This is a genomic window from Streptomyces sp. NPDC088553 (genome assembly GCF_044752965.1).
Classification (GTDB): domain Bacteria; phylum Actinomycetota; class Actinomycetes; order Streptomycetales; family Streptomycetaceae; genus Streptomyces.
The window spans coordinates 674,110-729,151 of record NZ_JBIVMG010000004.1 but is presented as its reverse complement, the minus strand read 5'-3'; the positions used below and the strand labels follow the sequence as shown (position 1 = coordinate 729,151).

The 55,042-nt window shown below is 71.5% G+C and carries 52 protein-coding genes, 2 tRNA genes, 1 pseudogene and 2 riboswitches (1 of these 57 cut by a window edge); of the genes and pseudogenes, 34 read left to right on the top strand and 21 right to left on the bottom strand.

Annotated elements, in window-relative coordinates; genetic code table 11:
- The 3 genes from ACIP8Z_RS16340 to ACIP8Z_RS16330 all read right to left on the bottom strand — a co-directional run.
- Window positions 1-2,029, bottom strand: partial view of a serine/threonine-protein kinase gene (locus tag ACIP8Z_RS16340; RefSeq protein ID WP_402083698.1) — the 5' portion only. Its footprint begins 71 nt before the window's first position; the window shows 2,029 of its 2,100 coding nt (coding positions 1-2,029); the start codon lies at window positions 2,027-2,029; its stop codon lies beyond the left edge, outside the window.
- Between the two features lie 67 nt (window positions 2,030-2,096).
- The gene (locus tag ACIP8Z_RS16335) at window positions 2,097-4,283 is read right to left on the bottom strand and encodes a protein kinase (protein WP_402083695.1); all 2,187 of its coding nucleotides are present in this window, start codon (window positions 4,281-4,283) and stop codon (window positions 2,097-2,099) included.
- A 61-nt stretch (window positions 4,284-4,344) separates the two neighbouring features.
- A complete protein-coding gene (locus ACIP8Z_RS16330) occupies window positions 4,345-5,196 on the bottom strand; it encodes a serine/threonine protein kinase (protein WP_402083873.1) in 852 nt (283 codons plus the stop codon).
- A gap of 422 nt (window positions 5,197-5,618) precedes the next feature.
- Between ACIP8Z_RS16330 and ACIP8Z_RS16325 the strand changes: the two genes are divergently transcribed.
- The 3 genes from ACIP8Z_RS16325 to ACIP8Z_RS16315 are packed head-to-tail and all read left to right on the top strand — an operon-like array spanning window position 5,619 to window position 9,082.
- Window positions 5,619-6,038, top strand: coding sequence for a hypothetical protein (locus tag ACIP8Z_RS16325; RefSeq protein WP_402083693.1), 420 nt, complete (start codon window positions 5,619-5,621; stop codon window positions 6,036-6,038).
- A 16-nt stretch (window positions 6,039-6,054) separates the two neighbouring features.
- A complete protein-coding gene (locus ACIP8Z_RS16320; RefSeq protein WP_402083690.1) occupies window positions 6,055-8,400 on the top strand; it encodes a hypothetical protein in 2,346 nt (781 codons plus the stop codon).
- A gap of 25 nt (window positions 8,401-8,425) precedes the next feature.
- Window positions 8,426-9,082, top strand: a complete 657-nt coding sequence (locus ACIP8Z_RS16315) for a hypothetical protein (RefSeq protein WP_402083687.1) — start codon at window positions 8,426-8,428, stop codon at window positions 9,080-9,082.
- Window positions 9,083-9,200: 118 nt separating this feature from the next.
- Here ACIP8Z_RS16315 and ACIP8Z_RS16310 read toward each other — a convergent pair.
- Window positions 9,201-9,275: transfer RNA gene (locus ACIP8Z_RS16310), tRNA-Cys, on the bottom strand.
- Window positions 9,276-9,455: 180 nt separating this feature from the next.
- Between ACIP8Z_RS16310 and ACIP8Z_RS16305 the strand changes: the two genes are divergently transcribed.
- From ACIP8Z_RS16305 to ACIP8Z_RS16285, 5 genes are all read left to right on the top strand, one after another.
- On the top strand, window positions 9,456-10,931 hold the full coding sequence (locus ACIP8Z_RS16305; RefSeq protein ID WP_402083684.1) for an MFS transporter: 1,476 nt from the start codon (window positions 9,456-9,458) through the stop codon (window positions 10,929-10,931).
- 302 nt (window positions 10,932-11,233) lie between these two features.
- Window positions 11,234-11,422 (top strand): hypothetical protein, encoded by a 189-nt coding sequence (locus tag ACIP8Z_RS16300; protein ID WP_319309609.1) that lies wholly within the window; start codon window positions 11,234-11,236, stop codon window positions 11,420-11,422.
- A complete protein-coding gene (locus ACIP8Z_RS16295; RefSeq protein WP_402083682.1) occupies window positions 11,419-11,811 on the top strand; it encodes a type II toxin-antitoxin system death-on-curing family toxin in 393 nt (130 codons plus the stop codon). Before ACIP8Z_RS16300 ends, ACIP8Z_RS16295 begins: the two co-directional genes overlap by 4 nt.
- A gap of 109 nt (window positions 11,812-11,920) precedes the next feature.
- A complete protein-coding gene (locus ACIP8Z_RS16290) occupies window positions 11,921-13,711 on the top strand; it encodes a DEAD/DEAH box helicase (RefSeq protein ID WP_402083679.1) in 1,791 nt (596 codons plus the stop codon).
- Between the two features lie 449 nt (window positions 13,712-14,160).
- Window positions 14,161-14,802: a helix-turn-helix domain-containing protein gene (locus tag ACIP8Z_RS16285; protein WP_319309608.1), complete on the top strand. Its 642-nt coding sequence runs from the start codon at window positions 14,161-14,163 to the stop codon at window positions 14,800-14,802.
- 53 nt (window positions 14,803-14,855) lie between these two features.
- On the opposite strand, the gene ACIP8Z_RS16280 is transcribed toward ACIP8Z_RS16285, so the two are convergent.
- A complete protein-coding gene (locus tag ACIP8Z_RS16280) occupies window positions 14,856-15,905 on the bottom strand; it encodes a helix-turn-helix domain-containing protein (protein WP_402083676.1) in 1,050 nt (349 codons plus the stop codon).
- An 84-nt stretch (window positions 15,906-15,989) separates the two neighbouring features.
- Here ACIP8Z_RS16280 and ACIP8Z_RS16275 point away from each other — a divergent pair, with 84 nt between their 5' ends.
- Window positions 15,990-17,258: an alpha/beta fold hydrolase gene (locus tag ACIP8Z_RS16275; RefSeq protein WP_402083673.1), complete on the top strand. Its 1,269-nt coding sequence runs from the start codon at window positions 15,990-15,992 to the stop codon at window positions 17,256-17,258.
- A gap of 9 nt (window positions 17,259-17,267) precedes the next feature.
- Window positions 17,268-18,062 (top strand): S16 family serine protease, encoded by a 795-nt coding sequence (locus ACIP8Z_RS16270; protein ID WP_402083671.1) that lies wholly within the window; start codon window positions 17,268-17,270, stop codon window positions 18,060-18,062.
- Here ACIP8Z_RS16270 and ACIP8Z_RS16265 read toward each other — a convergent pair.
- From ACIP8Z_RS16265 to ACIP8Z_RS16250, 4 genes are all read right to left on the bottom strand, one after another.
- On the bottom strand, window positions 17,995-19,410 hold the full coding sequence (locus ACIP8Z_RS16265) for an MFS transporter (protein ID WP_402083668.1): 1,416 nt from the start codon (window positions 19,408-19,410) through the stop codon (window positions 17,995-17,997). The two genes, ACIP8Z_RS16270 and ACIP8Z_RS16265, sit on opposite strands and share 68 nt — an antisense overlap.
- Window positions 19,407-19,592, bottom strand: a complete 186-nt coding sequence (locus ACIP8Z_RS16260) for a hypothetical protein (protein ID WP_402083665.1) — start codon at window positions 19,590-19,592, stop codon at window positions 19,407-19,409. Before ACIP8Z_RS16260 ends, ACIP8Z_RS16265 begins: the two co-directional genes overlap by 4 nt.
- A gap of 19 nt (window positions 19,593-19,611) precedes the next feature.
- Window positions 19,612-20,193 carry an ArsR/SmtB family transcription factor gene (locus ACIP8Z_RS16255; protein WP_402083662.1) on the bottom strand — a complete coding sequence of 194 codons (582 nt, stop codon included), beginning with the start codon at window positions 20,191-20,193 and terminating at the stop codon, window positions 19,612-19,614.
- A gap of 99 nt (window positions 20,194-20,292) precedes the next feature.
- Window positions 20,293-20,760: an Lrp/AsnC family transcriptional regulator gene (locus ACIP8Z_RS16250; protein ID WP_041662431.1), complete on the bottom strand. Its 468-nt coding sequence runs from the start codon at window positions 20,758-20,760 to the stop codon at window positions 20,293-20,295.
- Between the two features lie 121 nt (window positions 20,761-20,881).
- Between ACIP8Z_RS16250 and hppD the strand changes: the two genes are divergently transcribed.
- Window positions 20,882-22,027, top strand: a complete 1,146-nt coding sequence (gene hppD / locus ACIP8Z_RS16245) for a 4-hydroxyphenylpyruvate dioxygenase (RefSeq protein ID WP_319309601.1) — start codon at window positions 20,882-20,884, stop codon at window positions 22,025-22,027.
- A 186-nt stretch (window positions 22,028-22,213) separates the two neighbouring features.
- Here the strand turns inward: hppD and ACIP8Z_RS16240 are convergent, their stop codons facing one another.
- On the bottom strand, window positions 22,214-23,665 hold the full coding sequence (locus ACIP8Z_RS16240) for a tetratricopeptide repeat protein (protein ID WP_402083660.1): 1,452 nt from the start codon (window positions 23,663-23,665) through the stop codon (window positions 22,214-22,216).
- Between the two features lie 98 nt (window positions 23,666-23,763).
- On the opposite strand from ACIP8Z_RS16240, the gene ACIP8Z_RS16235 reads away from it, so the two are divergent.
- Window positions 23,764-25,131: an FAD-binding oxidoreductase gene (locus ACIP8Z_RS16235; protein WP_402083657.1), complete on the top strand. Its 1,368-nt coding sequence runs from the start codon at window positions 23,764-23,766 to the stop codon at window positions 25,129-25,131.
- 35 nt (window positions 25,132-25,166) lie between these two features.
- Here the strand turns inward: ACIP8Z_RS16235 and ACIP8Z_RS16230 are convergent, their stop codons facing one another.
- Window positions 25,167-25,658 (bottom strand): SsgA family sporulation/cell division regulator, encoded by a 492-nt coding sequence (locus ACIP8Z_RS16230; RefSeq protein ID WP_266966344.1) that lies wholly within the window; start codon window positions 25,656-25,658, stop codon window positions 25,167-25,169.
- Window positions 25,659-25,991: 333 nt separating this feature from the next.
- Here ACIP8Z_RS16230 and ACIP8Z_RS16225 point away from each other — a divergent pair.
- Both ACIP8Z_RS16225 and ACIP8Z_RS16220 read left to right on the top strand, forming a co-directional pair.
- Window positions 25,992-27,572, top strand: a pseudogene (locus tag ACIP8Z_RS16225) (RDD family protein); the annotation flags it as partial.
- A gap of 61 nt (window positions 27,573-27,633) precedes the next feature.
- On the top strand, window positions 27,634-28,395 hold the full coding sequence (locus ACIP8Z_RS16220) for an RDD family protein (protein WP_402083653.1): 762 nt from the start codon (window positions 27,634-27,636) through the stop codon (window positions 28,393-28,395).
- Window positions 28,396-28,451: 56 nt separating this feature from the next.
- Here ACIP8Z_RS16220 and ACIP8Z_RS16215 read toward each other — a convergent pair whose 3' ends face one another.
- Window positions 28,452-28,730 (bottom strand): hypothetical protein, encoded by a 279-nt coding sequence (locus ACIP8Z_RS16215; protein WP_402083650.1) that lies wholly within the window; start codon window positions 28,728-28,730, stop codon window positions 28,452-28,454.
- Window positions 28,731-29,063: 333 nt separating this feature from the next.
- Here ACIP8Z_RS16215 and ACIP8Z_RS16210 point away from each other — a divergent pair, with 333 nt between their 5' ends.
- Window positions 29,064-31,502 (top strand): immune inhibitor A domain-containing protein, encoded by a 2,439-nt coding sequence (locus ACIP8Z_RS16210; RefSeq protein WP_402083647.1) that lies wholly within the window; start codon window positions 29,064-29,066, stop codon window positions 31,500-31,502.
- Between the two features lie 133 nt (window positions 31,503-31,635).
- Entirely contained in the window at window positions 31,636-31,947 is a 312-nt protein-coding gene (locus tag ACIP8Z_RS16205) for a hypothetical protein (protein WP_209495058.1), read from the top strand.
- A gap of 34 nt (window positions 31,948-31,981) precedes the next feature.
- On the opposite strand, the gene ACIP8Z_RS16200 is transcribed toward ACIP8Z_RS16205, so the two are convergent.
- Window positions 31,982-32,581: a nicotinamidase gene (locus ACIP8Z_RS16200; protein ID WP_402083644.1), complete on the bottom strand. Its 600-nt coding sequence runs from the start codon at window positions 32,579-32,581 to the stop codon at window positions 31,982-31,984.
- Between the two features lie 123 nt (window positions 32,582-32,704).
- Window positions 32,705-34,033 carry a nicotinate phosphoribosyltransferase gene (locus tag ACIP8Z_RS16195; protein ID WP_402083641.1) on the bottom strand — a complete coding sequence of 443 codons (1,329 nt, stop codon included), beginning with the start codon at window positions 34,031-34,033 and terminating at the stop codon, window positions 32,705-32,707.
- Between the two features lie 111 nt (window positions 34,034-34,144).
- Between ACIP8Z_RS16195 and clpS the strand changes: the two genes are divergently transcribed.
- The 10 genes from clpS (at window position 34,145) to ACIP8Z_RS16145 (ending at window position 41,913) form a co-directional block, all read left to right on the top strand.
- Window positions 34,145-34,450, top strand: a complete 306-nt coding sequence (gene clpS, locus ACIP8Z_RS16190; RefSeq protein WP_030222252.1) for an ATP-dependent Clp protease adapter ClpS — start codon at window positions 34,145-34,147, stop codon at window positions 34,448-34,450.
- Window positions 34,450-35,031, top strand: a complete 582-nt coding sequence (locus ACIP8Z_RS16185) for a DUF2017 domain-containing protein (protein WP_383867716.1) — start codon at window positions 34,450-34,452, stop codon at window positions 35,029-35,031. Before clpS ends, ACIP8Z_RS16185 begins: the two co-directional genes overlap by 1 nt.
- A 344-nt stretch (window positions 35,032-35,375) precedes the next feature.
- Entirely contained in the window at window positions 35,376-36,803 is a 1,428-nt protein-coding gene (locus ACIP8Z_RS16180) for an amino acid permease (RefSeq protein ID WP_319309590.1), read from the top strand.
- A gap of 123 nt (window positions 36,804-36,926) precedes the next feature.
- Window positions 36,927-37,355 (top strand): M67 family metallopeptidase, encoded by a 429-nt coding sequence (locus ACIP8Z_RS16175; protein ID WP_266892328.1) that lies wholly within the window; start codon window positions 36,927-36,929, stop codon window positions 37,353-37,355.
- Window positions 37,349-37,482: riboswitch (cobalamin riboswitch) on the top strand. (Overlaps the previous gene by 7 nt.)
- 41 nt (window positions 37,483-37,523) lie before the next feature.
- Window positions 37,524-38,513, top strand: a complete 990-nt coding sequence (locus ACIP8Z_RS16170) for an ABC transporter substrate-binding protein (RefSeq protein ID WP_402083638.1) — start codon at window positions 37,524-37,526, stop codon at window positions 38,511-38,513.
- Window positions 38,510-39,643: a FecCD family ABC transporter permease gene (locus ACIP8Z_RS16165; protein ID WP_402083635.1), complete on the top strand. Its 1,134-nt coding sequence runs from the start codon at window positions 38,510-38,512 to the stop codon at window positions 39,641-39,643. The genes ACIP8Z_RS16170 and ACIP8Z_RS16165 overlap by 4 nt, the downstream gene beginning before the upstream one ends.
- The gene (locus tag ACIP8Z_RS16160) at window positions 39,640-40,425 is read left to right on the top strand and encodes an ABC transporter ATP-binding protein (RefSeq protein WP_402083633.1); all 786 of its coding nucleotides are present in this window, start codon (window positions 39,640-39,642) and stop codon (window positions 40,423-40,425) included. The genes ACIP8Z_RS16165 and ACIP8Z_RS16160 overlap by 4 nt, the downstream gene beginning before the upstream one ends.
- Window positions 40,426-40,469: 44 nt before the next feature.
- On the top strand, window positions 40,470-40,586 hold the full coding sequence (locus tag ACIP8Z_RS16155) for a putative leader peptide (RefSeq protein ID WP_315986240.1): 117 nt from the start codon (window positions 40,470-40,472) through the stop codon (window positions 40,584-40,586).
- A gap of 92 nt (window positions 40,587-40,678) precedes the next feature.
- Window positions 40,679-40,957 carry a MoaD/ThiS family protein gene (locus ACIP8Z_RS16150; RefSeq protein WP_073807888.1) on the top strand — a complete coding sequence of 93 codons (279 nt, stop codon included), beginning with the start codon at window positions 40,679-40,681 and terminating at the stop codon, window positions 40,955-40,957.
- Window positions 40,958-40,962: 5 nt separating this feature from the next.
- Window positions 40,963-41,913: a PLP-dependent cysteine synthase family protein gene (locus ACIP8Z_RS16145; RefSeq protein ID WP_402083629.1), complete on the top strand. Its 951-nt coding sequence runs from the start codon at window positions 40,963-40,965 to the stop codon at window positions 41,911-41,913.
- A 78-nt stretch (window positions 41,914-41,991) separates the two neighbouring features.
- Here the strand turns inward: ACIP8Z_RS16145 and ACIP8Z_RS16140 are convergent, their stop codons facing one another.
- Entirely contained in the window at window positions 41,992-42,489 is a 498-nt protein-coding gene (locus ACIP8Z_RS16140) for a type II toxin-antitoxin system PemK/MazF family toxin (protein ID WP_402083626.1), read from the bottom strand.
- A 203-nt stretch (window positions 42,490-42,692) separates the two neighbouring features.
- Here ACIP8Z_RS16140 and ACIP8Z_RS16135 point away from each other — a divergent pair, with 203 nt between their 5' ends.
- Window positions 42,693-43,445, top strand: a complete 753-nt coding sequence (locus tag ACIP8Z_RS16135; RefSeq protein ID WP_319309582.1) for an MBL fold metallo-hydrolase — start codon at window positions 42,693-42,695, stop codon at window positions 43,443-43,445.
- Window positions 43,446-43,553: 108 nt separating this feature from the next.
- Here the strand turns inward: ACIP8Z_RS16135 and ACIP8Z_RS16130 are convergent, their stop codons facing one another.
- Both ACIP8Z_RS16130 and ACIP8Z_RS16125 read right to left on the bottom strand, forming a co-directional pair.
- Entirely contained in the window at window positions 43,554-44,819 is a 1,266-nt protein-coding gene (locus tag ACIP8Z_RS16130) for a PTS transporter subunit EIIC (protein WP_402083623.1), read from the bottom strand.
- 289 nt (window positions 44,820-45,108) lie between these two features.
- The gene (locus ACIP8Z_RS16125) at window positions 45,109-46,407 is read right to left on the bottom strand and encodes a PTS transporter subunit EIIC (protein WP_319309580.1); all 1,299 of its coding nucleotides are present in this window, start codon (window positions 46,405-46,407) and stop codon (window positions 45,109-45,111) included.
- A 236-nt stretch (window positions 46,408-46,643) separates the two neighbouring features.
- On the opposite strand from ACIP8Z_RS16125, the gene ACIP8Z_RS16120 reads away from it, so the two are divergent.
- The 4 genes from ACIP8Z_RS16120 (at window position 46,644) to rdgB (ending at window position 48,765) form a co-directional block, all read left to right on the top strand.
- The gene (locus ACIP8Z_RS16120) at window positions 46,644-46,877 is read left to right on the top strand and encodes a glucose PTS transporter subunit EIIB (RefSeq protein ID WP_018105617.1); all 234 of its coding nucleotides are present in this window, start codon (window positions 46,644-46,646) and stop codon (window positions 46,875-46,877) included.
- Window positions 46,878-46,949: 72 nt separating this feature from the next.
- The gene (gene rph / locus ACIP8Z_RS16115) at window positions 46,950-47,681 is read left to right on the top strand and encodes a ribonuclease PH (RefSeq protein WP_383870514.1); all 732 of its coding nucleotides are present in this window, start codon (window positions 46,950-46,952) and stop codon (window positions 47,679-47,681) included.
- Between the two features lie 65 nt (window positions 47,682-47,746).
- Window positions 47,747-48,154 (top strand): hypothetical protein, encoded by a 408-nt coding sequence (locus ACIP8Z_RS16110; protein WP_402083619.1) that lies wholly within the window; start codon window positions 47,747-47,749, stop codon window positions 48,152-48,154.
- Between the two features lie 8 nt (window positions 48,155-48,162).
- Window positions 48,163-48,765, top strand: a complete 603-nt coding sequence (rdgB, locus tag ACIP8Z_RS16105; RefSeq protein WP_402083616.1) for an RdgB/HAM1 family non-canonical purine NTP pyrophosphatase — start codon at window positions 48,163-48,165, stop codon at window positions 48,763-48,765.
- A gap of 53 nt (window positions 48,766-48,818) precedes the next feature.
- Here rdgB and ACIP8Z_RS16100 read toward each other — a convergent pair.
- The 3 genes from ACIP8Z_RS16100 to bcp form a co-directional block, all read right to left on the bottom strand.
- Window positions 48,819-48,891, bottom strand: a tRNA-Leu gene (locus ACIP8Z_RS16100).
- Window positions 48,892-49,123: 232 nt separating this feature from the next.
- Window positions 49,124-50,623 (bottom strand): glycine betaine/L-proline transporter ProP, encoded by a 1,500-nt coding sequence (proP, locus tag ACIP8Z_RS16095; RefSeq protein ID WP_402083613.1) that lies wholly within the window; start codon window positions 50,621-50,623, stop codon window positions 49,124-49,126.
- Window positions 50,624-50,737: 114 nt separating this feature from the next.
- Window positions 50,738-51,211, bottom strand: a complete 474-nt coding sequence (bcp, locus tag ACIP8Z_RS16090; RefSeq protein WP_073913466.1) for a thioredoxin-dependent thiol peroxidase — start codon at window positions 51,209-51,211, stop codon at window positions 50,738-50,740.
- A gap of 152 nt (window positions 51,212-51,363) precedes the next feature.
- Between bcp and ACIP8Z_RS16085 the strand changes: the two genes are divergently transcribed.
- The 3 genes from ACIP8Z_RS16085 to ACIP8Z_RS16075 all read left to right on the top strand — a co-directional run bounded on the left by ACIP8Z_RS16085 (window position 51,364) and on the right by ACIP8Z_RS16075 (window position 52,557).
- Window positions 51,364-51,684 carry a DUF3618 domain-containing protein gene (locus ACIP8Z_RS16085; protein ID WP_073913470.1) on the top strand — a complete coding sequence of 107 codons (321 nt, stop codon included), beginning with the start codon at window positions 51,364-51,366 and terminating at the stop codon, window positions 51,682-51,684.
- A gap of 61 nt (window positions 51,685-51,745) precedes the next feature.
- Window positions 51,746-52,084, top strand: a complete 339-nt coding sequence (locus ACIP8Z_RS16080) for a co-chaperone GroES (protein ID WP_015033852.1) — start codon at window positions 51,746-51,748, stop codon at window positions 52,082-52,084.
- 49 nt (window positions 52,085-52,133) lie between these two features.
- Window positions 52,134-52,203, top strand: a riboswitch (guanidine-III (ykkC-III) riboswitch).
- A 33-nt stretch (window positions 52,204-52,236) separates the two neighbouring features.
- Window positions 52,237-52,557 carry a multidrug efflux SMR transporter gene (locus ACIP8Z_RS16075; protein WP_093800677.1) on the top strand — a complete coding sequence of 107 codons (321 nt, stop codon included), beginning with the start codon at window positions 52,237-52,239 and terminating at the stop codon, window positions 52,555-52,557.
- Here the strand turns inward: ACIP8Z_RS16075 and ACIP8Z_RS16070 are convergent.
- Window positions 52,551-54,830 carry a transglycosylase domain-containing protein gene (locus ACIP8Z_RS16070; protein ID WP_402083611.1) on the bottom strand — a complete coding sequence of 760 codons (2,280 nt, stop codon included), beginning with the start codon at window positions 54,828-54,830 and terminating at the stop codon, window positions 52,551-52,553. The genes ACIP8Z_RS16075 and ACIP8Z_RS16070 overlap by 7 nt on opposite strands.
- Between the last annotated feature and the right edge of the window lie 212 nt (window positions 54,831-55,042).

The window sequence follows — 55,042 nt, the reverse complement described above, 5'->3', positions numbered from 1 at the left end:
CGAGCCGGTAGGGGCCCTGGCCCTCCATCGTCAGGGGGAACAGGTGGTCGCCGGTGGTCTTGTTGACCACCGTGACGGAGCTGTCGTCCGCCTCCGGGAGCCAGACAGTCATCCCCTCCACGGCGGGCGCGGTGATGGTGGTGCCCAGACGGTCCATGATCTGCGTCCAGGCGGGGCTCGCGACCTGGGTGTCGGGCACGGCACGGAAGAGGCGGGCGTTGTACCCGTTGACCGCGATGACGGAATCGCCGTCGGCGGTCGGAGTGCCCCAGCCCACCTCCCGCCCGGTGGCGCCGAAGGCCTCTTCCTTCCAGAGGAAGTCGCCGCCTTCGAGGCGCCGGGCCACCAGGTTGGGGCCGCCGAGGTACACGGTGTCACCGCTGATCGAGGGGGCCTGGCCGTGGGTGCCCTGGCCCTTGAGCTGCCAGGCCGTCTCGCCGGTGGCGGTGTCGAGGACGGCGACGTGTCCGTCCCTGCCGTGGATCACGAGCCGCTTCCCGCCTGTGACCGCCTTCGCGGGACCGGCGGCGGACCGGGGGGACGTCATGGGGCGCGTCCAGGTGGTGGCGAGCGTCCAGGCGTCGACGGCGCGCAGCTCGTTGTCCTTCGTCACCAGATAGACGTGGGTGGCGTCGGCGGCGAGGACCTCGTCGACGTCCGACCCGGTCTCCCAGACGTGGCTGCCGGTGGAGGCGACGAAGGCGTGCAGGACACCGTCCTTGTCGGCGCCGACGACGAGCCGGTCGGCGACGGAGACGTAACCGGCGGCCGCCTCGATCTCCTCGGCCCGCCACCGCTCCTTTCCGTCCGTGACGGAGAGGGCGAGCAGCCCGCCCGTCTTCGCGTGCGTCAGTACGACGTCCCTCACCGGGAGAAGCGTCCCGCCCTCGGGGGCGGCGACGTCGAGAGGGCCCCACAGCGTCTTGGGGGCCTTGCCGGACGTGCTGTCGATGAGCGAGATGAAGGCGGCCTCGGGTGCCGGCGCGGCCGGGGGCACGTCGGCGGTCGGGGACTTCGCGCCGTCTCGGCTCAGCCACCAGGCCCCGGCTCCGCCGCTCGCACCCAGCACGGCCACGCCCACCGCCGCCGCGGTGAGGAAGCGGCGCCGGGACGGCGCGGCGGGCACGGCGGTGTCCGCGGGTGCCACGAGGCGCTTCATGGCCGTCTCGCGCCGTTTGACGTCCTCGGCGAGCGGACCCTTGCGCCAGGCGCGGTCGGCGCCCTTCGGCGGGGCGAAGGCCTCGGCGATCTGCGGGGGCGCGGGGCGGTACGCCGGGTCCTTCGCCAGGCACGGGCGGATCAGGTCCTGAAGCTCCGTCGGGACCAGGCTCAGGTCCGGTGTCCCGTGTACGACCTCGTACTGGACGGCCGGCACGTGTGCGCCGTCGAAGGCGCGCCGCCCGCTCGCCGCGTACACGAGGACCGCGCCGAGCGAGAAGACGTCCGACGCCGGGCCGACCCGCTGCCCGAGGACCTGTTCGGGAGCCCCGTATCCCGGGGTGACGGGGATCTGGCCCGTCGTCGTCAGGGTGAGGCCGTGCTCGGGGCGGGCGATGCCGAAGTCGATGATCCGCGGGCCGGTCGAGGTGAGCACGATGTTCGCGGGCTTCAGGTCGCGGTGGACGAGGCCGGTCGTGTGGATGTCGTGCAGCGTGCGGGCGAGCTGGGCCGCGAGGGCGCGGACCGCCGCCACGTCCATCGGGCCGTACGCCCGGACCGCCTCGTCGAGCGTCGGCCCGGCGAGGAACTCCGCGGCGATCCAAGGCCGTCCGCCCTCGGTCTGCGCCCCGAGGACCCGTGCGACGCCCGTGCTGGTGACGGCCCGGGCCATGTCGGCCTCGCGGACGAAGCGCTGGGCCAGGTGCTGGTCGTGGGCGAGTTCGGGCCGCAGGACCTTGACGGCGGCGGGTGTTCCGTCGCCGTCCCGGCCGACGTACACCTTGCCCATGCCGCCCTCACCGAGGACACCGAGGAGGCGGTACGGGCCGAGCCGGAGCGGGTCGCCGGTGGCGAGGGGCTGAGTGGTCACGTGAGCTTCCAGGTCGGTGGGAAGGGCGGGGCGGGACTGCGGGGAGGGCGGGACGGCGGCCGGCGGGTCAGGCGAAGGGGATGGCGACGACGGACGACGCTCCGGCCCCGAGGATCCGGGTGCGCGCCTTGTCGACGACGTACCGGCTGGCATCCGTCGAGAACACCCAGGCCGAGCGGTGGGTCGTCCGGTCGACCGCGCTCAGACCGCCCCGGACCGGCGCGTACACGTATTTCTTCCCGACCACCGGGACCATGAGGAGTTCCGGGGTCAGGCTGCGGCCCGAGGAGACCTCCTCCCAGCGCTTGTCGCCCTTGTCGGCGCCGAGGACCACGAGTCCGCGGCCGGCCTCGTTCACGTGGACGAGGCCGTCGGCGACGGCCGGCATCCCGTGGAAGGAGCCGGCGCCGTACTTCCAGGCGATCCCGCCGTCGGTGAGGCGCAGCGCCCGCACGAGGTCGCCGCCGAGGTAGAGGTGCCGGTCGTCGGTCGCGAGCTGTCCGGGCCTGAAGCTCTGGGATTCCTCCATGGGGAGGGCCCGCTGCCACAGTTTTCGGCCGGTGCGTACGTCCCTCGCCTGGACGACGAAGGACTCCAGGTCGCCGCTGTTCTTGCCGAGGATCAGCCGGTCGCCGACGACCTGGGAGAGCCAGGGGCGCACGCCGTCCCACTCGTAGGGGTGGCGCCACGCCTCCTTGCCCGTGCGGAGATCGACGGCGATCAGGTGCCAGCCGGTCTCCCGCTCCTCCAGTGTGTCCGACTGCTTCCCGAGCCGTGAGGCGGCGAAGAGCCGTCCGCCGGAGGCGCTGAGGAGAAAGGTGCCGAACTGCGAACCGTCGAAGCCTTTGACCCCGATCATCCGGGTGGCCTCCTTGCCGGTGCGCGCCGCGACCGTCCGGATGCGCAGGACGCCCGGACCGTCGTTGGGGCCGCTGGACATGTAGAAGTACGTGCCGTCCGTGGCGACCTGCTGGGGGTCCACCATCGGGTCGGTCCACAGCTCGGTGCCGTTCCGCGTGTCGAGGGCGCGGAAGGAGACGGTCTCGGTGAATCCGACGACGTCCCCGGCGATCAGCTGCGTCGTGCTCTCCTCGCGGTCCAGGGACTCGCCTCGCCACAGAGCGGCGGGCGCGCCGTCCGAGGCGGTGGTGGCGGGGATCGCGGTGGGGCCGGTGGGAGCGGGGGCGCCGGCGGAGGGGGTGTCGGTGTCCCGCGACCCCAGCCACGCCCACACCCCGCCCCCCGCGCCCGCCACCCCGAGCAGCGTCGCGCCGCCCACCGAGAACAGGCGGCGGCGGGAGATCGGCGCGGAGGCCACCGTCTCCGCCGCGGCCGGCCCGGCCGAGCCCGCCGGGGCCGGCAGGCGGTGGGGTGCGTGGAGCCAGACGTCCGTGGCTCGGCGGGCGATGTCGGTGAGGAGCAGGGGCGGCAGGTGGTCCGCGAACTCGCCGTGCCCGTCGTGGAACCGGTCGATCAGCACGCCCGTGGTGGGGCGGGCCGAGGGGTCCTTCGACAGACAGGCCGTCAGGAGCGGGAGCAGTGCCTCCGGTACGCCGGTGAGGTCGGGCTCCGCGTAGCGGACGCGGTACAGGAGGTCTGCGGCGGAGCCCGTACCGAAGGGGCCGTGGCCGGTCGCGGCGAAGACCAGGACGCCCGCCAGCGCGAACACGTCGCCGGCGGGCGGGTGTTCCTGCCCGCTCGCCTGCTCCGGGGACATGAACGCCGGCGTGCCGGCCGCCGCTCCCGTACGGGTCAGATGCTCGTCGCCGGCCGCCCGCGCGATGCCGAAGTCGATGATCTTCGGTCCGTACGCGGTGACGAGCACGTTCGAGGGCTTGAGGTCCCGGTGCACCACGTCCGAGGAGTGCAGCTGCGCCAGCGCCCCGGCGAGCGCCGCGCCGAGGGCGCGGACCGTCGGCTCGGGGAGCGGGCCGCCGAGCGCCACCGCGTCGTCGAGCGGCGGGCCGAGGACGTACTCGGTGGCCAGCCACGGCGTCTCTGCCAGCGGGTCCGCGTCGACGACGGCGGCGCCGTGGCGCGCGCCGATGATCCGCGCGGCGTCCGTCTCCAGCCGGAATCGGGCCCGGAACGCCGGGTCGGTGGCGAGCCGCGCGTGCACGGTCTTCAGGGCGACGGTCCGACCGCCGGGGGTGCGCGCCAGATAGACCGTGCCCATGCCGCCGGAACCGAGGCGGGCGATGAGCCGGTACGTGGCGACCGCGGCCGGGTCGTCGTGGGTCAGGGGCGACAGCATGGATGAGGTCCGTCAGGTCCGGGGGAGGGCGGGAAGGAGGAGGGAAGGGCGCGCTCGGGCCTCAGGCCCGTGCCGGCACCGGGAGTTCGGCGGCGAGGAGTTCTGAGGACTGGCGGGCGAGCGCCGCCACCACCCGGCCCGGCAGCCAGCCCGGGGCGAGGAGCGAGCCGGCCGAGTTCAGGACCGTCCCATGGGTCGTCGGCGGGGCCGCCGCGGTCATCAGGGCGGCCGCCGTCGGCCGGTCGGCCGGGTCGCGGGCCAGACAGGACGCGATCAACGGGCGTAGGGCGGGCGGCAGTTCGTCTCGCTCGGGCACGGTGTGACCGGTGGCGGCGTACGCGAGGACCGCGCCGAGCGCGAAGATGTCACCCGGCGGGCGCGGGCGGCCTCCCGAGGCCTGTTCGGGGGCGAGTGCTCCCGGGTCGAGGCCGGGCAGGCCGGTGCGCGGCTCGCCGTCGGCCGAGGCGGCCCGCACCGCGCCGAAGCAGGTCAGCCGGGGTCCGTCCGCGGTGAGCAGGACGGCGGCAGGGGACACCCCCGCATGGGTGAGGCCCTGGCCGTGCGCGGCGGCCAGCGCCTCGGCGAGGGTGGCGGCGACGGCCCGGACGGTGGTCTCGGGCAGCGGGCCGCCGTGCACGGCGAGCGCCACGGGCAGCGGGAGCGCCGGCACGTACGGGCTCGCGTACCAGGGGGCTTCGCCGGGACCGGCCACGCTCGTCACCGGGGCGACCCAGGGGCCGAGGAGGCGGCGGGCGGCGTCGGCCTCCGCGGCGAACCGGGCGGGATCGGTGCCGGGCAGCGGGGTGCTGAGCAGCACGGTGTGCTCGCCGTCCTCGGTGCGGGCCACGAACCGGCGGCAGGGCAGGACGGTCCGGGGCGGGTCGAGGCGGGTGATCAGCCGGTACGGGCCGATCCGCCGCGCGGACTCCTGACGCGCCGAATCCGGCCGCGCCGATTCCTGCCGTACGGATTCGTGCCGCGCAGATTCGTGCTGTGCGCGCGACTGTTCCACCGTTCGTGCCCCCCGTCGTCCGTGCGCCCGTGGTGACGGGGCGGGGACGAGCCTATCGAGACGCGGAGGGGAGGTTGAGGCGAGGGGGCGTGCGGGGCAGGTGCGACGAGAGGTGGCCGTGGGGGGTGGAGGTCCAGGAAGTCCGGGCTGTCCCGGTTGCGAACGTGAAGTGGTCATGCGGGCATCGTGAAGATCCCGCGAGGGTGGCTGATTCCGGGTGAGCAGTGCTCCGACGCGGCACCGGGGGACTACGATCGGCGTGTTTCCGTGCGCGCGGAACTTGCTGGGGCGAATCCGGAACGATCACCGTCACGGGGGAGAGCATGTCGTTCGAACAGGAGTGGGCGTCGGTACGGTCCACGTCCACGGCCGATGTGAGCATGAGGCTCAACCAGGTCGCCCCGGAACCCGGTGGCGGCAACGCCGACCTCGGCGTCGACCAGGACAAGCTCGGCGCCATCGGCAGCGCCGCCTACGCGCTGCACGGCCGGCTCGTCAAGGACGGCAACCACGCGCGTACGAGTACGACGGAGGCGGCGACCGGCATGTCCAGCCACGGCTTCCTCACCGGGGCCGCGATGTCGACCGTGCAGGAGACCTGGGGCTCGCAGCTGAACACGCTGCTCGACGCCTGCGCCAACATCTCCAACCACCTCGACTACAGCGCCGCCTCGCACGCCAGGGAAGAGGCGGACATCCAGGCGGCGCTCGCGGCCTCCAGGATCAACGAGTACTTCAAGTAGGCGGGGGAGAGCTGCTGTGCTGACCTACGACAACGTGTACCAGGCCCCGCTCGACAGGATGAAGTCCGCGGCCGATGACTGGTCCGCGATGAAGGGCAAGCTGGACACGCTTGCGTCCGACGCCCGTACGACGATGGCGGCGAAGGCCAAGGACGACTACTGGCGCGGCGTGAACGCCGAGGTCACGAAGCCCTTCGTGGACAAGACCGCGAAGGAGTTCGAGGACGCGGCCAAGGCCGCCGACGGCATCCACAAGGTCCTGGAGGACGGCTACAACGCCTTCAAGAAGGCCAAGGACGAGCTGAAGAGGATCGCCGATACCGAGGCCCCCGGGAAGCGCTTCCGGGTGACGGCGAACGGCAAGGTCGAGGCCGTGGAACCGCTGTCCTCCACCAAGGACCAGGGCATGCGGCACGACCCCGATTTCCAGGACATGGTCCGCAAGGAGAACGCCGAGATCGCGGCGATGCAGCAGCGGATCGACGCGATCGTCGAGACCTGCGACGACGCGGACGTCGCGTGCTCCAACGCCCTCAAGGCCAACATCACCGGCGACAGGCACAACTTCACCGCCCCGAGGTACGCGAGCCTCGACGCCGAGGAGGCGCAGCGCGCCGTCGACCTGGCGAAGAAGGGCCGGGACATCTCCCACGAGGAGCTGATGCGCCTCAACGAGCTGCTCAAGGACAACAGCGGCTCGAAGGAGTTCTCCCGGACCTTCTACGACGGCATGGGGCCGAAGGGCGCCCTGGAGTCCTTCGGCCAGCTGTCCACGGACACGTACGACTACTCGAAGGTCGACAAGGAGCGCCTGGCGGACGTCCAGGACCTCCAGCGGAACCTGGGCCTGAACCTGGCGACGGCGACGCAGGGCGGCGACGCGTGGACCGAGAAGTGGTCCGCCGACATGCGCAAGCTCGGCACGGAACGGATCCCGCTCGCCAAGTACGACAACAACCCGGCGTTCGGCTACCAGCTGCTCGGCGGCATCATGCGCTACGGCAGCTACGACCCCAAGTTCCTGGTCCCGATCGCCGAGCACGTCACCCAGCTCCACGCGAAGGACCCGTACCTCTTCGCCAACAGCAAGCCGATGATCGGCGGCGGGCCGGCGAACCAGTACAACCCGTCGGGTGTGAACGGCTCGGGCTTCGACCCGATGATCTCGATGCTGGAGGCGCTCGGGCACAGCCCGGAGGCGTCGAAGGAGTTCTTCTCGAAGGACGAGGACTCCATGGTGTCGTACAACAAGGACGGCAGCGTCGGCGGCGAGCTGAACCTCGGCAAGGGCAAGGACGGCAAGGACGTCGAGAGCTACCTCGACTTCTTCGCCCACGACAAGTACGAGTTCTTCTCCGACATCGAGGGTCACAACCCGGACGACCTCACGAAGACCATGGGGTACATGCCGGACGCCCTCGGCCACGCCCTGGAGTCGGCGACGCTCGGTCACGCCTGGGACGACCCGTCGCCGGAACTCAAGCGCGACGACACCACGGCCAAGATCATGCAGAGCGTCGTCGAGACGTACGGTGGCGACGCCGAGCTGCTCAAGAAGTGGCAGCCCACGATGGCGGACAGCCTCGGCAACATGGGGGCCGGCTACATCGACGACCTCAACTGGGCGCTGGACAAGAACGACGGGGACAGCGTCTTCAAGCCGACGAAGGACCCTTCCGCCCACCCCGAGTTCGGGCGGGAGGACGCGGTGAAGTTCCTGAGCACCCTCGGCCAGCACCCGGACGCCTACGCCACGGTCTCCACGGCCGAGCGCCTCTACACCACCAGTGTCCTCGAGGCGCAGGTCGGTCCGGACGGCAAGATCGACGAGGGGCGGGCGCGGGGCGCCGTGTACACGGGTGCCACCCTCCAGGGCCTGCTCGACGAGTCCCGCGGCGCCCAGGTCGAGGCCGAGGGCATGAAGAAGCACGAGGAGTACGAGAAGGCGCAGGCCGCCAAGGCCGGTTGGGTGGAACTCGGCGCCACGGTGGGCATCGCGGCCGGAGTCGCCTTCCTGCCGGCCACCGCCGCGGTCGGCGCGGCCGCCATCCTCGTACCGCTCGCCGTCGACACTGGTTCGGGCGTCATGGAGCAGCTCGCCGGGCAGGTCATCGGCGACTGGTCGGACAAGTCGGTCGAGGACCACAAGGACAAGACCGAGGACCAGATCCACGAGGACAACGCGGCCATGTACACGGCCGGCCGGTACAGCGCGGAGTCCCCGATGGAGCGGTTCCTGTACGAGCACCGCGGTCAGGTGAGCAGTGACTTCCGCCAGGACATGATCGAGTCGGTGAGCAACGGCTACGGGACGGGCAACGACCACGCCAAGCAGACCGGCAACGCCCCCGAGACCGGCTGATCCGCCGATGCCCACGAGGAACGACATGGGAAGAACGCTCGCGTCCGTCACCGTCGGCCTGGCTCTCTGCCTCCTCCTCACCTCCTGCGGTGGCGGCGAGGGCGAGGAGCCCAGGGTCACCGCCGCGCGGCAGTGTGACGACACCCTCTCGCCGGAAGCCGCCGATGCGCTCGAATCGGTGCTGGGGGCCGAGGAGTTCCAGCCGGTGAAGAGCGGCGGGCTCCAGCAGAGCGTGCGGGATCTGATCGGGGACCAGGAGAAGCTGGACAGCTGGGAGTCGCATCCGTCGATGTGCAGGATCGCGCCCGTCGAGGGGAAGACCGACCTCGCGGTCGAGTTCAACCTGTACAGCGGCGACGCCGACCTGTACGCCGGGGCGAAGCTGCCCGCCCGGCGCTTCTACGGGATGGGGCGGGAGACGAGCTCGGACAACAAGACGGCGTATCTGTTCCTGGAATGCTCCAGCCCGCAGCTGAAGGGCTCCGGCGAGGTGCCTGCCCGCATCAAGGGCATGCTCCGGGCGCACGCCTCCCGCGAGGAATCCCTCCCGCCGAACACCGCCGCCACTCGTGAGGCGTACGTCGCGATCCTGCACTCCGTGAGCCTGGCGGTGGTGAGGAAGCTCGGCTGTGAGAACGACGCGGGGCTGCCCGAGAAGCCGGTCCTCACGGAGAGGAAGTGAGGGGAGGCGCGAAGGACCCGGGGCCGCGAGCAGGATCGTGCCCGGGCCGTATGAATCGTGCCCGGGCCGTGTGAATCGTGCCCGGGCCGGGCGACGGGACGCGGCCCGAGGGCCGATGTGGAGACCGTGATCGGATTCGAACCGACGTAACCGGCTTTGCAGGCCGGCCCCTCAACCACTCGGGCACACGGTCGTGTGGTGCAACGAGTACGACCGTAGGCGGGGGCCGGGAGGGGCTCAAGGGGTTCCGGGGCCGTGCCACGCGACTGCAACGGCGCTGCCACACGGCGTTCACAGTCGTACGTCCAAGGGCTGAGCCGGCCTGGGACTCCTGACAGGGGTCATTTGGTTCTTCACCTCTTACTCTGGGGGAATGAGCGCCCTCGAACCCCGCGACGCCGAGGCGGACGCAGACATGACCGGCCCCCTCGGCACCGGCGACACCGTCGTCACCAAGGGGTCCGTCCTCGATCCCGCCCACCGGGCGCTCAGCATCGGCATGGTCTCCGTCGTCCTGCTCATCGCCTTCGAGGCGACCGCCGTCGGCACGGCCATGCCCGTGGCCGCCCGCGAGCTGAACGGCATCCCCCTCTACGCCTTCGCCTTCTCGGCCTACTTCACCACCAGCCTCTTCGCCATGGTCCTGGCCGGGCAGTGGTCCGACCGCCTCGGGCCGCTCGCCCCGCTCACCGCCGGCATCAGCGCCTTCGCCGCCGGGCTGCTGCTCTCCGGGACCGCCGGCGCCATGTGGCTGTTCATCCTCGGGCGAGCCGTCCAGGGCCTGGGCGGGGGGCTCGTCATCGTCGCGTTGTACGTGGTCGTCGGCCGGGCCTACGCCGAGCACCTCAGACCCGCGATCATGGCCGCGTTCGCCGCGAGCTGGGTCGTCCCCTCCGTCGTCGGACCGCTCGCCGCCGGAACGATCACCGAGCACCTCGGCTGGCGCTGGGTCTTCGTCGGCATCCCCGTCCTCGTCGTCTTCCCGCTGGCCCTCGCCCTCCCCGCGATCCGCCGTACCGCCTCGGGACCCGCCGACCCGGCCGCGCCCGTCGTGCCCTGGGACCGACGCCGGATCCGGCTGGCGCTCGGCATCTCGGCGGGTGCGGCGCTCCTCCAGTACGCCGGCCAGGAGCTGCGCTGGCTCTCGCTGCTGCCGGCGGCGGTCGGCATCGCGTTCCTCGTGCCCGCGGTCCGCGGGCTCCTTCCGCACGGCACCTACCGGGCGGCCCGCGGGCTGCCGTCCGTCGTCCTGCTCCGCGGCATCGCCGCGGGTGCCTTCATCGCGGCGGAGTCCTTCGTGCCGCTGATGCTGGTCACCCAGCGAGGCCTGAGCCCCACCCTGGCCGGGCTCTCCCTCGCCGCGGGCGGCCTCACCTGGGCCCTCGGCTCCTGGATCCAGGCCCGGCCGTGGACGGAGCCGTACCGGGAACGGCTCGTCGTCCTCGGCATGGTCCTGGTCGCGATCGCCATCGCCACGGCGCCGACCGTGCTGATCGCGGCCGTGCCGGTGTGGGTGGTCGCGGCGGCCTGGGGGCTCGGCTGCCTCGGCATGGGGGCCGTGATCGCCTCGACGAGCGTGCTGCTCATGAAGCTCTCCGCGCCCGAGGAGGTCGGCGCGAACTCCGCCGCCCTCCAGATCTCCGACGGCCTCTCGAACGTCCTGCTGCTCGCCGCGGGCGGCGCGGCCTTCGCGGCGCTCGGCGGCGGCGCGGTCGGCCACGCGGTGACCTCCCACGCCTCCACGGGCTCCCACCCGGGTGCCTTCGCGGCGGTCTTCCTGCCGATGGCGGGGGTCGCGGCGGTGGGCGCGTGGGTCGCTACGCGACTGAACGGCGCGCAGGGGGCGTAGCCGGAAGTAGGGGCGGGCCCGCGCGGGGGGGGGCCGGTTGCCACGCGGGGGCCGGCGACCGGGGCCGGTGCCCGCGCAGGGCCGGTGCCCGCGCAGGGCCGGTGCCCGCGCGGGGGTCGGCGGCCGGGCGGGGGTCGGCGGCCGTTCACGGCCGGTGCCCGCTCCCGGCCGGTGCCTGCGCGGGGGTGGGCGGTTGGGCAGGGCCGGTGCCCGCTCACGGCCGGTGCCCGCGCAGGGACCCTCGTGCGGCCGGGAGTCAAAAGCCTTCGTCGAAGGGCCGGCGGCCCACGTACGCTCGCGCCATGCGTGACATGACCCTTCCCGTCGGCGACCGGTTCGCCGACCTGGCCGACGCTCGGGGTGTCGCCCCGGAGGTGCTGGCCGAGCAGGTTCTCGAGCGGTTCCTGGACGTCGAGGCCGGGCTCGTACGACAGCTCGCCTCGCGTCTCGCCCTGCGGCACGACTCCCTCCTGAGGAGGCTCGGCGAATGAGCACGTCCACGACCACCCGGTTCCTGACCGTCGCCGAGGTCGAGGAGATCGCCCGGATCGCCTTCACCGGCGACGGTCCGCCCGAGCTGCGGGCCCCGGGGCTTCTCGAGTCCGCCGTGCACCGGCCCAGGGCCCGGATGTTCGGCGAGAGCGCGTACACCGACCTCTGGGAGCAGGCCGCCGTCCTGCTCCACGCGCTCGCCGCCAACCATCCCTTCGTCGACGGGAACAAGCGCGCCGCCTGGCTCTCCGCCGCCACGTTCCTCGCCGTGAACGGAGTCGATCTCGACGAGGCCGACCAGGACCGGGCATATGCGCTGGTCATCGATGTCGCAGCCGGCACCGAGGCAGACATTCCGGGCATCGCGCAGCGGCTTCGGGAGCTGTGAGGACTCTCTCAAGCGGCCTCGCCACGCCCTCGCCGAGGGCGGGGCGAGGTACCCGCACCGGTAAGGTGGCCCGGTTGTCATATCTGGACGAGCGTCGAACCCGGAGATCGTGACTACTACCACCACCTCCTCCCATCACCTTTCTCCCGCCTTCCCAGGACGGGCCCCGTGGGGTACCGCCGGCAAGCTGCGCGCCTGGCAGCAGGGGGCCATGGAGAAGTACATCCAGGAGCAGCCCCGTGACTTCCTCGCCGTCGCCACACCCGGCGCCGGCAAGACCACCTTCGCCCTGACCCTCGCGTCGTGGCTGCTGCACCACCACGTCGTGCAGCAGATCACCGTGATCGCGCCCACCGAGCACCTCAAGAAGCAGTGGGCCGCCGCCGCCGCGCGGATAGGGATCAAGCTGGACCCGGACTACAGCGCCGGGCCGCTCAGCAAGGAGTACGACGGCGTCGCGATCACCTACGCGGGTGTCGGCGTCCGGCCCATGCTCCACCGCAACCGCTGCGAGCAGCGCAAGACCCTCGTCATCCTCGACGAGATCCACCACGCCGGAGACTCCAAGTCCTGGGGCGAGGCCTGCCTGGAGGCCTTCGAGCCCGCCACGCGGCGTCTCGCGCTGACCGGCACCCCGTTCCGTTCCGACACCAACCCCATCCCCTTCGTCACGTACGAGGAGGGGAACGACGGCATTCGGCGGTCCTCGGCCGACTACACCTACGGCTACGGCAACGCCCTCGGCGACGGCGTCGTCCGGCCCGTCATCTTCCTCTCCTACAGCGGCAACATGCGCTGGCGCACCAAGGCCGGCGACGAGATCGCCGCCCGTCTCGGCGAGCCGATGACGAAGGACGCCGTCTCGCAGGCCTGGCGGACCGCCCTGGACGCCAAGGGCGACTGGATGCCGAACGTCCTGCGCGCCGCCGACCAGCGGCTCACCGAGGTCCGCAAGTCCATCCCGGACGCGGGCGGCCTCGTCATCGCCTCCGACCAGGACTCGGCCCGCTCGTACGCCAAGCTGATCCGCGAGATCACCGGCACCAAGGCCACCGTCGTGCTTTCCGACGACACCGGCGCCTCGAACCGCATCGACGAGTTCAGCGAGAGCAACGACCGCTGGATGGTCGCCGTCCGCATGGTGTCCGAGGGCGTCGACGTGCCCCGCCTCTCCGTCGGCGTGTACGCGACGACGATCTCGACCCCGCTCTTCTTCGCCCAGGCCGTCGGCCGTTTCGTGCGTTCGCGCAGGCGCGGAGAGACCGCCTCCGTGTTCCTTCCGACGATCCCGAGCCTCCTCGGGTTCGCCAACGAGATGGAGGTCGAGCGCGACCACGTCCTCGACAAGCCCAAGAAGCAGGGCGAGGAGGACCCGTACGCCGAGTCCGAGAAGGAACTCGCCGAGGCGGAGCGCCAGCAGGACGAGGACACCGGCGAGCAGGACATGCTGCCCTTCGAGGCGCTGGAGTCCGACGCCGTCTTCGACCGCGTCCTCTACAACAGCGCCGAGTTCGGCATGCAGGCCCACCCCGGCAGCGCCGAGGAACAGGACTACCTCGGCATCCCGGGCCTCCTCGAACCCGACCAGGTCCAGCTGCTCCTCCAGAAGCGCCAGGCCCGGCAGATCGCGCACAGCCGCAAGAAGCCGGACGAGGAGGCGGATCTGCTCGAACTCCCCGCCGAGCGCCGCCCCGTCGTTTCCCACAAGGAGCTGCTGGAGCTGCGCAAACAGCTCAACACCATGGTCGGCGCGTACGTCCACCAGACCGGCAAGCCCCACGGTGTGATCCACACGGAGCTCCGCCGGGTCTGCGGCGGACCGCCGAGCGCGGAGGCCACCGCCGGCCAGATCCGGGAACGGATCAAGAAGGTGCAGGAGTGGGCCACCCGGATGCGGTGACCCCTTCCCCCCACCCCGCCCCCGAGCGTGACTGAGGCCCGTACGACGGCGTTCGTACGGGCCTCACTCGTCCCGCGGCGGCGGAACCGGTGAAGGAGCCGCGGCGGGACCGGCGTCGGAGACCGGCCCCCACGGTCGGCCTCCGGGCCCTTCCACGCTACGTGCACGACAAAGCCGATCTTGTCCGCCAAAGTCCCGCATGCGACCGACGAAGGTCCCGAACCGTCTCTATTCGCTCGTCGGCGCCCGGATTCTGGACGAGGTCTTCCGCTGAGCGGAGCGGGTCGCTACTGTCCCGGCTCAAAAGCAATCGCCCCGTGGCAGCGCCGCCGCGGAGCGCAGCCGGTGTACCCCTTCCTGCCGGCGGCCTCTGACGTGCGTCGCCGACGGGACCGGTGACGCGACCCCCGTGAGAGCCCGCCGCCACTCACTCCGAAGGAGAGGGCGTCGTGACCGCGGAGACCTCCCAGACGCTCGACCGGGGACTCAGAGTCCTCAAACTGCTCGCCGACACCGACCACGGCCTGACCGTCACCGAGTTGTCCAACAAACTCGGTGTCAACCGGACCGTCGTCTACCGGCTGCTCGCCACCCTCGAGCAGCACGCCCTCGTCCGCCGCGACCTCGGCGGACGCGCCCGCGTCGGCCTCGGCGTGCTCCGGCTCGGCCGCCAGGTCCACCCCCTCGTGCGGGAGGCCGCGCTCCCCGCGCTGCGCTCGCTCGCCGAGGACATCGGGGCGACGGCCCATTTGACGCTGGTCGACGGTGCGGAGGCACTCGCGGTCGCGGTCGTCGAACCGACCTGGACCGACTACCACGTCGCCTACCGGGCCGGCTTCCGCCACCCGCTCGACCGGGGCGCGGCCGGCCGCGCCATCCTGGCCGCCCGGCAGGGCAACCTGATCGAACCGGGTTTCACGCTCACCCACGGCGAGCTGGAGGCGGGCGCGAGCGGCGCGGCCGCCCCGCTCGTCGGCGTGACGGGTGTCGAGGGCAGCGTCGGCGTCGTGATGCTCGCGGACGCGGTGCCGGAGCGGGTCGGGCCGCGGGTGGTGGACGCGGCCCGGGAGGTCGCCGACGCGCTGCGCTAGAGCGCGCGGCGGCCGGGGGTGCGGCGCGGGCCCTTCCGTGGCCGGTGCCGTCCTCAGGGGATGTGCCCTGTGCCCATGACCAGGGTGCCCAGCGGAGTCCGTTCGTGGTGGACCGATCTGCCTGTTCTGGTCGTGGTGATCAGGCCCGCCGCTCGCAGGGCCGCCGCGTGGGCCGAGGCCGTCGCGTTGCTGATGCCCGTGCGGCGGGCGAGGTCGGTCGTCGTGCGGGGTTCCGTCAGGGCCTTGAGGACTTCGGTCCTCGTGCGGCCCAGGACCGCCGACAGACCCCCGGGCTCGCCCCGCGATCCCCGGGAGTCCTGGGGCCCCCGGGACTCCGGGGTGGGCGGAACGCCCCCGCCCGCCGGGTACGTGAGGACCACCGGGCGGTCCGGCAGGTCCTGGACCAGCGGGCCTCCCCTCCAGTGGAAGGTCGGCAGCAGGACCAGCCCCCGGCCGTCGAGGCGGACCTCGCGGGCTTGCGGAGCCTCTCGGACCTCGCCCGCCTCGCGGTCCTCACGGTCCTCACGGGCCGACGGGACCGTCGGCCACCTCCAGACGCCGTCCCGCAGCCGTGAGCCCGGGGCGACCGTCCCCAGGGCGGCGGCCAGACCCTGCTCCGCCGCCGTCAGCGCGTAGCGGGTGAACTCCGCCCGGTGCAGGTCCTGGACCAGCGGCCACACCGGCGCGAGGACCGTCTCGTACGCCGCCCGCTGGGCCCGGTGGAGCGTGCCCCAGGCCGCCGCGTCCCCGTGGTGCAGTGCCCGGACCCAGGGCGGGACGGGGCCCTGTCCCGCGTACACCCGTTCCAGCTCGGACCGTACGAACTCCGGCCGCGCCGAACGGATCAGCGCGAAGCCGTCCTCCCGCGTCCCGCCGAGGACGTCGAGGAAGCGCGGGGCCGCCCTGCCCGGCACCAGCTCCGCGAGCGGTTCGGCCGCCCCCGGCAGGGCCCGCAGCAGCCTGCCCCGCCAGCGGCCGAAGAGCAGCCCCTCGTGCGGGGCGCCCAGCATCAGCAGGGCCGCGTGCAGCTCGGGCACGGGGGACGGACGGGGCGCGAACCGCACCCGGACCATGTCCTCCGCCGTGAAATGGATGTGGAGCACCGCACCGACCCCCGTTCGCGCCAGCCTTTCGGGCAGGGCCGCAACCTTCGCTCCGGTGTCCCGTCCGCTCCCAGGATGACGCCCATGACCATGACACCTGATCACGCGTCCGGTGGCCACGCCCCCGCCCGCCGTACCGTCGTCGCCGGGGCCCTCGCGGGGGCCGCCGCCCTGCTGCTCGGCACCCGCGCCGCCTCGGCCGCCCCCGCCCGCCCCCTCGTCCTCCGGCTGCCCGCCCCCACCGGCCCCCACGCCGTCGGCGCCACCGTCCGGCACCTCGTCGACCCCTCCCGCAACGACCCGTGGGCGCCCGCCATCGGTGTGCGGGAGCTGATGGTCACCGTGTTCCGGCCGGCGGCCTCCGGCCGGGGTCTCCCGCGTATGCCGCAGCTCACCCCCGATGCCGCCGGAGTGTTCACCTTCCTCGCCCCGCTGGTCCGCCCGGCCCTGCCGGCGGCCGGCGTCGACTGGGCGGCCACCCTCACCCACGCCCGGACCGGTGCCCCGCCGCTGCCCGGCCGGCGGCCGGTGCTGGTGTACAGCCCCGGCGGCGGGGACTCCCGGGCCCTGGGCGGTTCCCTCGCGATCGACCTCGCCTCGCACGGCTGGACCGTCGTCACCGTCGATCACCCCGGTGACGCCTCCGAGGTGGAGTTCCTCGACGAGCGGCCGGGGCGCGAGCGGGTCCGGACCACCGTCCTCCGCCCCGACCTCGACGCCGGGACCTTCCGCACCATGATCGACACCAGGGTCTCCGACCTCCGCTTCGTCCTCGACGCCCTCCGCCTCGACCGGGTCGGGCTCTACGGGCACTCCGCGGGAGGCACCGCCGTCGCCCAGGTGCTCCACGAGGACCCGAGAGTCGCCGCCGCGGTGAACCTGGAGGGGTACCTCGACCTGATGGACGGCGCACTCCTGCCCGTCGCCCGCGAGGGGACGGACCGGCCGCTGCTCCTCGCCGGCACCGACGGCTTCCGCGACGCGCGCCTCGACCGCTCCTGGTCGGCACTGCTCGGCCACGGCGGACCCGTCGCCCGACGGCAGCTCGCCGACAGCCACCACTGGGTCTTCACCGACTACGCCGCCCTGGTGCCACAGCTCGCGGCCGTCGGCCTGACGACCGCCGCCGGGCGGGCCTCGATGGTCGGCACCGTCGACCCCCGGGTCTCGGTGCCCGCCGTACGGAAGCTCGTACGCTCCTTCTTCGCCCGCCACCTGCCCGTGCCCGGGTCCGTGCCCGGCTCCGGGTCCGTGCCGGCGTCCGGGTCCGTGCCCGGCTCCGGGTCCGTGCCGGCCTCCGGGCGCGCACCCGGCTCCGCGCCCCCGGCCCGGTGGGGGCGGTCACCCCAGTAGATTGGGGGCGTGCTCTCCAGTCTCTCCCGTCCCAAGGTGCTCGCGGTCTGCGCACTGCCCGTCGTCGCGCTCTTCGCCGTCGTCGGGCTCGCGCCGTTGCCCTATGCCATCGCGCAGCCCGGTACGACCGCCGACGTGCTCGGCAAGGACAAGGGGCAGGAGGTCATCACGATCACCGGCGCCCCGGTCCGGCCCTCCGAGGGGCAGCTGCGGATGACGACGATCGTCGCGACCGGGCCGTCCACGGACGTGGACCTCGGGGACGTGGCCGACGCCTGGTTCCGTACGGACCGGGCCGTCCTGCCGCGCGACTCCGTCTACCCCCCGGGGAAGTCCGACGCCGAGGTCGAGAAGCACAACCTCGGTCAGATGAAGGAGTCGCAGGACGCGGCCACGCTCGCCGCCCTCGACCACCTCGACGAGGACCCCGAGAAGGTGAAGGTGGACCTGCACCTCGCCGACATCGGCGGACCCAGCGCCGGGCTGCTCTTCTCCCTCGGCATCGTCGAGAAGCTCGACGGCGACGGCGCCGGCGGTGACCTCACCGGTGGCCGGATCATCGCCGGTACGGGGACGATCGACCCGGACGGCTCGGTCGGCGCCGTCGGCGGGGTCTCCCTGAAGACCCAGGCCGCCGCGCGGGACGGGGCCACCGTGTTCCTCGTACCGAAGGCCGAGTGCTCGGACGCCCAGGCCGAGCTGCCGAAGGGGCTGCGACTCATCCCCGTCACCGCGCTCAGCGACGCGGTGGCGTCCCTGAAGGCTCTGGAGCAGGGGCAGGACTCGAAGGTTCCGGCCTGCTGACCGGTTCGCCACCGGGTTCGCCACGAGAAGGAGTGCCGTCCTCGGACGTGCGCTCGGGCGGCGGGACGTTCATGGCCCGCCAGGCCGGGAAGACCAGCGGCGAGAGCGTGGCGAGGAAGTAGAGCCCGCCGATCCCCAGCAGCGTCGCCGTCAGTCCGACGCGCTCGACGAGGAAACCCGCCGTCAGGCCGCCCAGCGGGGTCGTCAGCAGCACCCCCGCGGTGCTCGCGCCCATGACGCGGCTGCGCAGGGCGTCGGGGACCTGCTCGTACATCACCGTGGTCAGGATCGGGTTGAGGACGCCGACGCTGAATCCGGCCGCCGCGAGCGTCACGAGCAGGGGTGCGGTGGTGTCGGTGAGCGCGGCCCCCACGTACGGCGGGGCGCCGCCGAGCAGGAAGCCCGCCGTGAAGACGGCCCGGCGCGGGAAGCGCTGCCCGACCGCCCCGTAGAGCAGGGCACCGGCCAGGGCGCAGCCGCCGAAGACCGACACGAGCAGGCCCTGGGTGGCGGGACCACCCAGCTCCTGGCGGGCGTGGACCGGAAGCAGCACCGAACTCCAGCTCTGGCTCAGGCCGTTGGTGACCATCACCATGACGGTGATGCCGAGCAGCAGCCGCGCGCGGAACAGGAAGGCGTACCCCTCGCGCAGATCGGACCGGTAGCGGGCCGGGGAGAGCCGGGGGCCGTCCCGCACCGGCTCCGCCGACGGCACCCCGCGCAGGCCCGCGGTGACGAGCAGCGCGGAGAGGCCGAAGGTCGCCGCGTCGAGGACCAGGACCGTGTCGGCGCCCATGAAGGCCACGAGGAGTCCGGCGACGGCGGCGCCCGTCATCCGGGCCCCGCGCGCCACGGCGTCGTACAGGCTGGCGGCCCGGGGGAGCGAGGTCCCGGCGCGCCGGGCGAGATCGGGGACCAGGACGTGCCGGGCCATCTCCCCGGGCGCGTGGAAGAGGCCGGTGACGGCCATCAGGGCGCACAGCATCCAGAACTCCAGGACGCCGGCGTGGTGCAGCAGCGGGATCGCGGCGAGCGCGAGCCCGCAGACCAGGTCGGAGGCGATGCTGACCCGGCGGCGGCCGATCCGGTCGATGGCCGGGCCGCCGGCGATCGCGGAGACGAGGACGGGCAGGGCCGCGCAGAAGGCGACGACGCCGGCCTTGCCGGGGCTTCCCGTGGTGTCGAGGGCGAACCACGGGACGCCGATGAGCGTGAGTGAATTCCCTGTGATGGATACGGCGTTGGCGGTGAGGACGGTCGTGAGAGGGGCCCGGTCCCGTGTCGTGGTGCCCGCCCTCGGCGTACTCGGTCCCGTGGTGTCCGCGTCTTTTCCCCCCGGAGTGGTCATGCGGCCAGGGTGACCGGGCGTCGGTGTGCGGGCGTGGCCAGGCGAAGGCCCAGTTCGACCAGGGTCCAGCCGAGTTGGACGCGGAGGGTGGGGCCGGGGACGCGCGGGGCGGTGGTGGCGGCCGCGCGGTGGAGTTCGGCGGCGTGCAGCTGGTGGAGCTGGAGGTGAATGTCGGCGTGCATGACTCCGTGGTTCCTTCCGTCAGTTCTCGTGCTGCGGGAACGCGTGCAGATGGATCCGTACGCGCTCGGCGTCCGGCGCGTCGGCCTCCTCGATGCCCCGGTACGTCTCGATGAGCGCGTGCAGCTTCTTGTCGAGCTCGCGGAGCTTCTCGGGAGGCAGGCGCAGGGTGAAGTCGCTCATGTCGGACACGCCGAGCCAGGAGTCGCCCCAGTCGTGCCGGGTGCCGAGGTAGGTGCTCAGCTCCTGGGTGTGGATGGTCGCGATCTCGTGGACGTAGAGGTCGAGGGCGCCGCGGACCTCGGGGTCCGGGTTCCGGGAGAGCGACTCGTCGACGGTCACGCCCTGCTGGGCGGCCTTCCACCACCGCTCCCGTCCCTTGCCGCGCGTCGGGTCGTCCTCGACGAAGCCGTGGGCCGCGAGCTGGCGCAGGTGGTAGCTGGTCGCTCCGCTGGACTCGCCCAGCCGCTCCGCGAGTCGGGAGGCGGTGGCGGGCCCGTGGGCGCGCAGGGCGCGCAACAGCTGGATGCGGAGGGGGTGGGCGAGCCCGCGCAGGGTGCGCGGGTCCAGGGGGCGGGTCGGGAATCCTTCGGGCTCGGGCATGGTCCGAGCGTAGAGTTGCAAAGGACTAGTTGCAAGGGGTTCTTTGCAACTAGTCCTTTGCAGCCGCTTGCCCGGATCGGCTCCCGGGGTCGCGCGTCGCTACTCCTGCGCCGCCTGCTCCACCAGCGGGATGATCCGCAACGGCACCGGGTTCTCCATCACGATCGCCGTCGACGCCCGCACGATCCCCTCGAACGCCACCACCTTGTCGATCACCCGCTGAAGGTCCGCGTTCGAGCGGGCGACGAGGCGGCAGAGCATGTCGCCGTGGCCCGTCGTCGTGTGCAGCTCAAGCACCTCCGGCACCGTCGCCAGATGCCCCCGTACATCCGCTCCCTGCCCCTGCTTGATCTCCAGGGTCGCGAACGCCGTCACCGGATAGCCGAGCGCCGCCGGGTCCACCTGCGGCCCGAAACCCCTGATCACCCCGCTCGCCTGGAGCCGGTCGAGCCGCGCCTGCACCGTCCCCCGCGCCACCCCGAGTCGCCGGGAGGCCTCCAGGACCCCGATGCGCGGCTCGCGTGCGAGGAGCGTGATGAGCCGGCCGTCCAAATGATCGATCGCCACAGCGGTCTCCCCATGGTCAGGATGTACAAGTCGCACGGCCATACTCGCCTGTCCCTGTGCAACATGACCAGTGGATCTGCGAACTCTTGCGCACCTTGCAGAACGGCGGGACATTGCTGCCATGACTGAGACCATCGATCACACCCCCTCCACGGCGCGGCAGGCCGATCCCTTCCCCGTGAAGGGAATGGACGCGGTCGTCTTCGCCGTCGGCAACGCCAAGCAGGCCGCGCACTACTACTCCACCGCCTTCGGCATGAAGCTCGTCGCCTACTCCGGACCGGAGAACGGCACCCGCGAGACCGCCAGCTACGTCCTCACCAACGGCGCCGCCCGGTTCGTGTTCACCTCCGTCATCAAGGTCTCCACCGACCGGGGCCGCTTCCTCGCCGACCACGTCGCCGAGCACGGCGACGGCGTCGTCGACCTGGCCATCGAGGTGCCGGACGCCCGCGCCGCGTACGCCTACGCCGTCGAGCACGGCGCCACCGGCCTCACCGAGCCGCACGAGGTGAAGGACGAGCACGGCACCGTCGTCCTCGCCGCCATCGCCACGTACGGCAAGACCCGCCACACCCTCGTCGAGCGCTCCGGCTACGACGGCCCCTACCTCCCCGGCTTCGTCGCCGCCAAGCCGATCGTCGAGCCGCCGGCCAAGCGCACCTTCCAGGCCATCGACCACTGCGTCGGCAACGTCGAGCTCGGCAGGATGAACGACTGGGTCGGCTTCTACAACAAGGTCATGGGCTTCACGAACATGAAGGAGTTCGTGGGCGACGACATCGCCACCGAGTACTCCGCTCTCATGTCGAAGGTCGTCGCGGACGGCACCCTCAAGGTGAAGTTCCCGATCAACGAGCCCGCGATCGCGAAGAAGAAGTCGCAGATCGACGAGTACCTGGAGTTCTACGGCGGCGCCGGCGTCCAGCACATCGCCCTCGCCACCAACGACATCGTCGCCACCGTGCGCGCGATGCGGGCCGCCGGTGTCTCCTTCCTCGACACCCCCGACTCGTACTACGACACCCTCGGCGAGTGGGCCGGCGAGACCCGCGTGCCCGTCGAGACCCTGCGCGAGCTGAAGATCCTCGTCGACCGCGACGAGGACGGCTACCTGCTGCAGATCTTCACCAAGCCGGTCCAGGACCGTCCGACCGTCTTCTTCGAGATGATCGAGCGGCATGGCTCCATGGGCTTCGGGAAGGGCAACTTCAAGGCGCTGTTCGAGGCGATCGAGCGGGAGCAGGAGAAGCGCGGCAACCTCTAGCCACCACCCGCACGGTCGAGGGCCCGGGGCCACCCCCCGGGCCCTCACTGTGCGCCTGCTGCGGCCAGCCCACCCCGCTCGCACGAGGGGCGTGCGCGGCCGTCCCGGCCCGCACGGTGGGCCATCCGATCCGGCGGGCCCCGGCCCACGCGGGGGGTGGGCCGGGGCGCCGTCCAAGGGCGCGCGCTACGACCGTGGGGCCGACGCAGCCTTCCGTGGCTTCGGGGCCGTGCCCGGACCCGTCCCCCGCCCCCTCCCCGGCTCCGGCTCCGGCTCCGCGCGGAGTTCCTTCGGGAGTTCCTCCGACGGCTCCCCGAGCGCCGCCACCGCCTCCGCCGCCCTCGGCGCGAGCAGCGGCGAGAAGTGCGGGTTGATCCGCAGCGCCTCCGCCACGTGCCGCCGGGCCGGCCCGTGTTCCTCCAGGGCCCGCTCGATCTCCCCCCGGTGGTACGAGAAGAGCGCGCTCCGCAGGCCCTCCTCCGTGGCCCGTGTCGCGTACTCCAGCGCCTCCTTGGGACGGCCCGCCCGGTACAGCGCCCACCCCAGCGCGTCCGCCACCCGCACCGAGCGGTGCCCCCGCGCCCACTCCGCCCGCATCCGGGTGACCGCCGCCGCCGCGTTGCCGTGGTCCGCGTCGAGCAGCGCCTTGGCCACCTCCCCGTCCGCCCACGTGCCGGTCCGCAGCCGCTCGTACAGCGCCCGCGCGTCCCCGGTCAGGCCCAGCGACTCGGACAGCTCACCCGCCTCCAGGACGTACTCCGGCAGCGGCAGCCGGGCCAGCGCCGCCCGCCAGTCCCGCAGCGCCTCGTCGGTGCGGCCCAGCGCCGCCAGCGCCCGCGCCCGGCCCGCGAGCGAGGGCCCGTGGTCCCGTACCTGTGCCAGCGCCGCCCCGAACCGCGCGAGCGCCTCGTCCGGTTCGCCCCGCTCCCACTCCAGGTCCCCGAGCCGCGCCAGCGCGGCCGCCTTGTCCGGGGCCGTCTCCGCGAGCGCCACCGCGTCGAGGGCCGCCGCGTCGGCGTCCTCGCGCCAGCCCCGGTCGCGGTAGGTCTGCGCGGCCCGCGTCCGCACCATCGCGCCCGCGTGGAGCCCTTCCAGGGACTCCATCGCCTTCTGGGCCCCCTTGTAGTCCCCGAGACCGTTGTACGCGTCCATCAGGACCGGGTACGCGGGCCAGTGGCGCGGATCCGCCTTCCGGACCTTCTCGCCCCACTCCTTGGCCGCACTCCAGTCGCCGCGCGCCCCCGCGAGCGCCCCCAGACCCAGCTGGGCGGCCGTGTTGCCGCGCGCGGCGGGCCGTTCGGCCAGCGAGCGCCGCAGCGCCTGCTCGGCGCGCGGGTAGTCCCGCACGTCGCCGAGGCGCGCGCCCCGCTCCGTGTACGCCGCGCCGAGCTCCGCCCAGGACGCGTCGTCGTCCGGGTGGGCGCGCAGCCACTTCTCCCGATCGGTGATCAGCGCGGCCAGGTCCGGGAGCGCGGCCTGCGCGCCCGCGTGGGCCGCGATCGTCGCCCGCTCCGCCGGACCCGGCGGGGGCGGCGGCCCCTGGTCGAGGAGCTCGGGGACGTAAAGGAGTGCCGTCGCCGCGAGCACCGCGCCCACTCCGGCCGCGAGGACCGTCCTCGACACGTTCTGCGTCTTCATGGCGCTCACTGTGCGCCCGCCCGCACCTGTACGAAGAGCACACGAAGCGCCCGCCCCGGCGGGTTCACACCGATGGCCCCGGGTGCCACGCTGGAGGCATGGACGATCTTCTGACGCGGCTGCGCGCCGGGCTGCCCGCCGAGGCGCTGCTCACCGATCCGGACGTGACCGCCTCGTACGCGAACGACATGGCGAGCTTCTGCGAGGCCGGCGCCCCGGCGGTCGTGGTGCTGCCGCGCACCGTCGAGCAGGTGCAGCACGTCATGCGCACCGCGACCGAACTCCGCGTCCCCGTCGTCCCGCAGGGAGCGCGCACGGGCCTCTCCGGCGGCGCCAACGCCTCCGAGGGCTGCATCGTGCTCTCCCTGGTCAAGATGGACCGCATCCTGGAGATCAACCCGGTCGACCGGATCGCCGTCGTCGAACCGGGTGTCGTCAACGCGGTGCTGTCACGGGCCGTCGCCGAACACGGCCTGTACTACCCGCCGGACCCGTCCAGCTGGGAGACGTGCACCATCGGCGGGAACATCGGCACGGCCTCCGGCGGCCTGTGCTGCGTGAAGTACGGGGTGACGGCCGAGTACGTCCTCGGCCTCGACGTCGTCCTCGCCGACGGCCGGCTCCTGACCACCGGCCGCCGCACCGCCAAGGGCGTCGCCGGCTACGACCTGACCAGGCTCTTCGTCGGTTCGGAGGGCAGTCTCGGCATCGTCGTCCGGGCCGTGCTGTCGCTCAGGCCGCAGCCCCCGGCGCAGCTCGCGCTGGCCGCCGAGTTCCCCTCCGCGGCCGCCGCCTGCGCGGCCGTCTGCACGATCATGGAGCGCGGCCACACCCCGTCGCTGCTCGAACTCATGGACCGGACCACCGTCCAGGCCGTCAACAGGATGGCGCGCATGGGTCTGCCCGACACCACCGAGGCGCTGCTCCTGTGTGCCTTCGACACCCCCGACCCGGCCGCCGATCTGGCCGCCGTGGGGGAGCTGTGCGTGGCGGCGGGCGCCACCGAGGTCGTCCCGGCCGCCGACACCGCCGAGTCCGAACTCCTCCTCCAGGCACGCCGGCTCTCGCTCACGGCCCTGGAGACGATCAAGTCGGCGACGATGATCGACGACGTGTGCGTGCCGCGGACGCGGCTCGCCGAGATGCTCGCCGGCACGGCGGCGGTCGCGGAGAAGTACGACCTGACCATCGGGGTCTGCGCGCACGCCGGCGACGGCAACACCCATCCCGTCGTCTGCTTCGACCACACCGACGAGGACGAGTCGCGGCGCGCGCGGGAGTCCTTCGACGAGATCATGGCGCTCGGGCTCGCGCTCGGCGGCACGATCACCGGCGAGCACGGCGTGGGCGTCCTCAAGAAGGAGTGGCTGGCGCGGGAGCTGGGGCCGGTCGGGCTGGAGCTCCAGCGCGGGATCAAGGCCACCTTCGACCCGCTGGGGCTGCTCAACCCCGGAAAGCTCTTCTGACACCGGGGACCCGCGGGGTCGCAGGGACAGGGGGCTCACAGTTCGCCGTCCTGCGACTCGTCCGACGGCCACGGGTCGCGCAGCCACAGCTCGTCGGCGATCACGGTGGTCGCCAGGAGTTCGGCGAGTCCGTCGTCGATGCCGAGCCGCTCGGACTCGGTGCCCGGCGGCACCGCGCGCAGGGTCCGCTCCAGCCAGGCGGACACCTGCGCGGAGGGGGCTTCGAGCAGGGCGTCGCCGTCGGGTGAGGAGAGCGCCATCAGGATGACGCTGCGGCCGTCGACCTTCGTGGGCCAGATCCGCACGTCACCGTGGCCGCAGGCCCGGAACACGCCCTCGACCAGGAGTTCGCGCGCGAACGTCCAGTTGACCGGGTGGTCGGTGCCGATGTGGAACGTGATGTGGACGGCGTACGGGTCGTCCGTGCGGTACGCGAGCCGGGCGGGGACGGGGACGGCGCGCTCGGGCGAGAGCACCAGCTTCAGCTCCAGCTCGCGCTCGACGGTGGTGTTGTCGGTGTTCTGCATGGTCGTACTCCCTCTCGCGGACCGGCCCCGTGCGGGCCTTCACCAGGAGAGAGCGGGGCGCCCACGGCTCATTACGCGACTTCGGGAAGTTTTTTCGGGAAGTTTTTCCTGGCCGGGAGCAGAGGCGGGTCCAGGGGCGGGTCCAGGGGGCATGTCCGGCCCGAACATCACCGGGAGTGATCGATTCCGGTACGTGTCCTCCTCGAAGGCGGGCTTTCTCACGGGCTCTTTGTTCCCTCGGGGACGTTCTTCGTTACTGTCCTCCTTGGGCGCGGCACGCCCGGCACGCGGCCGCGCGGATCAAGGGCGTTGTGACTGAACGGAGTCGGGGCAGTGGCTACTCCTCCTGGAGGCGGCGGAGAGGTACCGCAGGCGGGGTACTACCCGGACCCGTCCATTCCCGGGTACATCCGGTACTGGAACGGGGGCGCCTGGGTTCCCGGTACGAGCAGGCCCGCGCCCACGGACGGTGAGGTTCCGCCGGGTCCGCCGGCCTCGGCGATCCCGGCCGGCCCGATCCTGGCCTCCGGCCCGGCGCCCGCGCCGGCCGCCGCGCAGCCGGCCCGGCCCGAACCGGAGCCGGCCCAGCCGCACCAGCCCGCGCAGCAGCAGCCGCAGCAGCAACTCCAGGAGCAGCGACAGCAGCAGCTCCAGCGACAGGAGCAGCGACAGCAGCAGCTCCAGCGACAGGAGCAGCCGCAGCTCCCCGAGCAGCCGTACCAGGCGCAGTCCGCTCCCCCGCTCGAACCCGTGCGCCCCGCCGCCTCCGTACCGGCACAGGCCCAGGCGCCCGCGCAGCTCCCCGCCCAGGACCGGGCGCCCGCCCTGGCGCCCGTCCCCACCGTGGAGGAGACCGGACCCGTCTTCTTCGACGAGGAGCCGGCCCCCGCGGAACCCGCCTCGGCCTGGCAGGCGGACACCTCCCGCCAGACCGGATTCGGCGGCGACCTCGACCAGAAGGTCTCCTGGGGCGCGCCCCGGACCCCCGACCCGCGCACCCCGGCGGACTGGCCGGTCGCCGGTGCAGGTGAACCCGAGTCCGAGAGCGCGGCGCGGTCCGCCGCCCCGGCGACGGACCCCCGGGCCACCGGGGGAGCGGCGCGCCTCGGCGGGATGCCGGTCACGCCGATCCCCACCCCGACGCCCGCAGCGGCTCCCCAGCAGCCGCAGCCGACCCCGCAGGCCCCCCGGCCCCAGCCTGCTCCTCAGCCGGCCCCCGAGCCCGCCGCGACGGTCGCTCCGGCGCCCGCCCCCGTACACCCGGCGCCCGCCCCGGCCCCGGCGCCGGCGCCCTCCTGGGCCCAGCAGGCCCAGCCGCAGCCTCAGGCACAACAGCCGCAGTCCCAGCCGCAGTCCCAGGGTCCGCAGCAGCCCGTCGTCCCCTGGAAGCCGCCCGTCGACGACCTGTTCGTCCAGGCGGCCCGCGCGCAGGCCTCCGCGCGCCCCGCCGGGCTCGGCAGGCGGCTGATCGCCCGGCTGGTCGACACCCTCGTCCTGGGCGCGCTCGTCGGCGCCGCCGCCTTCCCGTTCGTGACCGCCGCCCTCGACCACATCGACGGCAAGATCGAGGCGGCCAAGCAGTCCGGCGTCACCGTCCAGGTGTGGCTGGTCGACGGCACGACGTCCGTGCAGTTCGGCATCGCGCTGGCCGCGTTCTTCGTGATCGGCGTCCTGTACGAGGCGCTGCCCACCGCCAAGTGGGGGCGCACGCTCGGCAAGAAGCTGTGCGGGATCGAGGTGCGGGACATCGAGGCGCACCAGCCGCCGCGGTTCGGGGCGGCCCTGCGCCGCTGGCTCGTGTACGGCGTCCTGGGGCTTCTGGCCATCGGCGTGCTCAACGTCCTGTGGTGCCTCGTCGACCGCCCCTGGCGGCAGTGCTGGCACGACAAGGCCGCCCGTACCTTCGTGGCCCGCGGATCCCCCGAACGGGCGGTGATTCCTTGCGGGGGCGCCCGGCCCGGGATGCACTGCCCCCATGAGCACCGACCAGCCGCCGCCCGGCCAGCCGCCCGAGGAGGACCCGTTCCTCAAGAGGCCGCAGGAGCCTCCGCCGCCCTCCGCCGGCCAGCCGCCCCCGTCCGGACCGCCCCCGGAAGGGCCTCCCCCGGGAGGGCCTCCGCCCGGAGGCCCGCCGCCGGGAGGTCCGCCGCCCGGGAGTCCGTACGGCCCCTCGGGCGGCTCCCCGTACGACAACGCGCCGCCGCCCCCGCCCCCGTACGGCGGCTACGGCGCCGGGTACGGAGGGACCGATCCGCTCTCCGGGATGCCGCCGCTCGCCGAGTCGGGCAAGCGCATCATCGCCCGGATCATCGACTGGCTGATCGTCGCGATCCCGCTGGCGATCATCGGCATCCCGTTCAAGATCTACTCGCGGGCGACCGAGGACGGCAACGACTTCGGTGACACGGTCAACAGCCTCAACGGCGGTAGCCAGCTGGTCTTCCAGCTGATCACGATCGTCGCGTTCGTCGCGTACGACACCGTGATGGTGGCCAAGAACGGCCAGACCCTCGGCAAGAAGTGGCTGAAGCTGCGGGTCGCGATGCTCAACGACGGCACGACGCCGCCCATGAGCCAGTCGCTGCTGCGCGCGGTCGTCCTGTGGCTGCCCGCCCTGATCTGCTGCGCCTGCCTGTGGCCGCTGCTCCTGCTGATCCTCATCCTGGTCGACAAGCCCTACAAGCAGGGTCTGCACGACAAGGCGGCCAAGACGGTGGTGGTCTCCGTCCCGCAGTAGCCGGAGCGGCGTCGTCCGCGCGGATCCGGCGAAGACGGCGTTCTACGGACGAGGTGTCACGAACCGGTCCGGGTATCGGCTCCCGCGCCCACGCGCGCGGTCGGTACCCGGACCTCTTCGTGCGCGGTGGGCGGCGGAGTCGGCGCGACGGTCTTGACGCCCGACGTCCGCAGGGGCATCGTCACGGCCACGAGCAGTCCGAGCAGCAGGCCGGCGAGGCTGATCGCCGTGATGCCGAGCGTGGTCGTCGTACCGGAGAGCAGCAGCAGGGCGACGGTCGCGAGCACGACGGTGGCCGAACCACAGATGAGTTGCGCGGCGTTCGGACGCTGCATGACACGTACCGCCCTCTCAGGACAACGGTTCGACTCTAAGACCGTGGATGCCCGGGGGGAACCGAAGTAAGCGTGACCTCACCCACGATGCGGGGGCACGGGGTGCACGGGGGGCGCACGGAGTCGTGGGTCGTGTGATTTTTCCCCGTAAGGTGCCCGTCGATCGTCCGATAATCGGAATTCACCTCCCGCATAGTGCAGTTGGTATGTGCAAGTCAAGATCTGTCTTTTCTTGTCTCCCTCCGGTCGAATGTCGTCACTTGTGACGCGCGACCCGCCGGACGGACACCCCACCTTCGGTCCGAAGCGCGGGCGCCGGGGAGGACATATCAAGTGACCAACAGACGACGGGCGATCAGAACGTCCGCAGTTGTTGTGGCGCTCGCGGCCACCGCCGCCACCGCCTCGACCTTCACCACCGCATGGGCCGACAACCACGGCAGCGTGACGCCGGCCGATGTCCGTCACGACCCGGCGCCCGGCGCCGGGATCGACAAGACGGCGGTCGACCACGACCTCGAGGGCCCCTTCAGCGAGCAGCAGGAGCAGCAGCGCAAGGCTGCCCTGGAGCAGGTGCTGAGTGGCGAGTCGAAGGTGGAGCGCCGAAACGGCTCCCAGGTCGTCAAGCTCGACGACAAGAAGTACGTCGAGCTCGGCCGTGAGAAGACCGACAAGATCTTCACGATCCTCGTCGAGTTCGGCGACAAGGTGGACAACACCACCCTCGTCGACCGCGCCGACGACGAGACGACCGAGCCGAAGCCGAAGTACGGCGGCACGCCCGGTCCCCTGCACAACCAGATAGCCCAGCCTGACCGTGCGCACGACAACTCCACGGAGTGGCAGGCGGACTACAACCAGAAGCACTTCCAGGACCTGTACTTCGGCACCGGCAAGGACGCCAAGGGACAGCCCAAGCAGTCGCTGAAGACCTACTACGAGAAGACCTCGTCCGGCCGTTACTCGGTCGACGGCGGCGTCTCCGACTGGGTCAAGGTCGAGTACAACGAGGCCCGTTACGGCTCGAACTACTGCGGCAACAGCAACTGCTCCAACGTCTGGGACGCCGTCCGCGACGGTGTCACGGCGTGGACCGCGGACCAGAAGGCCAAGGGCCGTACCGACGCCCAGATCAAGGCCGACCTGGCGCAGTACGACCTGTGGGACCGGTACGACTTCGACGGCGACGGCAACTTCAACGAGCCCGACGGGTACATCGACCACTTCCAGATCGTCCACGCGGGCGAGGACGAGTCGGCGGGCGGCGGCGCCCAGGGCGGCGACGCCCTGTGGGCCCACCGTTGGTACGCCTACGGCACCAACGCGGGCAAGACCGGCCCGGCGAACAACAAGGCCGGCGGCACGCAGATCGGTGACTCCGGCATCTGGGTCGGCGACTACACGATGCAGCCGGAGAACGGCGGCCTCGGCGTCTTCGCGCACGAGTACGGCCACGACCTCGGTCTGCCGGACCTGTACGACACCTCCGGCCTCAAGGGCGCCGAGAACTCGACCGGCTTCTGGTCGCTCATGTCCTCCGGCTCCTGGCTCGGCCGCGGCAAGGACGCCATCGGCGACCTGCCCGGCGACATGAACGCCTGGGACAAGCTGCAGCTCGGCTGGCTGAACTACACCAAGGTCGCCAACGAGGCCCGCAAGTGGAACTCCACCCACAAGCTGGGCGTGGCCGAGTACAACACCGAGAACCCCCAGGCGCTCGTCGTCGAGCTGCCGAAGAAGGCCGTCACCACCGATGTCGTCGCGCCCGCCGAGGGTGCCACGCAGTGGTGGAGCAACATGGGTGACGACCTCAAGAACACCCTGACCCGCTCCGTCGACCTGACGGGCAAGACGTCCGCCTCCCTGAAGCTCAAGGGCTGGTACGACATCGAGCTCGACTACGACTACCTCTACACCGAGGTGTCGACCGACGGCGGCGCCAACTGGACGGCCCTGGACGGCACCGCCGACGGCAAGCCGCTCCCGCGCGACGCCAGCGGCGCCCCGGCGCTGACCGACGTCTCGGGCACGCACAAGGAGCTCGTCTACGGCCTCGACGCCTACGCGGGCAAGAAGTTCGACCTCCGCTTCCGCTACCAGACGGACGGCGGCGCCGGCGGCAAGGGCTTCACGGCCGACGCCATCACGCTGACCGCCGACGGTGCCACCGTCTTCGCGGACGGCGCCGAGAACGGTGACAACGGCTGGGCGGCCAAGGGCTTCTCGCGGGTCGGCAAGGGCTTCACGAAGGAGTACGAGCAGTACTACATCGCGGAGAACCGCCAGTACGTCTCGTACGACGCCACCCTCAAGGTCGGCCCGTACAACTTCGGGTTCACCGGTGACAAGGCGAGCTGGGTCGAGCACTACCCGTACCAGAACGGTCTGCTCATCTGGAAGTGGGACCTCTCCCAGAAGGACAACAACACCGCGGTCCACCCGGGCCAGGGTCTGATCCTTCCGGTCGACTCCCACCCGACCCCGCTGAAGTTCAAGGACGGCAGCCTGATGCGCAACCGCGTCCAGGCCTACGACTCCACCTTCGGCACCTACCGGACCGACAGCCTCCTGCTCCACAAGGCCGACGTCGCGGCGTTCGTCCCGTCGCTGCCGGGCAACCCGGTCTTCGACGACCGCAAGGGCACGTACTGGCTCCAGGAGACGGCGCGCGCCGGTGTCCAGGTAACTGACACCAACACCAAGATCCAGGTCGTCAAGGAGCCGAAGAACGGCGAGACGATCACGGTTCGCGTGGGTCCGTCCACGAAGTAATCGATAAAACCGCAGGTCAAAGCATGATCGGCCGTCGCCCCTCTAGCGGGCGGCGGCCGATCGTGTTTAGGTGCGTCTGACGCTTCAGACCGATGTTCTTATTGACAGTCGATCCACGGGGGAGTGGTTCCGCATGCCCAACGGAGGGTTCTGCAAGTTGCCGGGAGGCAGCGTGGTCGTCGCGATAGGGCTGCCCAGCCCGGCCCGCGACGGCGCCAGCGTCCGCTTCCTGGTCCACGCCGCCAACCGTGCCCGCGCCCTGACCCGGCTGCGGAACCTCGGGCTGCGGGCGGTCTACCTCCGGGGCAACACCGAACCGCCCACCCCCGACGAGATCACGGCCGTCCTCCACCACCCCGACGGCCTGCTGTGGAGATCCGCGCCCGGCGCCGCCCAGGAGCTCTGGCACCCCGTACGGTCCCTCCCCAGGGAACCCGCGGCCTGAGGTCCGCCCCGCCGTCCGGGCCCCGCGGGACCGCTCAGGCCACCACGGGCTTGCCGGTCAGCTCCACACCCGCCGTCCGCAGCTCCTCCAGGGCCCGGTCCGTCGTCTCCTTCGCGACGCCGGCCGTCAGGTCGAGCAGCACATGGGTGCGGAAGCCCTCACGGGCCGCGTCCAGGGCCGTCGCCCGCACACAGTGGTCGGTGGCGATGCCCACCACGTCGACCTCGGTGACGTCCCGCTCGCGGAGCCACTCCGCGAGCGTCCGCCCGTTCTCGTCGTGTCCCTCGAAGCCGCTGTACGCCGCGTCGTACGCGCCCTTGTCGAAGACGGCGTCGATCGCCCCGCTGGCGACGGCCGGCGCGAAGTTCGGGTGGAACCCGACCCCCTCCGTACCCGCCACGCAGTGCACCGGCCAGGAGCTGACGTAGTCGGGCTCCTCACCGGCCGACGCGAAGTGCGCGCCCGGGTCGACATGGTGGTCGCGGGTGGCGACCACGTGCCGGTAGGCGCTGCCCGCCGTCTGGCCGACCAGGTCGGTGATGGCGGCGGCGACGTCCGCGCCGCCGGTCACCGCGAGGCTGCCGCCCTCGCAGAAGTCGTTCTGAACGTCCACAACGATCAATGCGCGGTGCATGGCGGGTGTCCTTAGCGCGTCGGGGAGGGGTGGGACCGAGCCTAGAGACTCGGCCCGCCCACCGGGAGGGGGCGGGTCCGGTCTCCGTGGGACTCCGGGGGTGCCTCTGCTCCAGAAGTACCCCTAGAGGTACTCCGTCGGCAGCACCGGCTCGCCACGGGAGAGCTGGATCGCCGACATCGGCAGCCCGGCGCGGGCCGCGATGTGCCGGGACCGCGCGGCCTCCAGGGGTTCCCGGGCCACCACGTCGCCGCCCTTGACCAGCTCGACCAGGAGCTGGTGGTCGGCGAGCTCCGGCGGCACCGGGCCGGTGCCCACGACCTCCGCCTCGGCGACGCCGTACGCGTCGGGCCGGCGCGCCGCCCACTTGCGCCCGCCGACGGAGGCCTTGCCGCCGAGGGACTTCTTGGCGACCGGGGTGAGAGGGGCCTTGAGGTCGGCCGAGGAGGCGCGGGCGACCAGTTTGTAGACCATGGAGCAGGTCGGGTGGCCGCTGCCGGTGACCAGCTGGGTGCCCACCCCGTACGCGTCGACCGGGGCCGCCGCGAGGGAGGCGATGGCGTACTCGTCGAGGTCCGAGGTGACGACGATCTTCGTGTCCCGCGCGCCCAGCTCGTCGAGCTGCTGGCGGACCCGGTGGGCGACGAGCAGCAGGTCGCCGGAGTCGATCCGGACGGCGCCGAGCTCGGGCCCCGCCACCTCGACGGCGGTACGCACGGCCTCGGTCACGTCGTAGGTGTCGACGAGCAGGGTCGTACCGCGGCCGAGGGTCTCGACCTGGGCGCGGAAGGCGTCCCGCTCGCTGTCGTGGAGGAGCGTGAAGGCGTGGGCGGAGGTGCCGACGGTCGGGATGCCGTAGCGGAAGCCGGCCGCGAGGTCCGAGGTGGAGTCGAAGCCGCCGACGTACGCGGCGCGGGAGGCGGCGACGGCCGCCAGCTCGTGGGTGCGCCGGGCGCCCATCTCGATCAGGCGGCGCCCGCCGGCCGCGGCCGACATGCGGGAGGCGGCGGCGGCGATGGCGGAGTCGTGGTTGAGGATGGAGAGGATCACCGTCTCCAGGAGCACGCACTCGGCGAAGGAGCCCTCGACGCGCAGCACGGGCGAGCCGGGGAAGTACACCTCGCCCTCGGGGTAGCCCCAGATGTCGCCGGTGAAGCGGTAGCGCGCGAGCCATTCCAGGGTCGGCTCGTCGACGATGCCGCGCTCGCGCAGGAAGCCCAGGACGGCGGGGTCGAACCGGAAGTTCTCGACGGCGTCGAGGACCCGGCCGACGCCCGCGAGGACGCCGTAGCGCCGGCCCTCGGGCAGTCGCCGGGTGAAGACCTCGAAGACCGAGCGTCGGTCGGCGGTGCCGCCCCGGAGGGCCGCCTGGAGCATGGTCAGCTCGTACTGATCGGTGAAGAGCGCGGTCGACGGCACGTCCACCGGCAGCCCAAGGTCCGCAGCGTTCATGTCAGCGATGCTAGCGCAGAAATCGTCAGAGTGACGAATAGTGGCGCGAGCGGGTGACGGGCAGGTGACCCGTTTGTGCGACGGGCCCTCCGGGGTGGCAGCATGGGGTGAGTGAGCGTCGCGCCTATTGAGATCGAACGTACGGAATCGGCCGAGGAGGTCTCCGCGGTCGTCGAACCCGACGTGCCCTGGGTGACCCTCGTGCACAACGATCCGGTCAACCTGATGAGCTACGTGACCTACGTCTTCCAGGCGTACTTCGGCTACTCCAAGGACAAGGCGCACAAGCTGATGCTCGACGTGCACCACAAGGGCCGCGCGGTGGTCTCCAGCGGCACCCGCGAGGAGATGGAGCGCGACGTGCAGGCGATGCACGGCTACGGCCTCTGGGCGACCCTCACCCAGGACCGCGGCTGATGGCCGGCCGCTTCGAGAACCTGCCCGGCGGCGGCGCGGCCGTCGCCCTCGACGACGTCGAGATCTCCATCCTCCGCTCCCTCGCCGTCCAGCTCATGGAGCTGATCGGACCGGGCGACGAGCCCGCCAAGGACGCCGACCCGCTGGCCGCGCTCTTCGCCGAGGGCCCCAGCAAGCCGCCGTCCGACCCTGCCCTCAAGCGCCTCTTCCCCGACGCGTACGGGGACGACAGCGAGGAGCTGCGCGCGGCCGCCTCCGACTTCCGCCGCTTCACCGAGAACGACCTGCGGGCCCGCAAGCGCGAGGACGCCCTCGTCGTCGTCCGCGCCCTCGACGCGCTCTCCGCCGACGCGGCGGGCGAGGGCGGCGCCGTCCTGAAGCTGACCCCGGACGAGTCCCGCGCCTGGCTCGGCGCGCTCAACGACCTCCGGCTGACCATCGGCACCCGCCTGGAGGTCACCGACGAGGAGGGCGAGCAGCTGTACCGGCTGCCGGACTCCGACCCGCGCAAGCCGATGGTGATGGCGTACCTCTGGCTGGGAGCGCTCCAGGAGTCCCTCGTCGAGACCCTGATGTCCTGACGGTCCTGACGGCCACCCCCTCCGGACACCCCTCCGTGAGGGGGTGTTCGCTCAGCGGACGCTCAAATCCGGATAACGAATGCGTTATCAGAGCGTCCGCTTTGGCGTCTTGAATCCCTTTCGCCCGCCGATTGATGTGGCGTGCGCCACACGCAACTCCCTCGATCGCGCGTCAGCCCGTGATAAATCTTCACGACCGCTCGGGGACGCCACCCCTGTTCCCGAGGGCGCTTTGACCGGCTGACCGCCGGTAGCACTCCATCCACATCCGGGGGGATCAGGATCTGATCCGCGGCAGACGCACTCGCAGTCGCGCGGATCAGCATGGAGAAAGGCGCACCACCATGACCTCTGTGCAGGTCGACAAGCAGCACGACGGCACCGACGGGGCCGTGGACGGCGGCGAGGGCTACCAGCGTGGCCTCGGCGCCCGGCAGATCCAGATGATCGCGATCGGCGGTGCCATCGGCACCGGCCTCTTCCTCGGCGCCGGCAAGGCCATCGCCAAGGCGGGGCCCAGCCTGATCCTCGCGTACGCCATCGCGGGCCTGGTCATCTTCTTCATCATGCGCGCCCTCGGCGAGCTCCTCATGTACCGCCCCGTGTCCGGCTCCTTCGCGGAGTACGCACGGGAGTTCGTCGGCCCGTTCTGGGGCTTCGTGACCGGCTGGACGTACTGGCTCTTCTGGGTCGTCACCGGCATCACCGAAGTCACCGCCGCGGCCACCTATATGACGTACTGGTGGGACATCCCGCAGTGGATCTCCGCGCTGGTCTTCACGTTCGTCCTGTACGGCGCCAACCTGATCTCCGTGAAGCTCTTCGGCGAGCTGGAGTTCTGGTTCTCCATGGTCAAGGTCACCGCCATCATCGGCATGATCCTGATCTGCGCCGGCATCCTCACCATCGGCTTCTCCGACGCCGGCGACACCGCCTCCGTGACCCACCTGTGGGACCAGGGCGGCTTCTTCCCCACCGGCATCGGCAACACGCTGATGACCCTGCAGATCGTCATGTTCGCGTTCCTCGCGGTCGAGCTGGTCGGCGTCACCGCCGGCGAGTCCAAGGACCCGAAGACCGTCCTGCCCAAGGCCATCAACACCGTGCCGTGGCGCATCGCCGTCTTCTACGTCGGCGCGCTGATCATGATCCTGTCGGTCGTCCCGTGGACCGAGTTCCAGCCGGGCGTCTCCCCGTTCGTCGCCGCCTTCGAGAAGATGGGCCTCGGCGTCGGCGCCGCCATCGTCAACTTCGTGGTGCTGACCGCCGCCCTGTCCTCCTGCAACTCGGGCATGTACTCCACCGGCCGCATGCTGCGCGACCTCGCGCTCAACGGCCAGGGCCCGAAGGTCTTCACCAAGCTCACCAAGAGCGGCACCCCGCTGCTCGGCCTGACCTTCTCGGCCTCGCTGATGCTGGTCGGCGTCTGGATCAACTACGTCGCCCCGGGCAAGGCCTTCGAGTACGTCGTCTCCTTCGCCACCATCTCCGGCATGTGGGCCTGGATCATGATCCTCGTCTGCCAGATCCGCTACCGGGCCAAGGCCAACCGCGGCGAGCTCCCCGAGTCCACCTTCAAGGCTCCCGGAGCCCCGTACACCAGCTGGTTCGCGCTCCTCTTCATCGGCATGGTCATCGTGATGATGGGCATCGACGAGGGCGCCCGGGTCTCGCTGTACGCCGCCCCCGTCTGGGGTCTCATCCTCGGCGTCTCCTACCTGGTCCTGAAGTCCCGCAACCCCGAGGGCGCCGCCTTCGCCAAGCGGTCCTGACCGGACCCCACGGGCGATCGCCCCGGGCCGTCCCCAAACGGGCCTGACCTCGATCGTCTCGGCATACGGGCCGTTCCGTACCACTCCCCGGTACGGAACGGCCCGTCGGCTTATCCTGTCGGCATGCTGACCATCACCCGGGCCCTGTACGACCAGATCGTGGAACACTCCCGCGCGGACCACCCCGACGAGGCCTGCGGCGTCGTCGCGGGCCCGGCCGGCACCGGCCGCCCCGAGCGGTTCATCCCGATGCTCAACGCCGCCCGCTCGCCCACCTTCTACGAGTTCGACTCCGCGGACCTGCTCAAGCTCTACCGCGAGATGGACGACCGGGACGAGGAGCCCGTCATCGTCTACCACTCGCACACCGCGACCGAGGCCTACCCGTCCCGCACGGACATCTCGTACGCCAACGAGCCCCAGGCCCACTACGTCCTCGTCTCCACCGCGGACAGCGACGGCGCCGGCCCCTTCCAGTTCCGCTCCTTCACCATCGTCGAGGGCGTCGTGACCGAGGAAGAGGTCAAGGTCGTCGAGGAGTACGACGCCTGAGACACTGACCGGGACCTACGGGCGGCAGGACCCAGGAAGCCGGTGCGAATCCGGCACGGTCCCGCCACTGTGACCGCCTCCTCCGGGAGACGGGAGCCAGGAACTGACCTGCCGCCTTCTCACCACCGATCGGGGACGTGGAAATCCCCGGAGGAGGCACCTTCCGCCATGTCCTGGCCCCGCCGCACCCGGCTGCCCCTGACGCCCCTGCTGTCCGCCGCCGCCCTGCTCCCGCTGCTCGCCGCCTGCTCGGCCCCCGCGACGGAGACGCCCGCCGCCAAGGCCGCCCCGGGATTCCCGTACACCGTCTCCAACTGCGGTGTGACGACCACCTTCAAGGCCCCGCCGCAGCGCGCGGTCACCATGAACCAGCACGTCACCGAGGTCATGCTCGCCCTCGGCCTGGAGAAGTCCCTCGTCGGCACCGCCTACCTCGACGACGCGATCCTCCCCGCCTACAAGAAGGCGTACGACTCCGTCCCCGTCCTCGCGAAGGAGTACCCCTCCAAGGAGGCCCTGCTCGCCGCGAACCCCGACTTCGTCTACGGCGGTTACTCCTCCGCGTTCGCGAGCAAGGACGGCCGCGGCCGCGACGACCTGAAGCGGGCGGGCATCGACACCCGGCTCAACACCGAGTACTGCCCGTCCGGTTCGCCCTCCGTCGACGACCTCTACCGCGAAGTCGACGAGATCGGCCGGACCTTCGGCGTGCCCGACCGGGCCGGGAAGTGGGTCCGGGAGGCGCGGACCACCGTCGCCGCCACCGAGAAGCGCCTCAAGGGCACCGCGCCCGTCTCCGTCTTCGTCTACGACAGCGGCGACAAGACCGCCTTCACCGCCGGCGGCAAGGGCATCGGCAACGAGCTCATCACCCGCGCCGGCGGCCGGAACGTCTTCGCCGACCTCGACAAGGCCTTCGGCGACGCCACCTGGGAACAGGTCGTCGCCCGCAAGCCCGAGGTCGTCGTCATCTACGACTACGGCTCCACCACCGTCGAACAGAAGAAGAAGCGGCTCCTCGACGACCCGGCCCTCAAGGACGTGCCCGCGATCAAGAACCGCCGGTTCGCCGTGATGCCGCTCTCCGACACCGTTCTCGGCGTCCGCGTCCCCGCGGCCGTCGACAAGCTGGCGGCCCAGCTCCACCCGACCCGATGAGCCCGGAGACCCGCGCCGCGGGGTCCGTGCGGCCCGGGCCGTCCGCCCGGCCCGCGGGTGCCGGCGCCGGGCGACCGGGTCCGCCCCCGCGGACGGGGGGCGGGACGGTGCGGTACGCGGTCGTCGTCGCCGGGCTCCTGCTCGCCCTGGCCACCGCCGCGACCGCCTCGCTCGCCCTCGGCTCCGTCCGCATCCCGCCCGGCCAGGTCCTCGACGCCCTCACCGGACGCGCCGCCGACCCCTCCCCGTACCGCACGATCGTCCTCGACGTACGGCTGCCCCGGGTCCTGCTCGGCGTGGTCGTCGGTGCCGGGCTCGCCGTCGTCGGCGCCGTCCTCCAGGCCCTCGTCCGCAACCGGCTCGCCGACCCCTTCCTCCTCGGGATCTCCTCCGGCGCCTCCGCCGGAGCCGTCCTCGTCCTGGTCGCCGGCGGGGGAGCGGGCCTCGTGGGAGGCGTGACCACCACGCTCGCCATGCCCGCCGGCGCCTTCGCGGGCGCCCTGCTCTCCCTCGTCCTCGTCTACGGGCTCGCGCGCCGCGGCGGCACCCTGACCAGCACCCGGCTCGTCCTCGCCGGCGTCGCCGTCTCCTACATCCTGTCCGCCCTCGCCACCCTGCTCCTGGTCGTCGCCGGACGCCCGGAGCAGTTCCAGGAGGCCATGTACTGGTCCCTCGGCGGCCTCGGCAGCGCCCGCTGGGACACCCTGGTCCTGCCCGCCGCCGTCCTCGTCGTCGGCGTCGGCGCCCTCCTCACCCTCGCCCGCCCGCTCGACCTGCTCCTCGTCGGCGAGGAGGGCGCCACCGTTCTCGGCCTGGACACCGCCCGCTTCCGCGCCGCCGTCTTCGTCCTCGCCTCCCTCGTCACCGCCGTCATGGTCGCCGCCAGCGGAGCCGTCGGCTTCGTCGGCCTGATGGCCCCGCACGCCGCCCGGCTCGCCGTCGGCGCCCCGCACCGCCGGCTCCTCCCGGTCGCCGCGCTCGGCGGAGCGCTCGCCCTGGTCCTCGCCGACCTCGGCGCCCGGACCGTCGCCGCACCCCAGGACATCCCCGTCGGCATCCTCACCGCCCTCACCGGCGGACCGTTCTTCCTCTGGCTGATGCGCCGCCGCCCGGAAGGAGCACCGTTGTGACCGAACTGAGCCTGCACGGCCTCTCGTACGAGAACCGGCTCCGCTCCGTCGACCTCACCGTCCGCCCGGGCGAGACCGTCGGCCTCATCGGACCCAACGGCAGCGGCAAGACCACCCTCCTGCGCTGCGTCTACGGCACCCTCACCCCCACGTCGGGCCGCGCCCTCCTCGACGGCGACGACCTCCACGCCCTCGGCCCCAAGGCCCGCGCCCGCCGCGTCGCCACCGTCCCCCAGGACAGCACCCTCGAATTCGAACTCACCGTCGGCGAACTCGTCGCCCTCGGCCGCTCCCCGCACAAACGGTTCTGGGAGGGCGACACCGGTGCCGACCGGGAGCGCGCCGAGGCCGCCCTCGCCCGCGTCGGCCTCGCGGACCTCGCCGACCGCCCGTACCCCACCCTCTCCGGCGGCGAACGCCAACGCGCCCTGGTCGCCCGCGCCCTCGTCCAGGACCCGGCCCTCCTCGTCCTCGACGAACCCACCAACCACCTGGACATCCGCCACCAGCTCGACGTCCTCGCCCTCGTCCGTACCCTGGGCACCACCAACCTGCTCGCGCTGCACGACCTCAACCTCGCGGGGGCGTACTGCGACCGGATCTACGTCCTGGAGCGCGGAAGGCTCGTCACCGGCGGCACACCCGCCGAGGTCCTCACCCCCGCCCTCCTGGAGGCCGTCTACGGGGTGGATGCCGAGGTCATCCCGCATCCCAGGACGGGGAGCCCCACCGTCCTCTTCCAGCACCGTCCGGCAGTCGGGCAGGAATCATCCACCATGTGAGATCACATTCCGAAACCCGGACCGGGAATCGATACGATGAGCCCATGGTTTCCCACGACGTGAGCGAAGAGACACCGGGCACAGTCCTGCTCGTCGCGCGCCTGCACGTCGACCTGTGCCGCCTCGCCAGCGCGATCTGTTCGTCCCGCGCTGCGCTCTGAGCGACCGGCCGAGCGCACTTACGTACGACCCCCCTCCGCGCGGGGGCCCCAGCAGCGCGCCCATCACGCCACTTCCGACAGGAGCCCACGCCATGGCCATCGAGGTCCGCATCCCGACCATCCTCCGCACCTACACCGACGGCGAGAAGGCCGTCGAGGGCAGCGGTGCCACCCTCGCCGAGCTCTTCGCCGACCTGGAGTCGCGCCACACCGGGATCGAGGCCCGCATCGTCGACGGCGGCAAGCTCCGCCGCTTCGTCAACGTGTACCTCAACGACGAGGACGTCCGCTTCCTCGACGGCATCGACACCAAGCTCACCGACGGCGACAACGTCACGATCCTGCCGGCCGTCGCCGGTGGCATGGTCTGATCCACATGCGCTACGACTCCTCGCTGGCGGCGGTCGGCAACACGCCGCTCGTCCGCCTCCCCCGGCTCTCGCCCTCGGACGACGTCCGCATCTGGGCGAAGCTGGAGGACCGCAACCCGACCGGCTCGGTCAAGGACCGCCCCGCGCTCCACATGATCGAGCAGGCGGAGAAGGACGGCCGTCTCACCCCCGGCTGCACCATCCTGGAGCCGACCAGCGGCAACACCGGCATCTCCCTGGCCATGGCCGCCAAGCTCAAGGGCTACCGCATCGTCTGCGTCATGCCCGAGAACACCAGCGAAGAGCGCCGCCAGCTGCTCTCCATGTGGGGCGCCGAGATCATCTCGTCCCCCGCGGCGGGCGGATCGAACACGGCGGTACGCGTCGCCAAGGAGATCGCCGCCGAGAACCCGACCTGGGTGATGCTCTACCAGTACGGCAACCCGCACAACGCGGGCGCCCACTACGCCACCACCGGCCCCGAGATCCTCGCCGACCTGCCCTCCATCACCCACTTCGTGGCGGGCCTCGGCACCACCGGCACCCTCATGGGCGTCGGCCGCTACCTGCGTGAGCAGAAGCCCGACGTCAAGATCGTCGCCGCCGAGCCGCGGTACGACGACCTCGTCTACGGCCTCCGGAACCTCGACGAGGGCTTCGTACCGGAGCTGTACGACGCCTCCGTCCTCACCACCCGCTTCTCCGTCGGCTCCGCCGACGCGGTGACGCGCACCCGGGAACTCCTCCAGCAGGAGGGCATCTTCGCCGGTGTCTCGACGGGCGCGGCGCTGCACGCGGCGATCGGCGTCGGCAACAAGGCGGTGAAGGCGGGCGAGAGCGCGGACATCGCCTTCGTCGTCGCCGACGGCGGCTGGAAGTACCTCTCGACCGGCCTCTACACGGCCAAGACGACAGAGGAAGCCATCGCATCGGTCCAGGGCCAACTCTGGGCGTAAGGCGTAAGGCGTGAGGCGTAAGGCCCTCGCGCCTGAACCCGCACCCGCGGGCCCCGCACCTCGAAAGCCCGCAAGACGCTACCGCGCCAGATGGCGGACCCGGTCCCAGAGGACCGGGTCCGCCATCCCCGCTTTCCGCCGGAACTCCGAAACCGGCACCTCCCGAAGCTCATCCGTCTCCAGGAAGCTCGGCCGTCCCTGCGCGTCCCCCACCGCACCCGGCGGCAGCGCGATCACTCCCGGCCGCTCGTCGTGGTACTTGCTGGTGATCTTGGCGACGAGCGCGCTGTCCCCCCGTACCGACAGCACGAGACAGGGCCGGTCCTTCGACCCGGGCCCGTCCTCGAAGGGCACGTCCGCCCACCAGATCTCCGCGGCCCGCGGCAGCCGCGACGGAGCCTTCCGCGGCCCGGCGGGCCGACCGGGCGGCCGGGTCGACGGCCGGGTCCGTCCCGACGGGCGCCCCGGCGATCGTCCCGACGGACGGCGAGACGACCGCCGCCACCCGTCGGCGAGCACCACCACCAGTGCGATCACCACGACCGCGACCAGCGCGGGCCACCACGACGTGTCCATACCTCAAGACGGTACCGGCGCACGACTCACTCCGCCGACGCGGCCCGCCATCCATCCGAACCGGTGACAGAGCCCGTGAGTTCGCCCACAACGGGCCACCGCGAAGGAGCGACAGGCCCTGGAGCGCCTTACGCTCGACAGACCGCACAGCCTCCCCCTTCCTCAGCGCGCTTTCCGTATCCGTCCACGGAGGTTCACGCTCCATGAAGCTCACCGTCGTCGGCTGCTCCGGGTCGTTCCCGTCCGCGGATTCGGCCTGTTCGAGCTACCTCGTCGAGGCCGACGGCTTCCGGCTGCTCCTCGACATGGGCAACGGCGCCCTGGGCGAGCTGCAGCGACACATCGGTCTGTACGACCTCGACGCGATCTTCCTCAGCCATCTGCACGCCGACCACTGCATCGACATGTGCGGGTACTTCGTCGCCCGCTACTACCGGCACGAGGGCGGACGCTGCGACGCGATCCCCGTCTACGCCCCGGAGGGCGCCGAGCAGCGCCTGACCACGGCGTACGCGGACACCCCCTCGCCCAGCTCGATGAGCGAGGTCTTCGACTTCCGCACCCTGAAGTCGGAGGCCTTCGAGATCGGCCCGTTCTCCGTCCGTACGGAGAAGGTGTGCCATCCGGTGGAGGCGTACGGCATCCGGGTCGAGCACGACGGCCGCTCGCTGACGTACTCCGGGGACACCGGGGTCTGCGAGTCGCTGCACAAGCTCGCCGAGGGCACCGACCTGTTCCTCTGCGAGGCCTCCTTCACCCACGGCAAGGAGGACATCCCGGCCCTCCACCTCAACGGCCGCGAGGCGGGCGCCGAGGCGACCCGCTCGTCGGTGGGCCGGCTCGTCCTGACCCACATCCCGCCGTGGACGGACGGCGAGCAGAACCTGGCGGACGCACGTCAGGTGTACTCGGGCCTGTCGGAGCTGGCGCGGCCGGGCGCGGTCTACGAGATCTGAGGCCGTCCCCCGGCCACGGGGAGCTCGGCCGGGGGAGAGCGTGACAAGGGGAAGGGCCCCGGAACCGTACGTACGGTTCCGGGGCCCTTCCGTGCTGCGGGGCGAGGCTCACGCCTTGGTGAGGTCCTCGACCTCCTCGTCGGGCTCGCGGCCCGGGGTCATGATGTTGAACTTGGTGATCGCGAAGCGGAAGACCACGTAGTAGACCGCGGCGAACGCCAGGCCGAGCGGGATGATCAGCCACGGCTTGGTGGCGTACGTCCAGTTCAGGAAGTAGTCCAGCGCGCCGGCGGAGAAGGTGAAGCCGTGGTGCACGCCGAGGGCCGAGGTGATGACCATCGAGGCGGCCGTGAGCACCGCGTGGATCACGTACAGCAGGGGCGCCAGGAACATGAAGGCGAACTCGATGGGCTCGGTGATGCCCGTGACGAACGAGGTCAGGGCGAGCGAGAACATCATGCCGCCGACGACCTTGCGGCGCTCGGGGCGGGCGGCGTGGGTGATCGCCAGGGCGACGGCCGGGAGGGCGAACATCATGATCGGGAAGAAGCCCGACATGAACTGGCCCGCGGACGGGTCGCCGTGGAAGAAGCGGGGCAGGTCGCCGTGCCAGACGGCGCCGGTGGAGTCGGTGAAGGTGCCGATCTCCTGCCAGGCCACGGTGTTCACGAACTGGTGCATGCCGACCGGGAGCAGACCGCGGTTGATGGCACCGAAGACGCCGGAGCCGAGGGCGCCGAGGCTGGTCATCCAGTTGCCGAAGTCGGTGATGACGTTGCCGACGGGCTCCCAGAGGAGGCCGAAGAGCACACCCATGATGGTGCCGACGAAGGCCATGAGGATCGGGACGAGACGGCGGCCGTTGAAGAAGCCGAGCCAGTCGACCAGCTTGGTGCGGTGGAACCGCTGCCAGACGACGGCGCCGAGCAGACCCATGATGATGCCGCCGAAGACCTTGGGGTCGTTGTACGTCGCGGCGACGTCGACACCCTTGTTCGCGGTCGTGTTGACGACGGCCTCGGTGACCGGGAAGGCCTTCAGGACGCTCGAGTAGACGAGGAAGCCGACGAGGGCGGCGAGGGCGGTGGAGCCGTCGGCCTTCTTGGCGAAGCCGATCGCGATGCCGACGCAGAACAGCAGCGGCATGTTGGCGAAGACCGCGTCTCCGGCGGAGGCGAAGACCGTGGCGACCTTGCCCCAGCCGAGGCCTTCGGCGCCGAACACGTCGGGCTGGCCGAGACGGAGCAAGATACCCGCGGCCGGCAGCACGGCGATCGGCAGCTGCAGGCTGCGACCGACCTTCTGCAGGCCCTGGAACAGGCCGGATCCGCGCTTCTTCGCGGGAGCGGCGGCCTGGGCGGTGGCCGTACTCATCAACTTCCTCCAGTAAGGCAAGGCGCCGCCAGAGGACAGTGAAAAGGGGGGACGGCGACGTCTCGTGGAACGCGGTGGTCTGGACCGCGTGGTCTACACCAATGAGTGGTGTAGACCAGTTGTAGCACGTGAGACTTAGATAAGGAACCTGCGAATTTTGTGTGCTCAGCCATAGCTGGAAATGCACGACATAAGGCCCCCGGACCGTCAGGTCCAGGGGCCTTTCGCGGGCCTTACGAGAGGGGCGAAAGCCCCGAAACGGTCAGGCTCTGCAGGGTGACCCGGGGGGCTACTTGACGTTCTCCCGCTCCATCTCGTCCCCCACCTCGTCCGGCTCGCGGCCGGGCGTCTGGAGATCGAACTTGGTGATCGCGAACCGGAAGATCGCGTAGTACACGACGGCGAACGCGAGACCGATCGGAATGATCAGCCAGGGCTTCGTCGCCAGGTTCCAGTTGATCACGTAGTCGATCAGACCGGCTGAGAAGCTGAAGCCGTCCTTCACGCCGAACGCCCACGTCACCGCCATCGAGACGCCCGTCAGCACCGCGTGGATCGCGAACAGCGCCGGCGCGATGAAGAGGAACGAGTACTCCAGCGGCTCGGTGATACCGGTGACGAACGAGGTCAGCGCCACCGACAGCATCAGACCGCCGATCTCCTTGCGGCGGTGCGGCTTCGCGCAGTGCGTGATCGCGAGCGCCGCCGCCGGCAGCGCGAACATCATGATCGGGAAGAAGCCCGTCAGGAACTGACCGGCGTTCGGGTCGCCCGCCAGGAACATGGGGATGTCGCCGTGGACCGTCGTACCGTCCGGCTTCTCGTACGTGCCGAACTGGAACCAGATGGGCACGTTCAGGAACTGGTGCAGGCCGATGACGAGCAACGCCCGGTTCGCCAGGCCGAAGATGCCCGAACCCCATGAGCCGAGCCCCACCAGCCAGTCGCTGAAGCTCTCCAGCGCGTCACCGATCGGCGGCCAGATCCACAGGCAGAGCGCGGCGAAGGCGATCGCCACGAACGTCATGATGATCGGGACGAGGCGGCGCCCGTTGAAGAAGCCCAGCCAGTCGACCAGCTTCGTCCGGTGGTACCGCTGCCACAGGTACGCGGTGAGCAGGCCCATCACGATGCCGCCGAAGACACCGGGATTCTGGTACGTGTACCCGGCGAAGGAGTCGTCGACGGCGAGGCAGCCACCGCTGATGTCCTTCGTGCCCGCCGGGCAGTCCTTCGGGAACTGGCGCAGCACGTTGAAGTAGACGAGGAAGCCGACGACGGCCGCGAGCGCGGTCGACCCGTCCGCCTTCTTCGCCATGCCGATCGCGACGCCGATGCAGAAGAGGAGCGGCAGGCCGAGATTGCCGTCGAGAAGCGCACCGCCCGCGCCCGCCATCACCTTGGCGACGTTGTCCCAGCCGAGCCCGTCCGCGCCGAAGACGTCCGGCTGACCGAGCCGGTTGATGATGCCCGCGGCCGGCAGCACGGCGATGGGCAGCTGAAGGCTGCGCCCCATCTTCTGCAGCCCCTGGAAGAGTCCGCCCCACAGGGACTTCTGCGGCCGCGCCGCGGCGCTGTCCGTACTCATCGGCGTCCTCCCTGCCCGGAACAAGCCGGGTCCGCGTCTCGTTGCACACTGGTGTAGACCAGTTGCGATAGGCTCCCCGGAGCCCGCTGAGGACAGGCCGCCGGTGATCGTCATCATTCGGCAGAACGGCGGCACTCGCTCGCGAAGTTGGGCCAACCGTGGGTTACCGTGACAAAGCGGACCGCAGGTGCGCCGAGATGCGCGTACGCGCGAACGGAACGGACAGGGAGAAACACATGGCCAGCAAGGCTGAGAAGATCGTCGCCGGGCTCGGCGGCATCGAGAACATCGAAGAGGTCGAAGGCTGCATCACCCGCCTGCGCACCGAGGTCGTGGACCCGTCCAAGGTCGACGAGGCCGCCCTCAAGGCCGCCGGCGCCCACGGCGTCGTCAAGATGGGCACCGCGATCCAGGTCGTCATCGGCACCGACGCCGACCCGATCGCCGCCGACATCGAAGACATGATGTAAGCAGCCGCATCAGCTGAAGGGCCCGTTCCGGCAGGGGAACGGGCCCTTCGTCCGTCCCGCTACGCTCGTCCCATGTCTCGTATCGACGGCCGTACCCCCGAACAGCTCCGCCCCGTCACCATCGAACGCGGATGGAGCAAGCACGCCGAGGGCTCCGTCCTCATCTCCTTCGGCGACACCAAGGTCTTCTGCACCGCCTCCGTCACCGAAGGCGTCCCGCGCTGGCGCAAGGGCAGCGGCGAAGGATGGGTCACCGGCGAGTACTCCATGCTCCCGCGCGCCACCAACACCCGCGGCGACCGCGAATCCGTCCGCGGCAAGATCGGCGGCCGCACCCACGAGATCTCCCGCCTCATCGGCCGCTCCCTGCGCGCCGTCATCGACTACAAGGCGCTCGGCGAGAACACCATCGTCCTCGACTGCGACGTCCTCCAGGCCGACGGCGGCACCCGCACCGCCGCCATCACCGGCGCGTACGTCGCCCTCGCCGACGCCGTCACCTGGGCCCAGGGCAAGAAGCTCGTCAAGGCCGGCCGCAAGCCCCTCACCGGCACCGTCGGCGCCGTCTCCGTCGGCATCGTCGACGGCGTCCCCCTCCTCGACCTCTGCTACGAGGAGGACGTCCGCGCCGAGACCGACATGAACGTCGTCTGCACCGGCGACGGCCGCTTCGTCGAGGTCCAGGGCACCGCCGAGGCCGAGCCCTTCGACCGCGACGAGCTCAACGCCCTCCTCGACCTCGCCTCCGGCGGCTGCGCCGAACTCGCCGAGATCCAGCGCAAGGCCCTCGAAGGAACCCTCTGACCCCGCACCGCGTCCTGACGGGCGGGCCCGTACGGATAAGCTCCGTGCGCCCGTCCGTCGTTCGCATGTACGCATCTGGGGGAGGACCCGCCTTGAAGCGCCGTCTCGCACTCGCCGTGGCCACGGCCGCCGCACTCACCACCGTCCTGAGCGGCTGCGGAGCCCTCGACAAAGCAATGGACTGCGTCAAGACCGCCGACGCGATAGCCACCTCGGTGAGCAACCTTCAGCAGGCGGTCTCCAACGCCTCGAACGACGCCACCCAGATCGAGGAATCCCTCAACTCCATCTCCACGGAACTGGGCAACCTCAAGAACACCACGGACAACGCGGACCTCTCCAAGGCCGTCGACGACCTCACCAAGGGCGTCGACACCGTCCGCGCCGCCGTCAAGAACGGCGACACCACCCCGGACATCACCCCCATCACCGACGCGGCCACCGAGATCGGCAAGGTCTGCACCCCGGGATAATCGGTGACATGACCCGTCTGATCCTCGCCACCCGCAACGCGGGCAAGATCACCGAACTCCACGCGATCCTCGCCGACGCAGGTCTCGACCTGGAACTCGTCGGCGCGGACGCGTACCCGGAGATCCCCGACGTCAAGGAAACCGGCGTCACCTTCGCCGAGAACGCCCTCCTCAAAGCCCACGCCCTCGCCCAGGCCACCGGCCTGCCGGCGGTCGCCGACGACTCCGGTCTGTGCGTCGACGTCCTGAACGGCGCCCCCGGCATCTTCTCGGCCCGCTGGTCGGGCACCCACGGCGACGACCGCGCCAACCTGGACCTGCTCCTGGCCCAGCTCTCCGACATCGCGGACGAACACCGAGGCGCCCACTTCGCCTGCGCGGCGGCCCTGGCCCTGCCCGACGGCACGGAACGCGTCGTCGAGGGCACCATGCCGGGCACCCTCCGCCACACCCCCGTGGGCACGAACGGCTTCGGCTACGACCCGATCCTCCAGCCGAGGGGCCACGAGGTGACCTGCGCGGAACTGACCCCGGCGGAGAAGAACGCGATCAGCCACCGAGGCAAGGCGTTCCGGGCCCTGGTCCCGGTGGTGAGGGAACTGCTGGGCTGAGGGCCCGTATGCGAACGGCCCAGCGTCACTCAGTGCGCTGGGCCGTCGTACGGTACGCCCGGTCGGATTCGAACCGACAGACACGACCACCTAAAGATCGCCGCTCAGCCCTTGGCGTACGGGCGCGTACTCGACCCCCTACTTTACCCGCCGTCCTCCCCGGCACCAGGTGTCGGTCGTCGCATGGCAGTTGGGGCAGAGCAGTCGCGCTCGTCCTCCTCGCGTCCCCTCACCCGTACGGATCTCGTACGGACCAACGACCCGAATATCGGACGGTCGCGTCATATCGCGTACGACGAACGGAACGGCCCGCACCGGGACGTACGGTGCGGGCCGTTCCGACGGCGGGGCGACGGGGTCAGAACCTCGGTTCCGGGGCCTGGGACATCACCATCTCCGCCGCTTCCTCCGGGGTCTCCACCGACGGCGGGGACCCCTCCAGGGGCTGCTGGGCCGTCTCCTTCATGCAGGCGACCGCGATCACGCCGACGAGCGCCGCGCCCATCGCGTAGTACGCCGGCATCAGATTGCTGCCGGTCGCGCTGATCAGGGCCGTGATCACCAGCGGGGTCGTACCGCCGAACAGCGACGCCGACAGGTTGTAGCCCACCGACAGGGAGCCGTAGCGGACGTCCGTCGGGAAGAGCGCCGGCAGCGCCGCCGACATCGTGCCGAGCAGGCAGACCAGCGACAGGCCGAGCATCAGCATGCCCGCCGTGATCGCCGGTACGCCGCCCTGGCCGATCAGCAGGAACGCGGGCAGCGACAGGAAGAGGAAGCCCAGCATGCCCGCCATCAGCACCGGCTTCCGCCCGAAGCGGTCGTTCAGACGGCCGACCTGAGTGATGATCAGCATCAGCAGGACCATCACGAGCAGCAGGATCAGCAGGCCGTGCGTCTCGCTGTAGCCGAGCTCGTCGGAGAGGTACGTCGGCATGTACGACAGCAGCATGTAGTCGGCGATGTTGTACGCGCCGACCAGTGCGACGCAGAGGATCAGCGTCGGCCACTGCTGCCGGAAGATCTTCGCCAGGTCGCCCTTGGTGGAGGTCTCCACCGCGTCCGCCGCGTCGGAGGCGCGCGCCGAGTCGCTCTCCAGCTTCTGGAAGGCGGGCGTCTCGTCGAGCCGCAGCCGCAGATAGAGGCCGACCAGGCCCAGCGGACCCGCGACCAGGAACGGCACGCGCCAGCCCCATGCCTCCATGGTGTCGGAGCCGAGCCAGCCGGTGAGCGCGGTCACCAGGCCCGCCGCGGCGACATAGCCCGCCAGGGTGCCGAACTCCAGGAAGCTGCCGAAGTAGCCCCGGCGACGGTCGGGGGCGTACTCGGCGATGAAGGTGGAGGCGCCGCCGTACTCGCCGCCGGTGGAGAAGCCCTGGAGCATCCGGAAGAAGACCAGGAGGACCGGCGCCCAGAAGCCGATGGAGGCGTACGACGGGATCAGGCCGATCGCGAAGGTGCCGACGGCCATGAGGATCATCGTCAGCGCGAGGACCCTCTTACGGCCCAGCCGGTCACCCATCGGGCCGAACACCATGCCGCCGAGCGGCCGGACGAGGAACGCGACCGCGAACGTCGCGAAGGACGACAGCAGCTGGACGGTGTCGTTGCCCGACGGGAAGAAGACATGGCCGAGGGTGACGGCGAGGTAGGCGTAGATGCCGAAGTCGAACCACTCCATGGCATTGCCCAGCGAGGCCGCCTTCACGGCCCGCTTGACGGCCGCCTCGTCGGTGACCGTGATGTCGGTGCGCCGCAGTCTGGGCCGGCGCCGCCGGGTGACGGCCTTGAACAGCAGCGGGTGGCGCCTCTGGGCCTCGGGATCGGCGACTGGCCCGTCGCGGTCGGTGGCCGGCATGGCCGTACGTCCTCTCTCCGGGAAAAACTCCAGAGGACCTTCTGCACGGTCATGCCGATCACAAACGGAAGTCGCCCAGGATTGGGACGTCCGTCACGTCACCCGGGCGGCGGTTCAGGCCTCGATGGAGAGGTCCCTGAGGATCTTGGCCACGTGGCCCGTCGCCTTCACGTTGTAGAAGGCGTGCTCGACCTTGCCGTCCTCGTCCACGACGACCGTCGAGCGGATCACGCCCGTCACCGTCTTGCCGTACAGCTTCTTCTCGCCGAAGGCGCCGTACGCCTCCAGGATCTCCTTGGACGGGTCGCCGACCAGCGTGACCTTCAGGTTCTCCTTCTCGCGGAACTTCGCCAGCTTCTCGGGCTTGTCCGGCGAGACTCCGATGACGTCGTAGCCCGCCGCCGCCAGCACGTCCAGGTTGTCCGTGAAGTCGCACGCCTGCTTCGTGCAGCCGGGGGTCAGCGCCGCCGGGTAGAAGTAGACGATGACCTTGCGGCCCTTGTGGTCCGCGAGGGAGACCTCGTTGCCGTCCGCGTCGGGCAGGGTGAAGGCGGGGGCGGTGTCGCCGGGCTGCAGTCGCTCGCTCATGGCTGGCTCTCCTCGGGATGGTTCGCGTACGCATTCAGAGCCTAATGGGGGTCGGGGACAGCCCGGCGGCGAGAGAGCTGACAGACTGTCCACAAGGACCGATCAACGACCGGATCCCGACCCACCCGGATCACGACTACGGAGGCAGCGCGGTGTCGGAGGCCAGGACCCCTGCGCAGATCGAGGCGGACATCGTCCGCCGGCGCGAGCAGCTCGCCGTCACTCTCGACGAGATCGGCATTCGGATGCACCCGAAGACGATCATCGGGGACGCGAAGGCCAAGGTCGCCTCGACGGTCGACCAGACCGCCGGACGCGCCTTCGTCGCCGTCAACCGGGTCGTCTCGGACGTGAAGGCACGTTTCACTCATGAGGACGGCGCCCCCCGCCTGGAGCGCGTGGTGCCGGCGGCCCTCGTCGCCGTCGCGGTCATCGGGCTGCTCGCCGCCTCCTCCCGCAAGGGCAAGGGATGACCTTTCCGGGGATGACCCCTCCCCGCCTCGGGTGCCGTGCCCGGGCAGGTAGGTTCACACCGTGAGCGAGAACACGCACGACAAGCTGCCCATCCGGATGCTCCACGACCGCGTCCTGGTCCGCACCGACTCCCCGGAGGGGGAGCGGCGCTCCGGCGGCGGCATCCTGATTCCGGCGACCGCCGCCGTCGGCCGCCGCCTGGCCTGGGCCGAGGTGGTCGCGGTCGGTCAGAACGTCCGTACCGTCGAGATCGGCGACCGGGTGCTGTACGACCCCGAGGACCGCGCCGAGGTCGAGGTGCGGGGCGTGGCGTACGTCCTGATGCGGGAGCGCGATCTGCACGCGGTGGCCGCGGACCGCTTCCAGGGGACGACGGACTCGACCGGGCTGTATCTCTGACCTCATGTGCCCCGGAGGGCCTTGGTGACCATGGTCACCAAGGCCCTCCGCCGTCTTTTGCTAGCCTGGAGACACCCGACGAGACGCGCCGTACCGGGATTCCGACAAGACGACGCACCCCTGTTGTTCCGTCTCGCGGAGGTGTTGTCGTCATGGCCTGGGTCCTTCTTGTCGTCGCGGGTCTGCTGGAAGTCGGCTGGTCGATCGGGATGAAGTACACCGACGGCTTCACGCGACTGTGGCCCAGCGTGTTCACCGGCGCCGGGATCGTCGCCTCGATGGTCCTGCTGTCGCACGCCGCGAAGACCCTGCCGATCGGTACGGCGTACGGCGTGTGGGTGGGTATCGGCGCGGCCGGTGCGGCGGTGCTCGGCATGGTCGTGCTGGGTGAGCCGGCGACCGCCGCCCGGATCTTCTTCGTCTGTCTGCTGCTGGTCGCCGTCGTGGGTCTGAAGGCGACGTCGGGTCACTGACCGGGGGTGCCGCGGGGCGGGCGGGGGCCGCGTGACGCCGCTCCCGGGCCTGCCTCGCCCAGCTCGTACGACCCCTCAGGGGCGCCATCCGGAGCACCGGAGGGATCGGGGGCGGCTGAGGCGTCAGGAGCGGCGGAGGTGTCCCGGGCGGTGTCCCGGGCGGCGGACGCGTCACGGACAGCGGAGGCGTCAGTAGCGTCCGCGGCATCCGTCGCATCGGGGAGCGGCGGGACCGGCGGCGGTTCCTCCGCCCCCGGCATCAGTTGGAGCTCGAAGTCCCGCGGTGCCGTTCCCGCCAGTGCCGCGCGGGTGAACTGGGCCCAGATCTCGGCGGGTGTCCCGCCCCCGCTGACCCGGGCCTGTCCGAGCGCGCCGTACAGCGGTTCCTGCCGGCCCGACTCGGGGTCCTGGCCCATCAGGGCGACGACCGTGGCGAGTTCCGGGGTGTAGCCGGCGAACCACGCGGCCTTGTCGTCCTCCGCGGTGCCCGTCTTGCCGGCGGCGGGGCGTCCGACGGCCTGCGCGACCGTTCCCGTACCCGTCTCGATGACGCTCCGCAGGATGGCCGTGGTGGTGTCGGCGGCCTCCCGGCTCACCGCCTGCCGGGACGCCGGGGTCGGCACGGCGATCCCCTGACCGTCCCTGCTGAGGCCCTCGACGAGGGAGTACGTCCCGTGCCGGCCGTGCGCGGCGAGGGTCGCGTACGCCGTCGCCATGTCCAGGACACTGGCCGTGGCCGCGCCGAGCGCGATGGAGGGGGAGGCGGTGAGGTCGGGGGTGGAGCCGGGCAGGCCGAGGTCGACGGCGGTGCGTCGTACGTGCCCGGGGCCGACGTCGACGGCCATCTGGGCGTACACGGCGTTCACCGACAGGTCGGTCGCGGCGCCGACGGGGATCTCGCCGTAGCTCGCGTCGTCCTCGTTGGCGGGGTCGTACGGGGCGCCGCTCCAGCCCTCGACCGGCCGCCGGTTGCTTCCGTCGTACACCGTGTACGGGGTGATCGGTTCGCCCTGCTGGGTCTGGGCGCCGCTCTGGACGGCGGCGGTGAAGACGAAGGGCTTGAAGGTGGAGCCGACCTGGTAGTCCCGCCGGGTGGCGTTGTTGACGTACTGCTGGGTGTAGTCGACACCGCCGTACAGGGCGAGGACCTTGCCGCTGGCCGGGTCGACGGCCGCGGCGCCGACCCGTACGTACCGGTCGGCGGCGGCGCGCGCCGGGTCGAGCTTGGAGATGACCCGCTCCTCGACGGCCTGGACGAGCGCGTCCTGCTTGGCGGGCTCAAGGGTGGTGGTGATGCGGAAGCCGCCGCCGGCGAGGGTCTTCTCGTCGACGATCCCGTGCTCGGTCAGGTACTCCTCGACGGCCTGGACGAGGTAGCCGCGCTGCCCGGAGAGGCCCGTCGCGGGACGGGCGGTCTGCGGGGTGGGGAAGCGGGCGGCGGCGCGGTCGGCGCGGGTGAGCCAGCCTTCCTTGACCATGCCGTCGAGGACGTAGTTCCAGCGGGCCACGGCCTTGGCGCGGTTCTCGGGATGGGTGGTGACGTCGTAGGCGCTGGGGGCCTTGAGGACGGAGGCGAGGTACGCGCCCTCGGCGGTGTCGAGGTCCTCGACGTCCTTGCCGTAGTAGGCGCGGGCGGCGGCCTGGAGGCCGTACGCGTTGCGTCCGAAGTAGCTGGTGTTCAGATAGCCCTGGAGGATGTCCTCCTTGCTCTTCTCGCGGCCGAGCTTGATCGCGATGAAGAACTCCTTCGCCTTGCGGGTGAGGGTCTGCTCCTGCCCCAGGTAGTAGTTCTTGACGTACTGCTGGGTGATGGTGGAGCCGGACTGGCGGCCCTTGCCGGTGACGGTGTTCCAGGCGGCCCGGACCATCGCCTTGGGGTCGACGGCGCGCGAGGTGTGGAAGTCGCGGTCCTCGGCGGCGAGGACGGCCTGCCGGACGGCGTGGGGGACGCGGTCGAGCCGCACGTTCTCGCGGTTGACCTCGCCGTCGCGGGCGAGGGTGCTGCCGTCCCGGTAGAGGTAGACGTTGGACTGGGCGAGGGCGGCGGAGTTGGCCGGCGGGATCTCCACCAGGAGGTACCCGGCGGCGAAGGCGCCGAAGAGCAGCAGGGTGCCGAGGAGCAGGAGCCCGAAGAGGGTGCGCAGGAGGCGCCGGGGACGGCGCTGCGGTGTGCGCGGTGGGGGAGGGGAGAGGGTGGGGTCCCTCGGCTCCCAGCCCGTGGGGCGGGCCGGCCGGGGGGCGTCGGAGTCGCTCGTACCGGAGGAAGGGGGCATGGCAAGTCATATTGCCCCTTAGGGGGCGAAACTCCTGAATGCGACCCGAAGGTGACGGGAAATCCGGTCGCGGCGCGAGGGCGAGCTTCGCTAGGGTCGTGCGCTTCGGCGTTTTTCGGGTTCTCTACGGACTTCGGTGCTTCAGGGCCTCAGGGACTCAGGGGCTTCGGTGCTTCACGGCCGTCGGCGCTTGGGGGACTTCGGTGCTCCAC

Coding starts and splice junctions, on each gene's coding strand:
- ACIP8Z_RS16335 (WP_402083695.1), bottom strand. CDS start 4,283: ATGCTGTCGCCCCTGACCCACGACGACCCGGCCGCGGTCGCCACGTAC.
- ACIP8Z_RS16325 (WP_402083693.1), top strand. CDS start 5,619: ATGTCGTTCGAACAGGAGTGGGCGTCGGTACGGTCCACGTCCACGGCC.
- ACIP8Z_RS16315 (WP_402083687.1), top strand. CDS start 8,426: ATGGGAAGAACGCTCGCGTCCGTCACCGTCGGCCTGGCTCTCTGCCTC.
- ACIP8Z_RS16305 (WP_402083684.1), top strand. CDS start 9,456: ATGAGCGCCCTCGAACCCCGCGACGCCGAGGCGGACGCAGACATGACC.
- ACIP8Z_RS16300 (WP_319309609.1), top strand. CDS start 11,234: ATGCGTGACATGACCCTTCCCGTCGGCGACCGGTTCGCCGACCTGGCC.
- ACIP8Z_RS16295 (WP_402083682.1), top strand. CDS start 11,419: ATGAGCACGTCCACGACCACCCGGTTCCTGACCGTCGCCGAGGTCGAG.
- ACIP8Z_RS16275 (WP_402083673.1), top strand. CDS start 15,990: ATGACCATGACACCTGATCACGCGTCCGGTGGCCACGCCCCCGCCCGC.
- ACIP8Z_RS16265 (WP_402083668.1), bottom strand. CDS start 19,410: ATGACCACTCCGGGGGGAAAAGACGCGGACACCACGGGACCGAGTACG.
- ACIP8Z_RS16260 (WP_402083665.1), bottom strand. CDS start 19,592: ATGCACGCCGACATTCACCTCCAGCTCCACCAGCTGCACGCCGCCGAA.
- ACIP8Z_RS16255 (WP_402083662.1), bottom strand. CDS start 20,193: ATGCCCGAGCCCGAAGGATTCCCGACCCGCCCCCTGGACCCGCGCACC.
- hppD (WP_319309601.1), top strand. CDS start 20,882: ATGACTGAGACCATCGATCACACCCCCTCCACGGCGCGGCAGGCCGAT.
- ACIP8Z_RS16240 (WP_402083660.1), bottom strand. CDS start 23,665: ATGAAGACGCAGAACGTGTCGAGGACGGTCCTCGCGGCCGGAGTGGGC.
- ACIP8Z_RS16235 (WP_402083657.1), top strand. CDS start 23,764: ATGGACGATCTTCTGACGCGGCTGCGCGCCGGGCTGCCCGCCGAGGCG.
- ACIP8Z_RS16230 (WP_266966344.1), bottom strand. CDS start 25,658: ATGCAGAACACCGACAACACCACCGTCGAGCGCGAGCTGGAGCTGAAG.
- ACIP8Z_RS16220 (WP_402083653.1), top strand. CDS start 27,634: ATGAGCACCGACCAGCCGCCGCCCGGCCAGCCGCCCGAGGAGGACCCG.
- ACIP8Z_RS16215 (WP_402083650.1), bottom strand. CDS start 28,730: ATGCAGCGTCCGAACGCCGCGCAACTCATCTGTGGTTCGGCCACCGTC.
- ACIP8Z_RS16205 (WP_209495058.1), top strand. CDS start 31,636: ATGCCCAACGGAGGGTTCTGCAAGTTGCCGGGAGGCAGCGTGGTCGTC.
- ACIP8Z_RS16200 (WP_402083644.1), bottom strand. CDS start 32,581: ATGCACCGCGCATTGATCGTTGTGGACGTTCAGAACGACTTCTGCGAG.
- ACIP8Z_RS16195 (WP_402083641.1), bottom strand. CDS start 34,033: ATGAACGCTGCGGACCTTGGGCTGCCGGTGGACGTGCCGTCGACCGCG.
- ACIP8Z_RS16185 (WP_383867716.1), top strand. CDS start 34,450: ATGGCCGGCCGCTTCGAGAACCTGCCCGGCGGCGGCGCGGCCGTCGCC.
- ACIP8Z_RS16180 (WP_319309590.1), top strand. CDS start 35,376: ATGACCTCTGTGCAGGTCGACAAGCAGCACGACGGCACCGACGGGGCC.
- ACIP8Z_RS16175 (WP_266892328.1), top strand. CDS start 36,927: ATGCTGACCATCACCCGGGCCCTGTACGACCAGATCGTGGAACACTCC.
- ACIP8Z_RS16170 (WP_402083638.1), top strand. CDS start 37,524: ATGTCCTGGCCCCGCCGCACCCGGCTGCCCCTGACGCCCCTGCTGTCC.
- ACIP8Z_RS16165 (WP_402083635.1), top strand. CDS start 38,510: ATGAGCCCGGAGACCCGCGCCGCGGGGTCCGTGCGGCCCGGGCCGTCC.
- ACIP8Z_RS16155 (WP_315986240.1), top strand. CDS start 40,470: ATGGTTTCCCACGACGTGAGCGAAGAGACACCGGGCACAGTCCTGCTC.
- ACIP8Z_RS16150 (WP_073807888.1), top strand. CDS start 40,679: ATGGCCATCGAGGTCCGCATCCCGACCATCCTCCGCACCTACACCGAC.
- ACIP8Z_RS16145 (WP_402083629.1), top strand. CDS start 40,963: ATGCGCTACGACTCCTCGCTGGCGGCGGTCGGCAACACGCCGCTCGTC.
- ACIP8Z_RS16140 (WP_402083626.1), bottom strand. CDS start 42,489: ATGGACACGTCGTGGTGGCCCGCGCTGGTCGCGGTCGTGGTGATCGCA.
- ACIP8Z_RS16135 (WP_319309582.1), top strand. CDS start 42,693: ATGAAGCTCACCGTCGTCGGCTGCTCCGGGTCGTTCCCGTCCGCGGAT.
- ACIP8Z_RS16130 (WP_402083623.1), bottom strand. CDS start 44,819: ATGAGTACGGCCACCGCCCAGGCCGCCGCTCCCGCGAAGAAGCGCGGA.
- ACIP8Z_RS16125 (WP_319309580.1), bottom strand. CDS start 46,407: ATGAGTACGGACAGCGCCGCGGCGCGGCCGCAGAAGTCCCTGTGGGGC.
- ACIP8Z_RS16120 (WP_018105617.1), top strand. CDS start 46,644: ATGGCCAGCAAGGCTGAGAAGATCGTCGCCGGGCTCGGCGGCATCGAG.
- rph (WP_383870514.1), top strand. CDS start 46,950: ATGTCTCGTATCGACGGCCGTACCCCCGAACAGCTCCGCCCCGTCACC.
- ACIP8Z_RS16110 (WP_402083619.1), top strand. CDS start 47,747: ATGTACGCATCTGGGGGAGGACCCGCCTTGAAGCGCCGTCTCGCACTC.
- rdgB (WP_402083616.1), top strand. CDS start 48,163: ATGACCCGTCTGATCCTCGCCACCCGCAACGCGGGCAAGATCACCGAA.
- proP (WP_402083613.1), bottom strand. CDS start 50,623: ATGCCGGCCACCGACCGCGACGGGCCAGTCGCCGATCCCGAGGCCCAG.
- bcp (WP_073913466.1), bottom strand. CDS start 51,211: ATGAGCGAGCGACTGCAGCCCGGCGACACCGCCCCCGCCTTCACCCTG.
- ACIP8Z_RS16075 (WP_093800677.1), top strand. CDS start 52,237: ATGGCCTGGGTCCTTCTTGTCGTCGCGGGTCTGCTGGAAGTCGGCTGG.
- ACIP8Z_RS16070 (WP_402083611.1), bottom strand. CDS start 54,830: ATGCCCCCTTCCTCCGGTACGAGCGACTCCGACGCCCCCCGGCCGGCC.